This is a genomic window from Alteribacter salitolerans, assembly GCF_016901055.1.
GTDB classification, from domain to species: Bacteria; Bacillota; Bacilli; order Bacillales; family Salisediminibacteriaceae; genus Alteribacter; species Alteribacter keqinensis.
In genome coordinates this window covers 1-57,671 of sequence record NZ_JAFEUX010000007.1, presented here as the reverse complement: position 1 = coordinate 57,671, position 57,671 = coordinate 1, and the positions used below count along the sequence as shown (strand labels likewise).

The window sequence follows — 57,671 nt, the reverse complement described above, 5'->3', positions numbered from 1 at the left end:
CTAACTACGACACGTTCGGTTTTGTGGCATCCATGCCGAAGCTGAACACGGAGAACCCTGAAGTGAAGGCGTACCTTCTTGAAGTGGCGCGCTACTGGGTTGAGGATATCGGTGTAGACGGCTGGCGTCTTGATGTGGCGAACGAAATTGACCACCAGTTCTGGCGCGAATTCCGGAACGTAGTAAAAAAGGCCAATCCGGAAGCCTACATCCTCGGTGAAATCTGGCATAATTCCATGGCATGGCTTGAGGGCGACCAGTTTGACGCCGTTATGAACTACCCGGTCACAAACAGCATTCTTGAGTTTTTTGCGAAGAAAACGATTGACGCGGAGAACTTTATGGGACGTCTTGATGCGATGCAGGTCGCCTACCCGAAACAGGCGAATGAGGTTGCTTTCAACCTTCTCGACTCCCATGACACGCCCCGCCTGCTGACGATTGCTGATGGAGATAAAGATCTTATGAAGCTTGCGGCAACGTTCCAGCTTACCTACACCGGTGCGCCTTGTATTTATTACGGTGACGAGGTGGGTATGAACGGGGGGAATGATCCGGACTGCCGGAAGCCGATGGTGTGGGACGAAGACCGTCAGGATAAAGAACTGTTTGCCTTCTATAAGGATATGGTCGGGCTTCGCAAGGGGTACCGTGCGTTCCGTGACGGTTCATTCCGCTTCCTTTCGGCTGAAAAAGGCGAACAATTCGTTGCTTACGAGCGCAGCGATGACCGAAACCGTTTTATTGTTGTGCTCAACGGGGATGAAGAGGAAAAGACCGTCAAACTCTCCGGTCTCAGTAAAGGAACGTTCCGCCCGGTGTTTGACGGCAACGACGCATATCCTGTCAAACGCGGCAAGCTTTCCGTAACCGTAGGCGGGAAAAAGTCTCTTCTCCTAAAAGAACAATAAAATACCCACAGTCCAGCAAACCGAAAGCCGCAGGAGGATCTCCCATTCCTCCAGCGGCTTTTACATTTCTCTGTTTGTGAACTAACCCACACAGGGCCAGACCCCACGTGAAGTATTGAGCATAAATATAAAGCCGGCAAGAGACTCCCGGGTCCTTGGAACGAAATGCTCATAAACCATGATTCGTGAACCATCTCTTCTCATTTGCAGCTCATAAATCGAAAGAACCGCTTAAACCCTGACTTTCTGAGTTCCAGCGGTTTACGCTGAGTCTCCCAAACGTGCCCCCCCTCCCGCCATCCCGGGACATCTTCCCCTGCATACCCAATGCCCTACATATTCGACTTTAATCGTAGTACCTCTCACACTCTCCTCGACTCTTTCATAATAAGTACTAGGACTACCTATGTATTTCGACACTGTTCATAACCTCCCTGTCTACTACTTTATGCGTATAGGAACTCCCTCCCGTCCGACAATATCCCCCAAGTCTTTTGCCTTATTTCTTTACAAATTAACGTATTTAGTGGAAAAATCCTACAAATTCATTCGCCTTTTCACATTTTCCCAAACTTCTTTACTAGTTTTACGAATTTTCTGAATTCTTTAGCCTTATTTTGCTAAATTGCTAGTGATTTATTCCAAATTGTTCTATAAAATGCACATTAACAACACGAGGCTACTCAATAAGACAGTCCCGGTTAACAGAAAGGAGGATCAAGAGAGATAGAATGTCCCACAGATTTCACTGCAGGAAAAGTGGTAGAGCGTAAGGGCTGACAACACCTGCGTACGATTATCGGGGAATTGAAGACAGTGATGGCACAAAATCCGAAGGCTGCTTCCTCAAGGAAATTGGAAGCCGCCGAAGTCTGCTGTGCTCTAAAGTGAACAAAATAATGGAACATCCACCATTATCTGTTCACATGCTTCTTCAATGGTAATCGTTTTACACATTCAGCCAGGTTCAACAACATTCCGCTGTTATTCCTCCCATTTCAGCGTCTGTCGAACCCCTCTATCGAATCAGGGCTTTCGTTGTTCCTGACAAAAGAACTACGGTAAGTCTCCTGTACTATGAAACCTGCCTCGTATCCATGGAAAAGAGAACCGGCAACCACTATAAACAGCCTCCCCCCCTCTCACTCTAACAGGCTGTTAAATGGACAAGCTGAGTTTCTTCCAATGGCGCTGAGACCGGTTTCCAACTGCACCACCAGCAGAACTTCCACAAACGGCATCTTAGAATCAATCTTATCTAAAAAACGCAAACATCATCCAAGTATCAGCGGCGACCCGTACATATTTATTCAGGCAAGTGCGGACAAGCCACCCGTTCAAGCTCTTACAAACATTCACAAAATGTTCAGGGGTCTGTCCCCGCAACATTTTGTGCGGGGACAGACCCCCGACAATTTCCAAAATAAGAAGGAGTGATTGATTTGCCGAAGAAACGAACGATACGCCAGTGGATCATCTTTACCATGATATTCGCTTTAATGATTCCGATGTTACTGCCTCAGCATGCGAGTGCCCAGTCAGCGAGCGCCGGTGACGGAGCAGCCACATCTTACTTACAGGAAACAAATAAAGACGCTGCCGTTGAAATCAGCAGCGATGTAGTAAAAGAATTCCAGGATGAGAGATTCGTCTCCTTCCTCGTTAAGATGAAAGATCAGGTCGATGCAGAACAAGTAGCAGCAGACGTAGCGAGCAATAAAATCCAAATCGCCAACACGTCTGACGTAACACTCGCTCAGCGTACAGCGATTGTTTCCGAACTTCGCTCCACTCAGATGGAGTCCCAAAAGGAACTCAAAGCCTTCCTCGAAAAAGAGCAGGCTGCCGGTAACGTAGAAAGCTTCCAGTCTTTCTATATCGTTAACGGACTTGAGGTTACCGCTACAAAAGAAGTCCTCGAATCTTTGAAAGGATTTTCAGAGATTGCTGAAATCACACCAAACGAAACATTCCAGATTCTGAGTGCAGGCGGCCCTGACCTTAAAGCAGAAGGCGCCCCAGCATCCACGCCAGAAACACAAAACGAAAACGTGGAGTGGAACATCGAACAGATCGGTGCTCATGAAGTATGGGACATGGGAATCGACGGTCAGGGAATCGTCGTTGCCAACATGGACACCGGTGTTCAGTGGGATCACCCGGCACTGAAAGAACAGTACCGCGGATATGACTCAGCAACTGACTCCGTTGACCACACCTTCAACTTCTTTGACGCTGTTAACGGTCAGGAAGCTTCCTATGACGACCACGGTCACGGAACGCACGTAAATGGTACAACTCTTGGTGCTGAACCAAACGGCACAAATAAAATCGGTGTTGCACCGGGCGCCGAATGGATCGCAGTTAAGATCCTTGCTGCTTCCGGCGGCGGTACACAAGCCAACATCCTTGCCGGTGGTGAGTGGCTTCTTGCTCCAAAAGACGCAAACGGCAACCCTCACCCTGAAATGGCTCCTGACGTTGTAAACAACTCTTGGGGCGGTGCAGGCGGATTGAACGAATGGTTCCGTCCGATGGTACAAAACTGGCAGGCAGCCGGAATCTTCCCGGTATTCGCAGCCGGTAACACAGCAGGTCCGGGTACAGTAGGCGTTCCTGCAAACTACCCTGAATCCTATGCAGTAGGTGCAACAGATGCAAGCATGAACCTTGCAAGCTTCTCATCCCAGGGTCCATCCCCTTATGATGAAATGAAGCCTGATGTGAGTGCTCCTGGTGTTAACATCCGCTCTGCGGTTCCAGGATCCAACTACGCTGGCGGCTGGAATGGTACATCCATGGCAGCACCGCACGTAGCAGGACTCGTGGCACTGATCAAGCAGGTAAACTCTGATCTTTCCCATGATGACATCGCTGAAATCATGGAAGAAACAGCAACACCACGCACGAACAGCCAGTATCCTGAAGCGCCGAACAACGGATTCGGACACGGGATTATCAACGCTTACGACGCAGTAGCCGGCATCCTTGACGGCCTTGGAAGCATTGCTGGAACAGTACTTCAGGAAGGTGAAGACACTGAAGCACCTACGTACCAGCACACAGCTCCTGCTGAAACATACGAAGGCCTGAACCTTCCACTTGAGATCCACGTTCAGGACAACGTAAGCATCACTGACGTTACTCTTTCTTTTGAAAAAGACGGCGAATGGCACGAGCTTGACGCAACACGCTCAAGCGGAAACTACCGCGACGCCACATACACTGTATCCATCCCGGGCTCAGACATTGACGCACCGGCAGTAGAATACTTCTTTACAATCGACGACTTCGGCGGCAACACCGTTGAAACGGAAATCTATGAAGTTGCTGTAAACGAAGCCATCTCCACAGGCTACTTCCAGGACTTCTCAAGCAACCCGATAGGCTGGATGAGCTTCGGCGAAAATGACAGCTGGGATTGGGGAGCACCGACTTCCGGACCAGGAGAAGCCTACACTGGCGACAACGTGTACGCAACGAACCTTGGCGGTGACTACGGCAACAACATGAACGCAACACTCATTATGCCTCCGGTACAAGTTCCTGACGAAGGCGACTTCTACCTCGAGTACAAAGAGTGGTTCAACTTTGAAAATAACTACGACTACGGCTACCTTGTCGTTTCAACAGATGGCATGGACACATGGGAAACGCTTCACACAGTTAACGGTCTGTCCGGAGGCTGGGTTGACGCATCCATCGACCTGAGCGACTACGCTGGTGAACGCATCGTTGTCGGCTATAACGCCTACTCCGACTTCATCATCGTCCGCCCAGGCTGGTATATCGACCACGTATCATTAACAGATGAAGCAACAGGCACCGACGATTTCGGAGGCTCTGTCGGCATCATTGACTCCGGCATCAGCCAGATGATGGCTCCAATGAATCAAGGCATCGGCAACGTCAATGCACCGGGTCTGGCCAAAAAACAGACAGATCCTTCGGTTCACAAAGCTCCATCAGGTAAAGACGCGAAGTTTACACCACCTGGACATCGCGACGGTCACCCTGGCAAAGGGAAAGGTCGCGACGGTGACACTGACAATGAAGATCCTGTAGTGGAAGACACTAGCGGACTTCCATTGCATGCAACAGTATCTGTTCTTGAATCCGGACGTTCGGTTCAGACAAACCCGGCTGATGGAAGCTACAGCATGATGCACCCTGCCGGTGACTTCACGGTCCGCGCAGAAGCATACGGTTTCCACACAGCTCAGGAGAGCGTTGTTGTAGAAGCTGACGAAACCGCTGAAGTTCACTTCGTACTGGACGAGCTGGACAGCGGTACTGTTTCCGGTACAGTAACAAACGCAGCAACTGACGAGCCAATTGAAGGCGCAACTCTTCTATTAAAAGAAGACCCACGCGTTTCACCTGCTCACACAGATGAAAACGGTGAATTCTCAATCGACGCTTACGAAGGAACGTACACACTTCAAGTATTCGCTCCATCGTTCTACAGTGACGAAACAGAAGTGACAATCACTGGCGACGAAGTAACTGTTGCTGACTTCAGCCTTACTCCGTTCATCGGATTCCCTGGCGAAATCGGCTACGATGACGGTACTGCTGAAAACGCACGTGCATTCTTTGACGCAGGCAACGGCTGGGCTGTCCGAATGAGCCTTGAAGAAGGCCAGGACAGTGCCCTTATCACAGGCGGACTGTTCCGTTTCTGGGATACGGAATGGCCTGTACCAGGCGGAACTGAGTTCCAGGTTGCTGTCTATGACGCAACAGGAACAAACGGAGCTCCTGGAAACATGATCGCAGGACCGGTTAATGCTGAAGCGAACCGTGACGGTACGTGGACGCAGGTTGACCTGTCAAGCGAAGGTGTTGTTGTAGAAGGAGACTTCTACATGATGTACATCCAGACTCAGCCAAACCCTTACGCTCCAGGCCTTGGAACAGATGAAGACGGTCCATACGCCGAGCGCAGCTGGCAGTATGTCGGCGGATCCTTCAGCCAGTCTCCTGCAGCTGAAGGGAACTATATGATCCGTGCACTCGTAAACTACGAGGTAACGGTTCCTGAAATCACGTCTCCAGAAGACGGATTGCACACGAACGAAGATAGTGTAACAGTTGAAGGTCAGGCGTCTCCTGGCGTAGACGTTCACGTTTCCAACAACGGTGAAGAAGTGGCTCACACGACTGCAGATGACAATGGTCATTTCGCAACTGACGTGTCCCTTACTGCCGGCGAAAACGTTCTGACTGCTGCAGCAAGCACAGAGAACGGACGCACCGGTGAATCTGCTCCTGTAACTGTCATCCTTGATCAGGACTCTCCAGAGCTTGTTGTCACAAGCCCTGCTGACGGCGACCGCGTAAACACTGAAACGGTTCGTGTTCAAGGACAGGCGATTGACGAGAACCTTCGCCGCGTTAACGTCAACGGTCAGCGTGCTGACATTGACGATGAAGGAAACTTCAACCACCGCCTCCTTCTTGATGAAGGTGCAAACGACATTCGCGTCGTTGCCATCGACCACGCGGGTAACCGTACAGTCGAAAACATGACCATTTACGCAAACTTCGGTGACTATGAAATTACGAATGTAACACCGGAAGAAGACATGAATCTGAACGCCGGTGAAACGGTTCTGATCAGCTTCAACGCTGAAGAAGGACTCGACGCATCATTCGTCATCCTCATGCCATTGACGAACCTGCCATCAGCTCAAAACGCAACTGAGCTGCCAATGCAGGAACAGTCTCCTGGCTACTACGTCGGTTATTACACAGCAACCTCTAACGTAGAAGCACCAGGCGCTGAAGTCGAAGTCATCGTCCGCGACGACTATGGCAATGAAGAACGTGAAAGAGCAGCAGGTAAGCTTTACATTAACGTAGAGTAACCTCAAACTGAAGAAAAGGATGTCCGCCGGGTGGCGGGCATCCTTTTTTTGTGCGGAATTGGGAAAGTTTGGGGAGCAGATCTCCAATTTTTAATATTAAGGAGACAATTCTTAACAATGAGATCCCGATTCTTAATATAGAGGGAACATATCTTAATGAAAAAGTTCAAAAAATGTTTTTCGCTGGTGTCTGGTGTTTGAAAAAGTTGCATTTGGAAATAAATTGGATCCGGATCTGGTTATCTTAACAAAAATCCTTCATATCTTAATAAAAATCCAGCATAACTTTACACAAAACCTTCATATCTTTACATTCCCCCGCAAAAAAGCGCTCCAGCCGAAACGGCGGGAACGCCAAAAATCTACCCCTGCTCCCAAAGACGCTTCGTCGTTAAATAAGAAGCGAGCTCCTTGCTTTCCTCCCGGCGTTTTTTCCGGGCTTCGAGGCGGACGGGGGCTGTTTCGTGAAGCTTCTTCTCTTCGTCCGTTTCCGGGACAACCTTTGGAACCGGTACCTTCTTTTTGTTTTCGTCCAGGGCGACGAAGCTTAAAAAGGCGGTAGCGGCGATCCGGCGTTCACCGTCCAGTAAATGTTCTGCTACTACTTTCACAAAGACTTCCATTGAGCTCTTGCCCGTCCACGTCACGAATGACTCGAGACATACCGAATCGGACGGAACGATCGGTGTTAAAAAGTCCACGGAGTCTGTGCTCGCTGTCACCACAGGCATCCGCGCATGCCTGATCGCCGAGAGTGATGCCACGTCGTCAATGAAGCTCATCAATTTCCCACCAAATAAGGTGTCGTGATTGTTTGTATCGCTCGGGAACACGTGGGCCGTTTTGATTACCCGCGATTCCTTGCATGTTTTTGTGTCTGTCATTTGGATGACCCCTTTCGCGTCTACGTTTAATATGAAAAAGAATACCACGAACGATACGCGAAAAGCTATTTTATTCGTTTCACGACGGATAAAAGTGCGGCGCCGATCACACCGGCATCGGTTCCGAGACCGGCTTTCTTCATATTAATATAGAACCTCATACTCGGATAAAGAAGAGGGGTGACTTTCTCTTTGAGAAGGGGCAGGACGGACGCCTGCTCCATGACCCCGCCGCCGAAAACGAGGACGGCCGGATTGAAGCTGTTCATCAGGTTGGCGACACCGATGGCAAGGTAGCCGATGGCTTCGTCGATGATTGCCTGAGCAGCATCATCTCCGTGAGAGGCACGTTCGAACACGTCTTTCGCTCCGCCCGTCACACCCATGCGCTCGGCCCCGAGACGGCCGATTGCCGTACCGGAAGCCAGTGCCTCAAGAGCTCCCGGGTTCAGGATGCCGTGCTGATCCCCCCCGGGCTGAACAATCATGTTGCCGATTTCCCCAGCATTGCCCTGTGCTCCGATAAAAAGCAGGCCGTTCAGGACAATTCCGGCTCCGATGCCGGTACTTACAGTTATGTAGATCACACTGTCTTCATTGCGCCCCGCGCCGAACCGGGATTCAGCAAGTGCCGCAGCGTTCGCATCGTTATCGAGGGTTACCTTCTTCCCTGTCCGTTCGCTTATGCGTTGTGCGATAGGCACATTTCTCCATCCGGGAAGGTTCGGCGGATCAAGGATCAAGCCGTTGAACGGATCAAGAGGACCCGGTGCCCCAAGGCCAATTCCTTCAGCATGCTCATCGCCCTGTACACGCTCAATCATACCGCAGACTTTATCCAAAAAAGCTTCGAATCCAAGCTCCGGCTCAGTCGCCGCCTTTTCATGGACGAGGATCTCCCCTCTTTCGTTTACAAGAGCCACCCTCACGCTTGTGCCGCCCAGATCAATTCCAATCGTCTTCTTCACAGCCATACCACCTCATCATTCATTCTCCTCCCCATTATACAATTTCCCACAAAATCGTGCGGGGTCTGACCCTGTGTTCAAGGGTGAACACAGGGTCAGACCCCGTACGGTCCTCGCACGACCCCTTTCCCACACCTTCCAAAGCTTCCATTAATAAAATTCACAATTTCGTAATATTTTCTTTACAATCTATTGTAAACGCTTTTATTTGTGCTATAATTTAGATAAATTCAAATCGGAATTAAGGGAAGAGAAGATGAGATCACCCTTAAGGACGACTGGTACGTTACCTCGCTACCAGTGTGTCCTTGGGTACCTGTCTTCTCTTTTTTTATTCCTTATGAAAACGCTAACATTTTAGCGAAATACTAAATGGATGGAGGTTTCTTTCTATGAAAAGAAACAGTTGGTTTTTACTCGTTCTTGTTCTCTCTTTTTCTCTTATTCTTGCAGCATGCGGCGGTGGCGATGATGCGACAGGTGATGGCGAAGATGACCTCGGCACAATCACGATCTACTCTCCTGAAACACCGGACATGACACGTGAAATGGCAGAAAAGTTTGAAGAATTACACGGTGGCACAGTAAACGTAAACTATGCAGGTACGAACGTTCTTGTTAACCAGATGATTGCAGAAATGGATAACCCTCAGGCAGACCTCTGGTATGGCGGCGGCGGTATCCTCCCTTTCGAGTCAGCTATTGAGCACGGATTTATCGAGTCCTACACTCCTGAACTTGCAGCGGACTGGGACGTTATTGAAGACGACATTAAAGTACGTCACGAAGACTGGAAATGGGTTGGCGTTGAAGTATTTGCCCTCGGCCTTATTTACAACACGGACCTTGTAGACGAAGATGAGCTTCCACAAACGTGGGACGAGCTATTGGACCCTCGCTGGGAAGATGAGCTTCAAATGCCAAACCCGGCAGCGTCAGGAACGGCAACACTGTTTATCATCAGCCAGCTTCAGGACAAAGGTGAAGAAGAAGGCTGGGAGTATTTAGATCAACTTGTCGGCCAGATGAACTCCATGCCTGACTCCGGCGGTGCTCCTGCACAGGCGGCAGCTTCCGGTGAAGCATCAATGGGAATCGGCTTTGACTTCATGGCTTATCAAATGGCAGAGCGCGGTGAGTCTGTAGGCTTCCACGTACCGGACAACACACCAATCCTTGTTAACCCGGTTTCAGTAATCAAAGACGGACCGAACCCAGAAGGCGCACAGAAGTTTGTTGACTTCATGCTTTCTGAAGAAGGACAGCAGATTAAAGCTGACTGGTACCACATCCCGATGGACCCTAATGTAGAACCAAAATCCGAGCTTACTCTTGACTCTCTTCAGGATAAAGCACAGGACCTTGATATTGACTGGGTTGTAGACAACTACGACGACATTCGTCAGCAATGGCGCGACCGTTACCAATAAAAAAATTATCTGGCTATAACAGTAGGAGGCTATATTCATGGGTTCAGTAAAAGTAAATCAGCTTATCAAAAAATATAAAGACGTAACAGCACTGAAAAGCGTGAACCTGGACATCAAAGAGGGCGAATTTTTCGCCCTTCTTGGTCCATCCGGTTGCGGAAAAACAACGACGATGCGCTGTGTAGCCGGCTTTGAATCCCCAACTTCCGGTGAAATTACGATCGGTGACAGAGTGGTCAACAACGTCCCTGCCAATAAACGAAATTGCGGAATGGTGTTCCAGAGCTACGCCCTTTTCCCACACTATAACGTGTTTGAAAACGTAGCGTACAGCCTGACCGTCCGTGAAGTTTACTCCGGTTCACCGGGACGAAGAGTGAAAAGCCTTGCCCGTCTCATGAGCAAACGCTTTGGCGCCCCGTCAAAAGAAATCCAGACAAAAGTAAATGCAGCACTCGATTACGTGGAAATGGGCCATCTGGCTGACCGGGGCGTAAATGAACTTTCCGGCGGACAGCAGCAGCGTGTTGCTTTAGCCCGTGCCCTCGTTATGGAGCCTGCCGTTCTTCTGATGGACGAACCCCTTTCCAACCTGGATAAAAAACTGCGGAATACGATGCGGACGACAATCCGGAAAATTCAGCAGGATGTTGGTATTACAACGCTCTTCGTAACCCACGACCAGGAAGAAGCCATGAGTATGGCTGACCGTATCGCCGTTATGAAGGACGGGGAAATCGTCCAGCAGGCAACACCGACTGAACTTTACGGTCATCCAAAAACATCCTTCGTCGCTGACTTCGTAGGGTCTTCCAACATCTATCAGGGCGATGTCGTAGACAAGCACGCTGACGGAGTTACTGTAAAGGTCGGAGGTCAAACCATTAAGTCTTCCTACAAACCGGACAAAAAAGAAGTGCAGGCCCTTATCCGACCTGAAGGAATTGAACTTTACAAAAGTGATCAGGTACCTGCAGGAGCTCAGAACATTCTGGACGGCACGGTGGAAATGTTTACGTATCTCGGACCGAATATCCGCTACGACGTAAAGGTGGGAGAATTTGAGTTTATGGTCGAACAGCCTTACTACCAGGGTGTTCCGCTGTTGACAGAAGGGGATAAAGTAAAACTTACGATTGAACCGGAACGGGTGTTGCTGATATGAGCAACGGCACACCAACTCAGGTTCAGACCCAGCCGCCAAAACGTCCGAATAAAAAAACAAAAAACAGCCGCTTCTCAAAGTTTGACAGCCTGACCATTATGAAATTATTCATTGGAGCGTTCTTCTTTCTTTTCCTACTCTTACCGCTCCTGTCCGTTCTGATCGTCAGTTTTACCGGCCAGCCGGTCAATATTCTCGGTTCCTTAACCAACCCGGATATTTTATCGGCCAACCTGGAACGCCTTTCAAACGCTTCACTTGAGCATTGGGGAAGCCTGTTTGGCGGAGGCGTGTACTTCTCGGCACTCAGAAACAGTCTTGCACTCTCTTTAGGCGTATCTTTACTTGTTATCATCATGTGTCTGCCGATCGCCTACGGTTTTGCAAGAACAACGATGCCGTTTAAAAAGACTTTTGCCGCTCTTTGTACAATGCCGATCATTGTACCAACGTTTATCTCAGCTGCCGGCTTTATCATTATGTTTGGCCGTACAGGGTGGGTAACGACGATCTACCAGTCTCTCGGTGGAGACGGCACGCTCATCAGCGCCTACTCCATGACCGCGATCGTCATGATTCAGACATTCTTCTTTTTCCCATTTGCTTTATGGCCTATGGTTGCAGCATTTAAAATCAGCGACATCTCCCTTGAAGAAGCGTCACAGAACATGGGAGCAAAAAACTGGATGACGATGATTTTCATCACGTTCCCCCTTGCGATTCCGGGGATTATCTCCAGTGCCCTGCTGATCTTTACCGTCAGCTTCTCGGACTTCGGTACACCGATCATCCTTGCACCGGACGGACTTAACCTGATCGTTGTAGAAGCGTATCGTGAAATTTCCGGTTTCTTTAACTGGGCCGGTGCCTCTATTCTTACTGTGGTCATGGTCGTTGTGGCAGCCCTGTTCTTCTGGCTCCAGCGCCTTGTGACAAAAGGAAAAGACTACGGCACCCTTTCCGGTAAACCAAAAGGGACGAAGCTTAACGACAATAAAATCGTAACAACTTCCCTTGCGATCTACACAGGTCTTGTCGTGTTAATCCCTGTACTCACAGTGTTATCCGTTGTGATGCAGTCCTTTGCAACAACGTGGGGCGCAGACCTGCTTCCGCGTGGCTTTACCCTTGATCACTATCAGACGATCTTTACCCGCTCAGGTGACAACATTCTGAACAGTATCATCCTGGCAGGAGGCGCACTGGTGATCAGTGTAATCATTGCCACTTTCGTTTCCTACTTTGTTGTACGGGAAAACGCAACCAAGCTCGACTTTATTTCATCCGTTCCTTTGATCGTACCTGGTATCGCACTCGGTATCGCGTACATCCAAATGTTTAATACAGCACCGCTACAGCTTACAGGAACAGCGTTCTTGCTCATTGTGGCCTACGCGATCCGCCGTATGCCTTACATGATCCGCTCTACGATGGGTACGATGATGGCCATTAAGAGTGACATTGAAGAAGCCGCGGTCAACCTGGGGGCATCCAAGCTTCTGGCGATCATTACCGTTGTCGGACCGCTTATGCTGCCTGGAATCGCCGCAGGATCCATTCTCGTATTCGTAACCGTTATTAAAGAAACGAGTATCACGATCCTCATGGCACCGTCAAACTGGGCACCGATGTCTCTCGTCGTGTTCCAGAACCTCCTCCGTGGTGAAGTGTACACCGCTTCTGCAATGGCCGTTCTGATTATCGGGATCGTCCTGATCCTCCAGGCTCTTGCGAACAAAATTACGAAGAATTCTCTTTATTAATTCATTAACTACGAGCCTGCTATGAAGAACTTCTCATAGCGGGCTTTTTTAAAGAACAACTGACCTATCATTTTAAAGGAGATGAAATCCATGCAAAAAGGCTTTATTTTTGATTTAGACGGCACCGTTTATCTGGGAGACGAGATTATTGAAGGCGTTCCGGAGGCGATTAATGCCCTTCGTGAAAAAGGACATAAGATTCTCTTTCTATCAAACAAATCCATCGCTTCACGGGAAGATTACCTTCACAAACTTCAAAAGATGGGGATTGACTTGACGATTGATAACATCATCAATTCCAACGTGGCAGCCGCCCACTACATAAAAGAACACGCTGCCCCGTCCGAATCGGCGTGGGTCATCGGCGAACGTCCCCTTCTGGACGAACTTGAAAAAGCAGGCGTTCCCGTCACTAATGAACCGCTGGACGCTTCGTACGTGGTTCTCGGGTGGGACCGGGATTTCAATTACGCAAAGCTCAATATGGCTTTTCAGGCATGGCGTAACGGAGCGACCGTCGTAGCCACCAACCCTGACCGCACGTGCCCGATGGAAAACAACAGTGAAATTCCCGATTGCGGTGCGATTATCGGCGCATTTGAAGGCGCTGCAGGACAGCCGGTGGATGTGATTGCGGGAAAGCCCTCTTCCACAGTCACAGACATTGCCCTTCAAACCCTTCAGCTTAAACCGGAGGACTGCTACATTATCGGTGACCGACTTGAAACGGACATTAAAATGGGGCTTGATAATAACATGAAAACCGTCCTTGTACTTTCAGGGATCACGACCATTGATATGTGGAAAAATTCCAAATATCAACCGGATTATACGTTGACAAGCGTCAAGGAAATCCATACGATAGTAACATAGACCAACAAGAAAGCGTTTTATTACACAAAAATGAGGGATCAGCCACTATGGACAACAAAGGACCACAAATACCCATCATCACCGATTTGATCGAATCGCAGGTTGTCGCAGCGGTCAACAGTCCGGAGAAGCTGGAACAGGCCATCAACAGCAACTGCAATGTCGCTTTTCTCATGACCGGTGATATTTTAAGCGTCCCGGCAAGCGTCAAAAAACTGCACGACAACGGGATGAAAGTGTTTGTCCATCTGGACTTCGTCGATGGTATTGCCAACGACCGGAGCGGCATCAAATTTATCGCTGAAAAGGTCCGGCCCGAAGGCATTATCACAACGAAGAACCACCTCATTAAGTTTGCCAAAAAAGAAGGCCTCATTACTATTCAGCGCCTTTTCTTCATTGATAAGAGCGCCATCAAAAAAGGCATCCAGATGATTGAATCCTCCAATCCCGATGCCGTTGAGATCCTCCCGGGCGTAATTCCGCGGGTCATTACCCGCCTTACCGACGTCACCCCCCTTCCGATTATCGTTGGAGGACTCATTGAAAACGAACAGGAAATCAGTGACGCCCTTGAAGCCGGCGCACTCGCAGCCTCATGCGGGAGCCCAAGGCTGTGGCATACAGATTTATAAAAATGAAAGCACCTGCCGAGATGCCGGCGGGTGCTTTTTTGGAGTTGTGTTAAACGTATCCATATAGAGCCCTCTGCCCTACCTGCAGCATGCTTATTGGGGCTTTGTGTTAAGTTATGACGGATTTGTATGAAGTTATGCGGAATTTACATTAAGATTTGCCGGATGAATGTTAAGATAACCAGATCCACATCCATTTTTCTTCCAGATACCTTCAGAAAGTAACTTCCTTTTGGAAATCTTCCATTGCAGACGAACCACTCCAATTAATTTCTCCCCCTATGCTCACTGCTGAACAAACTTTCATTATTTTCTGAATATAATATAATAGTAGAAACAACCTAGGAGGTGATCCTGTGACATTTGGTATTTTCTTCGGCCTCATCCTTGTTCCACTGGCCATTCTTACACTCGGCGGCGTATGCTACGCTGTCACCGCCAGGCAGGACCAGCAAAACTAGCAAACACACTATAACTCCAGGAGGACAATACTATGGACATCACCGCACATCCGTTAACTGTAACCGTACTAATTCTATACTTACTTTTACTCATCTTGATCGGCGTCATGAGCTCACGTAAAAGCTCCGGCGGACTCACTGACTTCTTCCTCGCCGGCCGAAACCTGAGCAAATGGACAGTGGCACTCTCCGCCGTAAGCTCCGGCCGCAGCGCCTGGCTCGTACTCGGGGTTACCGGAACCGCCTATCTCACCGGCCTGAACGCCGTCTGGGCCGTCGCAGGATACATCACCGTTGAAGTATTCATGTTCTTCTTCGTCGCCCGCCGCTTCCGGACATTCAGCGAAAAAACCGACAGCATCACCATCCCCGACATCCTTGAAAACCGACTTGGGGATAAAACAAAAATAATCCGTCTCGTAAGTTCATTGATCATACTCTTTTTTATGGTCGCCTACGTTGGAAGCCAGCTCGTAGCCGGGGGAACAGCCTTCTCAGGAAGCCTCGGGATCTCCAGCACGCAGGGTCTCTGGCTCACAGCGGCTATTATCTTCCTTTATACGATTCTCGGCGGATTCCACGCCGTCAGTAAAACCGACGTCCTTCAAATCGGCTTTATGTTTTTCTCTTTAATTATTTTACCGATCGTAGCCATCTTCCAGCTCGGCGGATTCGGACCGGTGCTTGAGGTGATGCAGGCTGAAGGAGGCGGCTTTACAAGTCCTTTCGCATTTGCCTTCGGTGCCGTCATCGGTCTTATCGGTATCGGCTTTGGAAGCCCCGGTAACCCGCACATCATCGTCCGCTACATGAGTCTGAAAAATGTCAGGGAAATGCGCCAGGCCGCCCTTATCGCCACGTTCTGGAATGTAATCATGGGCTGGGGCGCCATCATGGTCGGTCTTATCGGCCGCGTTTACTTCCCGAGTGTGGACATGCTTCCGGGCGAGAACAACGAGCAGATTTTCACGTCACTCGGCGCTGAAGTACTCAATCCGTTCTTTGCCGGCATCCTTCTCGTTGCCGTTCTCGCTGCGATCATGAGCAGTGCCGACAGCCAGCTTCTTGTGGGGGCAAGCGCTGTGGTCCGTGACATTTACGACCGCATTTTCGCAAAAGGAAAAGAAATTTCCCAGCGAAAGCTGATCACCTACAGCCGTCTCGTAATCATGGTACTGATGGGACTCTCCATCTGGCTTGCGTCAACCGCAACCGACTTTGTGTTTTGGATGGTCCTGTTCGCCTTCGGAGGACTGGGCGCATGCTTCGGTCCGGCCCTGATTTTAACCTTCTATTGGAAAGGATTATCAAAAGCCGGCGTCCTGACAGGCATGATCACCGGTCTGTTCACAGTCATCATGGTTGCCCAGCAGCCGCAATGGACATACGCCATCATCGACGTTCAGGCCTTCCTGGAACAGTACTTCTTCGGTATCACCTATGAAGCCGTTCCCGGATTCCTCGTGGCCACTTTCTTCACCGTAGTGGTAAGCTTATTTACGAAAAAACCGGAAAACGCCGATCAGATGGTCGACGAAATGAAGAAAGCAGGATAAACAGATGACCCCCGGCAGGAGGAACGCGGCTCCTTTCGGGGGTGCTTTTTTAATGAATCTCTTTTTAATGAGGCTTTTTGTAAAGTTATGACGGATTTATATTAAGATTTGACGGATGAATGTTAAGATAACCAGATCCGCATCCAATTTCCTTCCAAACACACTCTCACAGACAACATTTCTTAAAATTATGAGAGCATCGCCTCATTCCAAGTCCTAAATAAACACAAAGAACCCTCATTCTCCCGAGGATTCCCACTCACTCTTCTTCTTTTCAACAATCACACGCCAAGACTGATACCGGCGCACCAGTACCTCATGCAAAAACCGCATCCGCTCGCCTGTACCCTCACCGTCCGCAAACCGCTGTTCAACTTCCACCGCCTGCAGCACAGCACCATGAAATTTACCCAGCACCTGCATCGCCTCAGCGTCATCACCAAAAATAGACACAACGGTCATATTTTCGGGATGATACGGAAGCATCCCCTTCATCACATCACGGAGGAGCCTGTCCCCAATATCAACGTCGCCTTTAATGTAGCACTCGCTTACATATGCGTACACATCTTCAAGCTCGCCCAAAAGCTCCACGTAACTTTCCAGAAACCGCGACTGGGCAGCTGTTACTTTTCCGGACATCAACCATCACCCTAACTCAGACTGCTAGTTTTTCCGATCAATAAACGCCCCGTCAACCGGTCCGCTCTCCCCGTAAGGATTCTCGTACCGGCGTCCGGTCGTCTTTTTCCGCTTCAACTCGTTCATGTCCATCTTAATATGACGAAGCTCCTCTTGCAACCGCTCCTCAATGAGACTGTTCATATCAACCGCTTCCTTCAGCACCGCCCGCTCCTCATCGGAGTAGTCCCCCTCAAGCCCGGCCAGCACTTCGCCCCGCTCCTCCAGCATATCTGTGAGACGCTCAATAAACGCCCCACGCTCATCAGGTTCAGGTCGTTCCTTTGCAAAGTCATGAAGGGATTTCGTGATGGTATACAATTCCTGTACCCGTGTCATTACCCTTGAACTCCCGCACCGTGACGACGCTGACGGTCAATCTTGATCACCTGTTTCCATGTCTCATGAAAATCAACGACAAACCGCTCCGCTTCCTTAAGCGCCTTCACATCATTTTTCGTGTTCGCGTCTGTCAGGCGTGACAAAATAAAATCATACATCTGCATCATATTCCGCGCTGTATCCGTTTCCACCCGAAGCGTCACCATAAGCTCACGGATAATATTCTGCGCCTTGATCAGATTTTCGTTCTTCAGTTCCATGTTTCCCTCTTCCAGCGCCTTCTCCCCGCGCCGGATAAACTTCACACACCCCTCATAGAGCATTAACGTCAGCTCTCCCGGAGTCTTTGTCTGCATATTCTGCTGTTTATAATTCGCATAAGGATCTCTTACTGCCATCCCAATCGTCCACCTTTCTCCTACATCATGCCCCCGCCTAGGAGGGAAAACATCTGATCCGCCTGGGCATTCGCCTTGGCCATTGCCCGTTCAAGAGCCGTAAACTCATTCCAGTACCGCTGTTCAACCTGCTGAAGCCGTCGCTCAAAATTCGAGATCCGGTCATCCATATTCATCATCTCGCGCCCGAGAGTGAACTGATGCATTGTGCGCCCCTCACGCCCGGCACGCTGGGTCACACGGTCAATTGCCGTATCGAGACTTCCCCGAAGACGCCTTAAAACGCCATCTTCTGCCTGAGTTTCGCCGCTTCCCATAAACAGCTGATAAAGCCCCTCAGGATCCGATTCAATCGCCGCACGGAGCCGGTCCTCACCGTTAAGACGCTGCCCGTCCGGCATCGTCCGGCTGTTCGTATCCAGAACAATCTTCCCGCCGTCCATATAATCAGACGAACTCACAAGGCCGATCGAGGCCAGGTCCTTAAACATCCCCGCCGCCTCATTCTGCACACTCGAGTACAAACTCATCCGCATCCCACTGAGAGCAGAGCTGAGAGCCGGATCACGCCTAAGTAGACCACTCATGGCCTTCTCTTCCCACATCTCCACCTCACGCTCGCTCATGGCACGGCGCTCCTCATCACTGAGAGGATGATAATCCCGGAACCGTTCCTCCCGCAGAGACCCATTGATCGTATCCACAAGCTCATTGTATTCCTCAACAAAGGACATGATCTTTTCCATAATCTTATCCGTATCGGTTTGAGCCGTAATCGTCACCCTCTCATTCCCAACCGTCTCTCCCGTCAACTGATAGTTGATTCCGTTGATCGTGAAGTTATTCGTCGTACGCTCAGTCCCATGACCGTTCAGGCTGAAACGGGAATTCTGTCCCTCCTGCCCGGCACCTGTTTCCAGCTGAGGGAGATCCTCAGTTCCGAACCCAAAACCGAACGCCTCCAACAGGGCACGGCCGTTCGCAGACGTCGAAGGATCTCCATCCTCACCCTCAGCTGCCAGGCGGATCGCACTGCCGCTCCCGCTCTCGGTCATGGTCATAATCATCTGGGGAACCGCCCCTGCCGCCGCACTCTGATCAAGATAGGCATTCACCCCAAGGTCCGACCGGTTCATTTTCGTTAACACCTGTGCGACCGTGTCGTTTTCATCAACGTGAAAAGACACGGTTTCAAACTCTCCTCCCGGCCGCTTCACATCAAGGGAAATGGTTGCCCGTCCGTCAACAAACGCCAGCCCTTCCCCGTCTCCCCACCAGTCTTTGACCCGCTGATCCAGAACATTTTCATTTACGCCGGGATCATCCGTTCCTGTCGGGGTAATCCACGACGTGGCAGTGGCCAGCTGCTGGACCTGAAGCTGCACACTCGTATTAGGGGCATTTCCTACTGCCGTAGCTGTGGCCACACCTGTGTTTGAGCTGGAGACTGCTTTTTGTAAAAATGTACTCTGAAGCCCGAGACCCGTTGCACGAAACGAATCACGAAGCTTTGTCATCTGCAGGTTCACGTCCCGATAGGCATTCTGTTTCCAGTCAAGAACCTGCCTGTCCTGCTGCATTTTATCCAAAGGAATCCGCTCGGCCTTCATCAGATCATCGACAATCTGATGTGTATCAAGACCTGAAGCCAACCCGCCAAATCGAAGCATCTCACTCATCGTCCCACACTCCCGTTCCTATTCTCTATTTCTTTTATCGGTGGGAACAAAGGAATTGTGAAGCACTTGATGAAACAAAAAAGAACCCGATTTCTCGAGCTCTGTCTTTAGTCAAATCTTTTCATCAATAATAATCCCGGCAAACTCCAGCATCGACGAAATCATGTCCAGAAACTCCTCAGGCGGAATCTCTTTAACTACTTCCTGTGTATTCCGATCTACAATTTTTACAAACATCCGGTCTAGTCCTTCGTGGAGCTGAAACTGGACACTTGTATTCTGTAAGTCTGACAGCTTGTTTACCGTATCCAACTTTTCAGACAGCTCGTCCTTTGACCAGTTTTTTTTCTTTTCAATTGTTCTCTCTGACTCAGTTGACCATCCCTGGCGGTTATTCTCGGTCCGATCTCCTTGAACCTTTGCAAAAAGGTCATTAACTGTCATCGAACCAACCGGCTTCACATCCATGTGAACCCCTCCCCATATGTAATTGTATGCTTACACTTTATATATCGGGGTTCGGATCGTTTTCTTTAGAAGATTGTGATAAATCAATGAACAACTACGTGGAGCTGTTTTTCAAGAGCAATCACTTCCGTCTTAAGCTCATCCATTCGCTCTTGAAGCTCTCTTCTTTCATAATCAAAAATGAAAGATTGGGAACAAAGCTCCGCAATCTCTTTCATTTCATAGAGCCTGGACTCCATCTGAGCATAGATCTCGTCTTGCGTTTCAACCCAATCAAGTTGGTCTCTAAGAAATGCCTTCGTTTCTTTTATTTTCATAGATTATCCCCTTTTAGGGCGCCACCTCCTCATGCTGGTCACGCGTTCTGGGAAGCGATGGGACGGACCTGGTGCTTCCAATTCGTTTGTCTACTTGTAAAAGTGAACTGATAATCTTAATGGAATAGTAGAGAGGATTGAAAATAGGTTACAGTAATGATAAATGCCAACTCACAGAGCCATGAGCCATGCACCTTGTTAGTTTTTATTATTTGGAAGCATCAGGTCCGTCCCAGCGCTTCCATTTTTAACAGTAATCCCTCAGGAGTTAGCCTACTAAGCTCTATGTCATCTAATAATTCAGATGTTAGTTCCATTATGTGTTGTGACTGACTTTTTTGTTCCATTTTAAATTCCTCCTTTAATCATTTGCCATTTCCTATTATACCTCTTTGTTTTTGTTATTGTTTAAATAAAAATGAGACCCTAGCCTAAGCTAAAGTCCCTAAACTTGAACAAAAGATCCCCCACAATAATTGTGTTATAGCCCACATAGGAAGCGCTTCTCCGGCAACTCCCCCTTTTCCCTATTCAATTATTATCACTTACATTTTGCATTAACGCCCATCTACTACACCATCAAGATGTAACGTAAGGTTGAAACATATCCTCTAATTCTTCTTTTAGCTTCTTAACCTGTGGAACTAGTGTGAACTGCATCAGTTCTTGAACCTTTGCTATATCTTTTGCCTCATAAGCAGTTACAACAAGCTCTAATGAATTTTTCAAGCTAGTTAAATTCTCTTCCACACTTTTCATCTCTAATTCTTCTTTAACAGGCATTAACGAGTTCTCCACTGCTAAAAATCCTGCTACAACATCTTCAAAAAGAAAAACTGTATCTTGAAGCTTCCCTTCTCCTAATTCCTTTTGAATATGTTGTAGTCCTTCAATGATTGTTCCTGTTAAAGTCACAGATTGTTTCATTACATCAATATATTTATCCATTTTATTTCACTTACCTTCCTTCATAATGTAAAAAGAGACTCTAGCATAACTAGAGCCTCTCTTAAGTTGAATAATAAAATTATCCAAGTAATTGTAATACAGATTGTGGTTGTTGATTAGCTTGTGCAAGCATTGATTGAGAAGCTTGAGAAAGGATGTTAGAACGAGTCATTTCCATCATCTCAGCAGCCATATCAACGTCACGGATACGAGATTCTGCAGCTGATAGGTTCTCAGAAGAGTTATCTAAGTTAGAAATTGTGTGCTCTAAACGGTTTTGAATTGCACCTAGTTTTGATCGCTCAGAAGATACTGTTTCAATCGCATTATTAATAGTAGTGATAGCCTCATTTGCTCCATCTTGGTTGGTTACGTTCAAGTCATTTACTCCTAAAGCAGTAGCACTCATATCATTAATTGCTAGTTGAGTGTTTTGGTCCTCATTAGCTCCAATATGAAATTTAACTGCATTATTAATCACTGTTAAATTTGCAGCGTTTCCATTTGATGTGGCAGTACCTGTAGTAACCTCAAATTCAAAACCACCTACATTTAAAGTTCCACCATCATAAGCAGTAATTGCACCTGTTCCAGAAGTTTTATCACCAGTCAGATCAATATCTAGCCCATTTGCAGTTAAGTCGAATTTTAAAGTTCCTGTTTGATTTTCCTCTATTTCAATAGTACTAAATCCAATATCAATTCCACCAATCTCTAGATCGGAGTCTAAAGCATGTCCTGTTACAGTTGTAGTTTTTCCACCAGGACCAATTAATTCGATATCTGCAGTACTTCCATCATTGTTTGTAACATTTAAAGTGTAGGAACCATAAGAAATGTCTGCTCCAGTGGCTACATCCATTTCAGCTGTTAAATCAGTCGCAGTAAAAGCAGTTGTTCCACTAGTACCAGTAATTGTATTTGTGCCAGCATCAGTTACAGTTAAAGCATAACTTCCACTGTCTAAATCAATGCCAGTAGCTTTTAAATTCCCAAACTCTGCATCTCCAGCAGTTTTTTGAACGGTTTTACCCATATCTCCATTAAGCAATTTTTTTGTATTAAATTCAGTATCAGTAGAGATTCGCTTGATTTCGGTTGATAACTGATCAATCTCTTTCTGAATCTCAGCACGGTCTTCATTTGTGTTTGTGTCGTTTGCAGATTGTACTGCAAGTTCACGCATACGCTGAAGGATGCTGTGCGTTTCGTCAAGTGCACCTTCTGCAGTTTGAATCATTGAAATACCGTCTTGTGCGTTACGGCTAGCTTGATCTAAACCGTTGATTTGTGCACGCATTTTTTCAGAGATTGCAAGCCCAGCTGCATCGTCTCCTGCACGGTTAATACGAAGGCCTGAAGAAAGTTTCTCCATAGAGTTCGCATTTTGTTGTTGGTTAATCCCCATCTGACGGTGTGTGTTTAGTGCTGAAATGTTGTTGTTGATAATCATAATAAAATTCCTCCTTGAGTTTTGGCTTCCGGTCACGTCCTTGTGAGTGGAAGTTTCGTTTGGTTGTTCACGAGGGAGAACGTCTGCAGCCGTCCTCTTTGTGAACTTGACACTTCTTATATCGGTCGAAGGTCCTCGGTGTTTAATTGTTTTTTAACTTTTTTAAAAATAAATTCGGAGACAAGTAAAGTGAATTGTGTAAATATTGTTTATTTTTGTAAAATTTATATTGATTTGTGTTTATTTATGTCATATTATGGATGTATGGTATATATTACCTACAACTTAATATAGGGAGATGATCCTGATGAAAGAAGTATATGTAGAAGAATACGAAGTAGGGTATCAGACGTTAGCGCTGTTACCACATGCAGACATGATCTATCAAGCAAAAGCCGTAGAATTGGATCGGACAGTTTATGTTGCCCAGCCTTGTATCAAGATTATTGAGTATGCTTGTTTAAGCGGAGGTTCATCATTTAATGGAAGAAGAGATGCCGTGTTGTTTCATACAGGGTTTCAGAAGAGGGTGCCTGTTCCTTTATCTATTTCTCATCGCATTTGTGCCTTCCCAACACAATCTCCTCACATCCATGAGTGTGCCTGGATATTTTCCCAGCACCTGAAGAAAGTATCTGAAATAGAAGGAAAGGATTCACCGCCAAAGCAAAAAAAGAAGCCCCACTCAAGGGTTCACTTTTCCACGGGGAAGCACTTGGATTTAAATGTGTCCAAGCATGTACTGGATAAACAAATGACAAGAGCGTCCCACTGCATGTCACTGTTTGCGAAACTGTAAAATTACAATTGTCACTAATAAAAAATAAAAAGGAGGGCGTAATCGGCCTCCTCAAATCCACATATCTATTAACGTTCACTATAGTGAACGTTTTTTCTTTAAAAAAAGGTTAGCGGTATGCGTCGACCCATCCGTTTCGAATGGATTTGACGAGGGCATCTGTGCGGTCATTAGCATTCATCTTTTTAAGCAGATGACTGATAATCGTGCTGATCGTTGAAGGCGCCAGGTAAAGTGACTGGGCAATCTGAAGATTATTGTTTCCTTCCAGCAGGAGCTGAAGAACATTCTGTTCGTTTTCAGATAGAATCTCCTGTACGATTTCTTTTTGAAGAATCAGCTTCTTAATCGGCTGTTCTCTTAATTTGATGCGTTCGATCTCAAGTATCAGCACTGAATGATAGGCCGGCTCCAAGAACAGTGCCTGTTCTTTCATATGCCTGAACACAAAAGTAGCGTTTTCTTTAAAATAGCGCAGTGACATAAAACCCTGGATATTGTTATTTATGTATGGAAACAGAGAAGCCGGGTTGTCCTCCACGCTTGCTACAATAATATTTGTATGAACTTCTGATTCAATAAGTGCATGAAGTCTGCGTACGGTGGAGCGGTCATGGCTATGGGCGAGCACCACAATAAAATCGTAATGATTATCTATTCTAGGCAATGCTGAAAGGTGATCAAACTGACAGTCTGCATACTCATACGATAACTCTTCCATATCACTTGCGGTTAAATGCTGGTTTTGATCCAAAAACAGAACATTTGCTGTGATAGTTGGAGTGTTCGTCATTGTAATCATCATTTAGATCTCCTTTCTGTTACTTTATACCAATAGCTTATCAGTTATTTCGAAAAACCAACAAGATTCGATTGTCGTTTTTTGTTAGTGACTGTCATAGGTATTTTCTTGTTTTTTGGGGGTGTTTTACGATTTTCCACAATTAAACTAGTAATTTGTAAATTTACTCACACTTTAAGTAGACCAAAAGAACTATCCCCCACCATTTAGCTAACGGATCGTGAGTCTTAAGTCACTTCGATTTTAAACCGTGACCCTGAACCTAAGACTTATTAACCGAGTCGGATAATTTTTTCAACATTTCGACAGTAGTGAGTGCAGCGGCCTGGTTTTCGTTCTGTATGGCGTCGTAAATTTCCTTACGGTGAATATCGATATGGCGGGGGGCTTCGATCCCGAGCTTTACCTGATCCCCGTCAACAGCAATAATTTTCACTTCAATGTCATCACTGACCTTGATTGACTCATTCAGCTTTCTTGAAAGGACCAGCATCGTTACCGGGCCTCCCTGTGTGCAGAGGACTCTGTAAGAAACCGGTGCCGGGTATGGTACTTACCGTCCTGCAAAAGAATCTGTTTTCCTCTTTTTTCACGGTTGTTAATCACAATCGGTCCGCTTAAGTTGACGGTCGTCTCCTCAAAGGGATCCTTGACCGTAAGCACACCGAATATGGATACCTCTTCTTCTTTCTTAATATCCAGCTGCTCAATCGTACTGTCCGTTAATTCAACACGGTAATCAGAGAAAAAAGGAAAAGGGTCTGCCATAACAAAGGCAAGTTCTGAGGTGGTCACCGATTGTAGAATATAAAACGGGTTGGGTTCTGCGCTGAAAGGAAGCATTACAAATGAGCGCTCCTCTTCAAAGCTTGGAATCCCTTGGGGAAAATGAATAACCTGACTGTCATCCACTTCCACATCTCCTGAATATTTTGTTTTCAGCTGCAAGAAAATCACTCCAAAATTTAAGCATATGTCTATTTTAGAAAAAGTTACCTCAAAAGCCAATAGCAAATTACAAATTATTACGAAAATCTTACAAAATTCTATATTTTTTTGTAAAACTATAGCTAAACGAGTCGATTAATTAAAGAAGGGACGACATCCATCGTGATAGATGGATTCTTTTTCATATACACATTAACCTCCCAGGGGGGAGCCGAAAGTTCCGGTTTTTGAATATGAAAGCGGATGGACGGATCCGGCCAGGCGCTGTCCACTTTGATTTCAGAAGGCTGATAGGTAAACCGGACCCGTGACATGTTTTTTGGCATGTACCCAAGATTAATTTCTTTCGCCGGAGGATCACTGTGGTTTTTCGCCACCCGGGGGAGCATATTCACACCGTTTTCAATCGCTTTCAGCTGCTCCCCCTCCTGCGCCTTTTTGGCTGCGTACTGAAGAGCACGCTGTTTTCCGCCCGCTGACCATTCCGATGCCATCCGGAGTGGGCTTTTCAGGTTCGCATCGGCAAAGGCTTCGCTCTGATCAATAAACAGCTTTGACGCTGTCCTGCTGATCGATATTGTTCCGGCAAGCTCCTGATCTATTTCCATCACAGCGTTATGCTGCCTGATCTGCATATAGGGGCGGGAGTGTGACATCCCGATCTGACCTTGCTCTGACTGAATTCGTACCTGTGGAATATCCATCGCAGCCTCCTTTTTCCCGGCGTTTAAAAAGGAGTGACCGGCAAAGACCATTTCTTGTCTTTTTCAGTCACTCCGTCTTTTCTATCGTAAAAAGTCCATTAATGACGGTTGCAGAATCCGGGCAGATGAAGCAAGGGCTGCCCGGTGGACGTTTTCCTGAGACATGAGCTGGGATATGACCCTTTCCATATCTGCATCCTCATTATCCGACAGCACCCGCTTTGCGATGACTTCCTGCTCCCGCACACGGTCTTCCATCATTTCAATCCGGTTCTGTCTGGCACCAAGCTCGGCCCTTTCATTGACCACCCGTTCAAGCTGATGGTCAACGGTATCGATAAACTTTGTCAGTTCAGGTCCTTTCACATCCGGATCCCGGAGGGCTTTTTCAAGCTGAATCAGATCTCCAAAAAAGTCCGACGAAAACACAGCAGAAGGATCAATATTGACAGGCATGTTCACGCCCTTTAACAGCTCTATTTCCACTTTACTGTTGTTTGTCGACACAGATACGTCCGCGGAGATGACGATCTCTCTTTCCGGCATCTCCCTTGTTTCCTGCGTCACATTTCCATCCGCATCCGTTGCTGTCCACTGCCGCTCAATCGTAGTATCTTCAGGGAAGCCGCTGAGTACAATCCGGTCTCCGCTTGCACTTTCAAACACGATATCCGCCCCGTCTTCAATGCGGTCGTACCGCACACCGTGGTGGGTAATATGATACTCGTGGGCGGTTTCTTCACCTGCAACCCAGTTTTGGAAGCCTCCACTGTCAAGGCCTGCATCAAGAAGGTCGTTCCGGACCGGTTCGTTCGTGGTGTTCGTCCCGTTAAAGATGTATTTCCCGTTGGACTTTGTGTTGGCCAGAGACTGAAGGTGCTTTCGGAGTTCCTCCACTTCTTTTGCAATGTTATCTCTCTGGGTTCCTTCATACGTATCATTGGAAGCCTGCACTGTCAGTTCCCTGACACGGTGGAGGGAGTGAGCCACTTTATCCAAAGTGGCATCAGAGTTATCCATCCAGTTGTTCACTTCACCCAGGTTTCGCTTGAACTGCTCAATCTCGGTTACCTGTGTACGGTAGCGCATCCCGTTCATGGCCACAACAGGATCTTCCGATGCACGCGAGATTTTTTTCCCTGTGGCAAGCTGGTTTTGCAGTGTATGGAGCTGCTGGTAGCTCTGGCTTAAATGACGGAGCGAATTGTTTGAAAGCATCGATTGTGTTACGCGCATCGTTTACACCCTTTTCTCATCATTATGTAAAGTAACTCCTAATAAAATTAAGGTTGTTAGTATCAATGAAATTAAGCTTCGTTTAACGGAATACACTCAGGAAAAAGGATAGGCATTGGACTTAGCACCGAAGATGCCCATCTTTGCTATACGTCTGTTAATGGTAGATGCTGATTTCCGCTCATCGCGCTCCCTTTCCGCGGGCGGTTCGGGAGCCTCCTCGTGCTTCGCACTGCGGGGTCTCCCCGGAACTCGCTTTTCCCGCAGGAGTGTCGCGCATTCGCTACAATCAACGTCTATATAAAAAATGGCTCTTTCCCGGTCCCACACTCGACCACGCAGCCTTCATCAATTCTTTCATTTAAAACAAATAACAACCTTTGCCAAGACAGCCTTTTAAAAGTTGGAATCGATACAGGCGAATGCTTGCTTCGTCTGTCTCTTCTCCTCTAACAGTTCACATTAAAACAACATTCTGTTACCTTCCGACTACGCCCATGCCGTTAATGATCCGCTCAAGCATTTCATCAATGGTGGTCATATTTCTTGCAGCTGCATTATACGCATGCTGAAATTTAATCAGGTTCGTCATTTCCTCATCAAGCGAAACACCGCTTATGGACTGCCTGCGGTCGTCCACCGATTCCCGGAGCTGATCGGTGTTCCGGCTCATCCGTTCTGCTTCATTCGTACTTACAGCCATGGCTCCGATTACACCCTGGTAGAAGCTTTGCACATTCGTTGTTGAATCCCCGAAGTTAAGGGGATTGTCCTTCACGTTGGCCAGGGCCAGGGCATTGCTTCCGTCACCGCTGAACGCTTCTCCGTCAGTCACGGTCGCAGCCGCAATTTTGTCCAGATCACCTAAAATATCATCCGTTACTTTTAACCCTAAGGCAGCGCCTTTTACATTCCCAGCTGAAATGTTCAATCCTCCGGCAAAATCAAAAAACGCAATTAATTCCTCTCCGTTCGCCATTTCATACAGGCTCATCCCGCTTTCGTGCACGTCGTTAAAGGCGGATGTAAAAGCGTACACCATCTGGTCAATACTCTGCATCATCTCAGGAATGAGCCCGAACTCCTCGCCGTCCGCAAGATAACCGTGAGTTTCGATGGAGCCTTTCAGCTTCCCGTAGGAATTAAATTCTTCGGGGTCAAAGGTTTCGCCGCCGACAGAAATACCGTCAATCAGCCCGCTGTCCTCGTCGTAGGAGAGTTCAAACCGGGCGGCTTCAAGAGATCGCCCGTTAACAAGGGTAACCCCCATATCCTGACCGTGTTCGTTTAAAAGTTTGATTGTATAACGTCCAGCCGCATTTTCCTTTGCCATCCCGCCGCTGCTTACCTGTTCGACGCTGATGTTCACGTACTCGCTGAGCTCATCCACAAGGTTGTCTCTTGCGTCATACAGGTCGTTGGCCAGGTATCCGTGAGGTTCGACGCTTGCAATCTGCTGGTTCACGTTGTTAATCTGATCGAGAAGAGAATTGACACGGGTATTTTCAACACCAAGCTGGTTTTTATAGTCGCGCTGAACAGCTTCAAGGGATTGTGCCGTATAGTTGAACGTTTCTGCAAGGGCGATCCCGTTCTGCCTTACAACACTTCTCGCCCCTGAATCCTCGGGGTACACGCTCATATCCTGAAGGGACTGCCAGAAACGGTCCATTGTCTGGGCAATGCCGTCTTCGGTGGGCTCATTCATGATGTCTTCGATCTTCTCAAGGGCCGTGTGCCGCGCGCTCCAGTATCCGTGCTTATTGTTTTCCTTACGATACTGCAGATCGAGAAACGACTCCCGGATGCGTTCAATTTCTCCGGCTTTTACACCGGTACCCAGCTGTCCCGGAATGCTCGGTTTATTGAAGCCGGGATGGGGAAATGCTTCTGTCGGGGTAAAGTTAACCCGCTGCCTTGAATACCCCTGCGTGTTCGCATTGGCAATGTTATGCCCCGTCGTATGTATCGCTGACTGCTGGGTATTGATCGCCCGCCGCGCCGTTTCCAGGCCGTGAAAAGTAGACATGTCTGGTTCCTCCTTGATGGTTATGAGGCCACTGAAAAAGTTAAAAACCGAACTTTTTCAGTGCCTTCGGTTACGCTTTTGAATCAAATATCGATCGTCTTTCTTCGGTGTGGGAATGCCCGGTGTCAGGTCGGCTGTAATTCTCGGACCGGTTCGGCTGAAACGCATCGAGGGACATGTTCACAAAACGTAAAGACTCTTCGATCAGCTGCTCATTCAGATCGTTTTGCTCTTTCCACATCGTAATCTGCTCAAGCAGTCTCGTCTGCCAGAGGGTGAGCTCTTTTTGCTCCTCGTCATCTAAATAAGGGATAATTTCCTCCACCGTTACGTTTTCTTTTACAAGCCCTTGTGCTTCAAGCCAGGCGGATGTGGCACGCTGACGCTTTTCCTCAAGCTTCTTAAGCTGTTGGATACACGCCGTTTCCTGTTTCATAATCTTCTCCAGGTCTTCCATCTGCCCTTTTCTCACCGCTTCGGTCTTTTCTTTTGCCAGCTCGTTAAAAAGCTGATGAAGCTGGGTTAATTCCTTTAACACTGCCGTAAGAACCACACCGCTCACCTCCCGTTAGTCCGTCCAGAAATCATACATCCTTCTCGCTGTTTCCTTCACATTCACTTCGTACGTTCCGTTTTCAACACGTTCTTTAATTTCCTGAACCTTCTCGGCCCGCACTTTCGCTGCCGCCGTACCCTCCTGCATTTTCTTCGCCTCAGACGAAATCTGCACCTCATCTTTACGGTTGTTCACCGGGGATTTCCCGTTGTTCGAACCGCCCTGTTGCTGACGGTACATATTTAACGACTGCATCGGATTAATTTTCACTGCAAACACCTCCACAACACGATTGTCTCTCCATTATATCGGCTTACGGACACCGTTTGTTTACTCTTTTTTATCGATTGGGATTGAATAATACGTGGCGGAACGGTTTTGCCGCGCTTCTTTCCGCTTTTGAAAAGCCGCTTCCAATTCTGAACGATCCAGTCCCGAGCGGAGCTCCCCCCTGCACGAAAGGCAGATTCGCCCCTCCCGGATATATGAACCGCACTTCTCACAGGCGTAAGCGAGATTCGGAAACTGAGCTAAATGAAGCCGGCCCTCCCGGATAAACTTCGTAATCTGGGTTTCTTCAACCCCTGTCGCTTCCGTCACCTCATGCATCGCCGCCGTTCTGTTCTCACGCTTCCTTATAAACAAATATACTTTCTCAAACATCATTTCCACTTCATGATGGCAACCTTCACACACCGTCCGCAGACTTTTCACAAACAACCGGTCACAGTTCGGACAATTACTCAACTCAGGCATACACGTCTCCCCCTCTTTTCCTTTTATATCGGACAGAGAAGGAGAATGTTTAAGCCCTTGCAAGCGTGACTCCCGTGACGCTTTTCGCCCCGTTCTCGTAAAGGAGCCTCGCCGCACTGCGGATCGTCGCCCCCGTCGTGTAAATGTCGTCCACAATGACAATCGTTTTTCCAACTGCACCGGGTAAAATACGGAACTGCTCTTCGGCCGCGGCAATCCGCTCCTCTCTCGAGCGCTTGCTCTGCTTCCCGGAAGACAGGCTTCTCTCCAGCAAAGAAACCGGTTTGAGCCTTCCGGCAAGAAGAGTCGCCTGGTTAAATCCCCTTTCATAATGACGCTCGTCGTTTAAAGGGATGGAAGTCACTATACTCCCCGGATGTACAGCCCGGGCAATTCGTTCTGAAAAAGCTTCAGCAAGAGCCGCGTCTCCTCTGTACTTAAACCGGGCAATCACTTCCTTTAGAAAGGGGTTGTACTCATAGAGTGACCGGTTCGTAAATTCACGGCAGGACCAGAATGGATCCTCATTCCATGCGACGCAGTCTTCACACTGTAAAGATCCCGGCTTACTGCAGGTGAGGCAGGCCTGATCGATCGGGACAAGCATACTTTCACATCTTTCGCAGAAACGACCAAGAGGAGATTCACCTAAAAATGCTGCCCAGCTCATCGGTTCGCTGTATGTTTCACCACACCAGAGGCAGTGTTCCGTTTCAGCCAGAAGATCGCGCACCTTCATTTTATGACCTCCACTCTGTTCATCATGAGAATCTGATTTTTCGCTTTTACCATCGCTCTTGTTTTTCCGTCGTGAAAGAAGATTACATCTCCGGTCGGTTCATCCGGACTCCGCCCGGCCCTGCCGGCAATCTGGACGAGAGCTGATTCTGTAAATACGTGATCATCGGCACCAAGAACTCCCACCTGGACACCTTTCACGGTCACTCCTCTTTCCAGGATCGTGGTGGTAAGGAGAAGCCTGGTTTTTCCTTCACGAAACGTGAGCACTTTTTCAGCGCGCTGATCATCTTCCGAGTAGACTCCGGCGGTTTCAGGGAATTTCTCCTGGAGATAAGGTAGAACGAGGGATAGAATCCGGATGCTCGGGACAAACAAAAATACTTGTTTTCTTTTCCCCAGAACGGTTTCAAGCCAGTGTTCGAGGTTGCAGGGAATTTTTCCTTTAATTGCTTTTTTACGCCACCCGGCCGCCCAGCGGTACTCGGGAACAGGAAGAGGGTGACCGTGATAGCGGCGGGGAACTTTGATTGCCGGAAGCTTTTGGGACGCGGCTATGTTTTGCATCGTTTGATCGGGGGTGGCTGTGACGTAGGCTGTGAGGGTGTCGGGTTTTGCTGCCCTCCGGACAGCGTATCGGAGTTTCGGGTCGGAGTCATATGGAAAGGCGTCCACTTCGTCGATGATCGTAAAGTCAAAGGCGTGATGAAACCGGAGAAGCTGGTGGGTTGTGCTGATGGTGATATGTGCGTTTTTGTAGCGGTGTTCGGAACCGCTGTAAAGAGCGGCGATACTTGTTTTCGGAAATGCCTGTCTGATGCGGGGCTCCAGCTCCCGGACAACGTCGGATCTGGGTGTGGCGATAAGAACCCGGTAGTTTTTCTTTAGGGATTCGAGGATTGCCTCGAACAGCATTTCTGTTTTCCCTGCGCCACAGACCGCCCAGATGAGGCATTCTTTCTTGTTTGAGTTTAAGGCGTTTGTAAGGAAGCGGGCGGCTCTTTCCTGGGCCGGCGAAAGGGTTCCGGTCCAGCCGAGGGTGTGGTTTTGGACAGGTGGGGCTGTTAGTGATGAGCCTATAGCGAAAACAGCGCATGAGCTGACCCGTCCCATAGTGATGCAGCTTCGACAGTATACGCACGTTTGCTTACAGCGGAAGCAGTCATATGCTGCGAACAGGTGCCGTTCTCTGTTGCCGCACCGGGTGCAGGAATTGTTGGCGGTCAGGGCGGTTTCATATCGGATATAGCCGTTTGCACAGTGCCTGTGAATGGTGGCAGCATCAGAAAAGGGGAGAATTTCATCCATCAGTAGGCGGCGGCCATTAAGAATGTTCATGATAGTTTCGTCAGGAGTGAATTCAGGATTAACAGGCGGGGTGAATATTGGATTGATATCTGTGAGGCGTTTGAGGCTGGAAGGTGCTGTTGAAAGAGGTTCGGGTACAGGGAAATGGTGATCATGTGGCAGTTGTACGTGTGGCGGAAGAAGCGCATGGTCTGTTAGGCCGGTGTGAAAACGCACGTGAAGCGGGCACCTCGTTTCTTTTTCCTTATGCTAACACGTGCCAGCGGGAGTGTCGAAGTGTGAAAAAAGAACCATCCTGCCGGGATATGAGAGGGATCCCCCGATGGTACTTGAGGCTGCAGTGACGGCAGGTGATGAATTCATACAATTAAACGTGGCTTGGACAAATCATTCTCTAATTAAGTAAAAAACGGTCCGAATTATCGTCATTCGATAATTCGGACCGTTTTTGTGTTGTGAAGATGATTGATGAGGTTGTAGGGCGGTGTACTTTCTCAAGTTCGCCGCCATTTAAGCTAAAGTCCATCGGCAAAACGACTTGATTCATGTTATAATCTTTAACCATAAGGATACCTCCGATACTGTTGTGTTGTGGTGACTTAACTGTATCAGAGGGTATCCTTTTTCTGTACGCAATTTTAAATTTTAAAACAAATCAGTTGATTGAACAAAAATCACGAGACGCCTGCGGGAAAGCAAGAGCTGAAGATCCATCGGGGTGACCTTTCCCCGATTAGCTGAAGCCTTGCCCGCGGCAAGCGAGTGTATTTTTGTTCAATCAACGCTCATGTAATTATAAGAAAAGAAATGGCTCTCAACAATTGAGGGCCATTTCTATTTCGCTGGGTTTTGTTCCAGCCTCGACCGGTTTATACCAAGTTTGCTTTTACCCAGCCTACACCGAGGCTTCCTTCACCGAGGTGAGTTCCTATGACAGGGCCAAAGTAGCTTACATAAACGCTCGCGTTCGGGTATTTTTCCCGGAGTTCCCCTGCAATTTCTTCAGCTTTTTCCGGACGGTTCGCGTGGATGACCGTAATGTCCAGCGGCTCTCCGGATGCGGCGTCCTCATCAAGTAAATCCTTAATGCGGGTGAGGGCTCTTTTCGCTGTGCGCACTTTTTCAAACGGAACGATCACTTTATTTTCAAAGTGAAGAACCGGCTTGATCTGAAGGAGACTTCCCACCACAAGCTGGGCGCCGTTTAAGCGTCCGCCGCGATGGAGGTGGCTCAAGTCGTCAGCCATAAAGTAGGCGCGCATGTTGTCCTTCATCAATTCAAGGTAAGCAAGGATTTCATGAACGGATTTGCCTTCCCCGGCCATCCTGGAGGCCGCGAGAGCAAAAAACCCCTGGGGCATGCAGCTAATTTCAGAGTCGAACACATGAATGTCAATGTTTTCGGTCATATTTGCTGCGCTCACAGCTGTCTGGTATGTACCGCTGATGCCGCTTGAAAGGGTAACCACAATGATTTCATCGTGGTCCTGAGCAAGTCGCTGATAGGTTTCTTCAAACAATCCGATCGATGGCTGGGACGTTTTCGGCAGCATGTCTTTCGATTTCATCTCTTCGTAGAACTGTTCGGTGGTGATTTCGAGTTCTTCTTTGTACTCTTCTTCACCGAACACTACGTTAAGAGGGATCATTGCAATGTTATGTTCTTGGCGTATGTCTTTTGGCAGGTAGGAGGTACTGTCTGTCAGTACAGCGATTTTGCTCATAAGTGTCCTCTCTTTCGTTATTCCTGTTTTATGTGCGTTCGATATGTTCTACTTCAAATAGTATCAATATTTATGGGGTATTGTCTATTGTATTCGATTCGCCTGTCATATTTCGACAAGCCTGCATGAGCATTGATGTATGTTTTAAGGTAATAGTGGATGAAGCCGAAGTGCCCTTCGCTTTCCGCGGAGGTGTCGCCGAGCCTTTGCAGGGTCTCGACAGGGCCCCCAACAACCGCCGGGAGTTTCGGCCACTTCGGCTTCACCACAATCATTTTTAAAAATTTCCTATATTAAGAGGCTATTAAAGTTATTGGGGAACATACACCGTTTTCATAAACTTACAGCCGGTAGTTTGACTGAGCGCTCAGTCAAGTTACGTAAAAAGCATACAATCTATTTTCGGTAAATTGGATCTGTTCCTCAGCTTTTACAGAATATAGCGCGGATTTGAACAGAATACGCGGGACTGCTGTGGAAGTAGATCAGACGAGACCACTGAAATAATCAAAATATGATAACAACGTCCCCACTACAGGGATCGAATTGCAGTAAAAGCCGGGCTTTGATTATGCGCTAAAGGTCTTTTTAAAAAATAGTGTTGATTGGAGCGAATGCGCGACACTCCTGCGGGAGGAGCGAGTTCCGGGGAGACCCTGGAAGCGCAAAGCGCTGAGGAGGCTCCCGAACCGCCCGCGGAAAGGGAGCGCAATGAGCGGAAGTCAACACGCAACTCCTCTAAGAAAATGACTTTTTAAGCGGCTCGCAGTAAAGAGAATTCCATTAACAAAACAAAGACGGCGCACAGTGCGCCGCCGTTAATTTAGAACTGGTATGTGAGACAAACGTTAATTAACTTTCACCCAGCCGTTTTTGATGGCATCCACAACTGCCTGGGTACGGTCATTCATGCTCATTTTCTGAAGGATGTTACTCACATGGTTTTTAACCGTTTTTTCACTGATATATAACGATTCACCAATGGCACGGTTACTCTTTCCGTCCGTCATAAGCTGAAGCACCTCGCACTCACGACGGGTAAGAAGGTGAAGCGGTCTGCGGTACTCGACCTCACGGAAGCCAATCTCCGCCTCTTCCTTATCGTCATTGGCAAGACGGCGGTATTCGTTGATCAGGTTGTGCGTTACTTTCGGGTGAATGTACGCCCCGCCATCAGCTACAACTTTCACAGCCTCGATCAAAGCGTCTGTATCCATTTCTTTAAGCAGGTAGCCGTCTGCTCCTGTTTTGAGAACGTGGGTGACATACGTTTCATCGTCGTGAATCGACAGGATCAGAACTTTTACATCGGGAAAGGTTTCTACAAGACTCTTCGTTGCCTCCACACCATTTACATTCGGCATGTTAATATCCATTAACACAACGTCCGGCTGATGTTCGCGAACGAGGTCCAGAGCGGCGTCGCCATCGCTTCCTTCAGCGACGATATCAAAGGATTTCTCCATCGCAAGGATACGCTTGACTCCTTCGCGGAATAGTTGGTGATCGTCAATGATAATGATTTTAATGTTATCTCTTTCGCTCATACCATTTCTCCTCCTTCAGGCCATACTCCCTGAAAATAATAATCATTCTGGTTCTGTTTTTTTGTCTCTTTTAGTAATATCGACTGTATTTTTACTTATATGAACAAGTCCATAGTCGCAAAAACATCCCTCTTGATGCCTGTTACTTGCTGGATATAGGGATTTGGACCATGATTAAAGTCCCTTTTCCGGGTTGTGAATCAAGCGTAAGCTGGCCATCAAGCATGTTCACCCGTTCTTTCATTCCTAAAAGACCGAAAGAACCTTCTTTTTTTACATCAGGATTAAATCCTTTTCCGTCGTCTTTAATAATTGCCAGTGCCCGGGTTGGTTTCAGTTCAATCTTAACCATTACCTGCTGAGGCTCAGCATGTTTATAGGCGTTTTGTACGGACTCCTGGATGAAACGGAAAATGGCCACTTCCATTTCAGACGGCAGGCGGATTTCTCTTCCGATGTTCCTGAATGAAATATTCAGCCCGCTGTGCTCCTGAAAATTCTTCAAATACTTGGAGATCGTCGGAACGAGTCCCAGGTCATCCAGCGCCATCGGACGGAGGTCGTAAATGATCCTTCGTACTTCGGCCAGGGACGACTTAACCATCTTACGGAGGTCGCGGATCTCTTTCATGGCCTCATCGATGCCATGCTCTGCATAAACCCGCTCAACCAGCTCGGAACGAAGCATCACATTTGCCATCATCTGGGCCGGTCCGTCATGAATTTCACGGGAGAGACGCTTGCGCTCCTCTTCCTGTGCTTCAATGATTTTCAAACCGAATTTCTGCATTTCCTTCGCATCAGCAACCATTTCGCTGATGTTCTGAAGGTCTCCGGTTAAATAATGAATAACCACATTAATCTGGGCAACGAGCGTTTCCGCTTTCTCAATGGTGCCTTTAAGCTTCATCAGGCGTCGTTCGATGTTGTCACGTCTCTCCCGGAGAAGCTTCTCTTCCTGCCGGAGTACGGCAAGCTGCACCTGGTAATCGTTGGCCAGTTCGTATGCTTCTTTTACTTCCGTATCGCTGTAGTTGGCAAAATGCTTACTCACCTCAGCAAGACGGTTTCGTGCAAAGCGGGAATGAAGTTCCATACGTTCTGTTTTTTCAATCAGGTTGATCACTTTATTTTGTACATCTGTGAGCTCCGCTTTAAGCTCTTCATATTCGTTTCTTGAATGTTCACCGATGTCAAAGATCTCTTCTTTGCTCCTGCCGACTGTTTCCATCATGGCGTCCAGGATGTCATCCAGCCGTTCGGTCATTGGTTTTTCTTTTCCCTGCTTTTCCATCGGCTACACCTCCCTCACACCAGCACCCTTAGGCCTAATGCTTTGGAATCCCCTTTGTACAACATTTCGACATCAGCCATGCATTTATGGGGATGAAAATTCCTATTTAAGGGAAAAGCATTTTCAGATGGAGAAAGGCAATCTTACTCCTGCAACCAGAATTATGCTTATAAGACCGGCAGCTTGACACCTTTCCATTTCCATCTTACCCTAAAACTATCGTTTCAGGACGGCTTTATCGTGCTTTTTGAGATTTTTTCACGTTCTGTAACATTCCTTTAATATGTGTCCAGATACTGACATGTTTCGCACGTCTGGAACACCTCAAGTCAGGAGAGAACGTCATGCTCAAATCATATTATACAATAAAAGGATACGGCGAACACGAAATCACCATCCAAAAGTCACGTTTTATTGCCTACGTTGACCGCGTAACTACAGAAGAAGAAGCCCAGGCATTCATTGAACGAATCAAAAAGCAGCACTGGAATGCCAATCACAACTGCTCTGCCTATATGATCGGCGAGCGGGATCAGATCCGAAAGGCGAACGATGACGGAGAGCCGAGCGGAACTGCCGGAGTCCCGATACTTGAAGTTTTAAAAAAACGTCAGCTTAAAGACACCGTGGTTGTGATTACCCGGTACTTCGGAGGCATCAAGCTCGGGGCCGGTGGATTAATCCGTGCCTACAGCTCGTCGACATCGGAAGGGTTAAACGAAACAGGCATCGTCGAGCGAAAACTGATGCAGGTATATAAAACATCCATTGACTACACCCAGCTCGGAAAAGTGGAAAATGAGCTCCGGGGCTCGGTGTTTCCGATTAAAGAGATTCATTACCTTGAAAAAGTAACCGTTGAAACCTATGTAAACAGCGGGGACGAAGCCCTTTTTGAAGAAAAAATGACAAACCTCACAAGCGGCCAGTGCACATTCGAAAAAGGCGAAGAAGTCTATCTTGAAGTGGATGTTTAACGTATAAAGAAAAGGCATGCGGTCTTTTGCGGCCGAGTTATCCAGCTCCTCTGATTTTTACAGTGCATTGTGCGAAGTTGAACGGAATACGCGACACTCCTGCGGAAGCACGAGACAGACGAGACACCGCAAGGGCAAAGGAGACCACTGAACAAGACAAAGTCCGAGGGCTCTAGTTGCAACAGAAAATGGATTTGATTTTTTGATGTGCTAAAGGTCATTCTCGTTTTTAAAAAGAGTGTTGATTGGAGCGAATGCGCGACACTCCTGCGGGAAAAGCGAGTTCCGGGGAGACCCCGCAGACGCAAAGCGTCGAGGAGGCTCCTGAACCGCCCGCGGAAAGGGAGCGCAATGAGCGGAAATCAACACTGCGAAGTTGAAATGATCAATGAAGAGTATTTTTCAAATTCTATTTCCAGGGTGGCGATAGAAAAAGAAAACAGCGGTGCGATCCCATAAGGGTCACACCGCTGTTTTTATGAAACCGGCAAATGAAGAACGAGCTCCTCTTTGCTTTTATGAAGATAGCCCCCCTGCTTCTGCAGCACCTTTTTTGCAATGTCCGTGTAAAACTGCATTTCCTCGTCATCTGAAAAAGAAGCGGTCTGATAAGCATGACGGATTTTCAGCTGAACCTCATCACTTTCCGACTTTTCGAAAGACAGACAGATCTTTCCCGCCCCCTTAAGGTAATCGATACACTTTTTTAATAGAAAAAACACAGCGATACAGACGGACTCAGGTTCCACCTGAAGCTGTATTTCTTCCACTTCCGGAAAGCGCCAGATCACATAGGGAACCGCTTCGGGCAGCTGCACATTTAATTTCTCCTGAAGAATCCGGATAAAGGACTCGACGGTGATCCCTGTCGCTTTCAGTTCCCCAAAGTTATTGATTTTCAAAAAGTCATTCACATGGGCTTTGCCCTTGAGCAGTTCTTTCTCCGCAAGCTCAATCAACCTGCGATCATTGCGGCTTTCGGTGTTTCGTTTCAGCATTTGAAGCGTCCCGTAAACCGGGGTCATTACATTAAGCATTTCATGAGCACGCCTCATGGACAAAAGACGGACGAGTTTTTCCGAGTGAGTCGGTCCTTGTCTTTCTTCGTCTGATTTAAGGTAGATCACACCAATCCATCCGCTGCTTTCATCATTCTCCTGTATTTTTGAAAGGTGAAAAAGACGCTCAGGCAATCCGGGGGGATTTAATGCGAAAATCTGTGCGCCGCTCTCGTTAACTTTGTTAAAATACATGCCCAGTTCGGTGGAGTAAATATTTACTCCCCTCGCAATACCTTGGGAGACACGAAGGGACTCATCCGCAAACTGAACGAATTTGATTGTTCCAAACTGATCCGTGATAAACACTCCGCATCTCATATTTCCCGAAGACCCTGAAGTGATCACATTTGAAATCACATGAGTGTTCATCGATCATTCCCCCTGTCTCTACCTTTTTCCATATCGTAATAATTCGACAAAAGCGAATTCTCTTCCTACTAAAGGAGGTGAAATTATTTTAGTTTTTTACGAAATATAAGAAAGACCACAATTAATTTGTCTGAAAGACCTATGAAATGTCTGATTTTGCAAAAAACGCACTAAAGGGTAATCCAAACCACTGGAAAAAACCGCCGGCAGTTGCCGACGGACTAAATCGAGCCCGTTATTCCAGACTGGCCCAGAACTCATTCACTTTATCAACCACTTCTCCGCTCCCGGCACCTTCCACCATCATAACCACAAGAAGATCGCGCTCTTCAACATCTACGCTGGCATACCAGCCGATTCTGTCTCCATCCACATCATCCTGTGAATCTTTGATTTCAGCCGTTCCCGTTTTCCCTGCAAGTGAGCGGCTGTGCCCCGGATTACTCCGGTAGGCTGTTCCATTCGGGTCTTCAACAACCGCAACCATTGAATCAAGAACCGTGGAAGCCGTCTCTTCTGAAATAACCGATTCACTAAAATACGCCGGACCTTCGTCCTGAAACAGGACCGGCTGAACAATACTTCCCTCATTAACGAACATCGTATAAAGAGAAGCGAGATGAACCGGGTTCATTTGTACCTCCCCCTGCCCGTAGCCCGTGTCAGCAAGCAATGCGCTGTTGCCAAGTCCTTCATTGGAAAGGTTCGAAACATAAATAGGATATTTAAAAGGATAATTCCCGCCGAATCCAAACCGCTCCGCCCACGCTTCCATTTTTTCCTCGCCTATCTCCAGCGCCTGCATGGCAAAGTAAATATTATCGGAATACTTCATCCCCGCTTCCAAATCAACAATGTCAACGTCATCATTCACCCGCGTAATCTGGTGATTTCCCCAGTCAGAGCCCTCAGGCTGCCACTGCTCACCTGTAATTGTAAATTGCTCTTCGGGATCCAGGGTTCCCTCTTCAAGACCGATCGCTGCCGTTAGCGGTTTAAACACAGAACCGGGCGAAAAGCGGAAATTATACCGGTTCAACGTTTGCTCTTCCTCAATTGACGTTGTTCGTAAATATAACTCACCAGGGTTGTAATCCGGCTTACTCACCATAGCAAAGACCTCACCTGACACAGGATCCATCACGACCCCGGCACCCCTCTCATCTCCCATTGCATCATGAAGCTTTTCCTGCAATTCCATATCAATCGTTAAGAACAGATCTTCCCCATTCTCCGCTTCCGTCCGCTGAAGGACATCACGCTGGTTTCCTTCCCCGTCCACAATGTTTATCTGCGATCCTACTTCACCTCTCAAGGTTTCTTCGTAGGCATTCTCAAGACCGCGCCGCCCGTAATAGCTGTTGCCATGATAACCCGGCCAATCGTTCTTTTCCAGAAAATCGGCTGTTGCGATGGCAAGGTGCCCTGTCAGGTGAGCCGCCAGCGACCCGTATCCATATTCACGCCCGTTATATTCACGGACCAGTACCCCCGGAATCTGGGCTTCCAGAACCTCGTCAATGAAGGCATGATCATTAGGAACATTCATCACCGGCGCATGCCACTCGGGATTCTCTTCGTACCCTGCCACCAGCTCAAGGATCCGTTCCTCATCAAGACCGATAATGTCAGAAAGCTCCTCCGCTTCCGCATCAAGGTCTTCAATATCCTGAAACACGAATCCGATGCTCATATATGTCCCATTCACCGCCAGACTCTCACCATTCCCGGCAAAAATCTGCCCTCTCGTATCCGGCGCTTCCGTTGTCACTTCCACACTGTCCGAGAACGCCTGCATCCCCATGAACAAATGACCGGCCTCCCAGCCGATCCGCCATTCCTCACCTTCTTCTCCTTCTTCTTTCAAAAGCGTCACATCCGTGTCGTAGTCAAAAGAACCAATCACCGTCTCCATTCCCACCTGAACCGGATAGGTGATCTCTTCAAGCTCCCCGAGATCCACTTCCTCTTCCTCAAAATCACGCCCGGTAAAGCTAACATCAAGTTCTGTCACACCGAGTTCTTCATAAAGCTCCTCATATTTATCAGAAAAAGAAAGCTCTTCCCCCGCAATTGCAGAAGCAGATGCTTCCGTTAACAGATTCTCCATCCCGGCATAATCACCGTTCTCCCATGAAGAAAGATAGTCTTCCAGTGTTTCCTCCGGATTCGGATCCTCCCCCGAACACCCTGCAAGCAGGACAAACCCTGCCCCTAAACCTATGTATAATGACTTTCGAATCATTTCGCGATCTCCCCCTCTGTTATATAGACGAAAGACATATGAACCAAGATTCATATTCTATTACCATTGCTATCATATTTCACCTTATTTTGTAAACCCGGGAGATTTATATGGCATTAATAGATAATATTTTTCAAAAATAAGCTCATTTAGACACCTAAGTGCTGAATTTATCAAAAAAAGTCGGATAGTAATACCATTCCGTATATGGTACTTTTTATGGAAATAGATAAAGGAGGGGGAAGCAGGAAGCTTGAAGAATGTCGAATGGGGTTCACCCATCAGTGTCGCTTGTCTAGGAATCTTTTTAATCGGACTGGCAATGCTGCTGGACACAATTTGGAAATATTTTCTCAGTTTCGGTTGAGAGGTAAAAGATGAGGAGTTGATTTTTTGAAGAAAAATCTCACAATCTTTGCCTTAGTGTTTATGATCATGATGCCATTTATCATGTTTGATTCTGAACAACCCACATTGGCGAATAGCCACGATGTAATGACCGGTGAAGTCACAGCATCTTCTTTATTCGTCCGATCGCAGCCATCAACCAACTCTAATGTGATAGGTTCACTATCGAGAGGTACCAAAGTATCATTATATGAACGCTCAGGCAGCTGGTACAAAGTAAAAGTAAATAATCAAACAGGCTATATTCATGGAGACTTTGTTAAAGTCACCAGTCAACCCGGTACAGCATTGTCAGGTCAAAAAGGTCAAATCACCGCTTCAAGCTTGAATGTCAGATCCAGTGCTTCTGCATCCTCTGCTGTTATCGGCAGTTTATCCAGAGGCGTATCTGTGGAACTTCAGGAACGACATGGAAGCTGGTTCAAAATTAATCATAATAACCGTTCGGGCTTTATACATAGTGATTATGTTAAAGTAACAAGCAGTGGTTCCGGGAGCGCAACCCCCGAGAACCAAGGCGAAGTAACGGCATCAAACCTGAATGTCCGCTCTCAGGCATCGTCTTCCTCTTCCATTATCGGATCACTATCGAGAGGAACGAAAGTCGATCTTTATGAAAAATCAGGCAGCTGGTATAAAGTCAACGTCAACAATCGCTGGGGCTTTATCCACGCTGACTACGTTAAAATTCAGGGCAGTGGTTCATCAGGTAACACCAAGCCTGAGCAGCAAGGGGAAATTACGGCTTCAAGCTTAAACGTCCGCTCACAGGCTTCAACATCCGGATCCATTATCGGGTCCCTTTCAAGAGGAACAAAAGTGGACCTGTACGAAAAATCAGGCAGCTGGTATAAAGTCAGCATCAACAATCGCTGGGGCTTTATTCACGCAGACTATGTAAAAGTTCAGGGCAGTGGTTCTTCTGATAGTACAAAACCTGAACAACAGGGTGAAATTACCGCTTCCAGCTTGAACGTCCGCTCTCAGGCTTCAACATCCGGCTCCATTATCGGGTCCCTTTCAAGAGGAACAAAAGTGGACCTGTACGAAAAATCCGGCAGCTGGTATAAAATCAACATTAACAACCGTTGGGGCTTTATTCACGCAGATTATGTGAAAGTAAATGGTTCCGGCGGAGACGAAAGCATCGATAAAAAAGGTCAGATAACGGCATCAAACCTGAATGTCCGCTCTCAGGCATCTTCATCCGCTTCCATCATCGGTTCTCTGCGTAATGGGACTGTAGTCGACCTTAAAGGCCTGTCAGGCAGCTGGTATCAAATCAGTTACAGCAACCAAAAAGGCTTCATCCATAGTGATTATGTGCAAATTGTAACACCGGGTACAACACCTCCACCATCCAGTGGACAGCTGAACGGAAAAACGATTTTCCTTGACCCGGGGCACGGAGGTAATGATCCAGGAGCAGTAGTCGGGGGAGATAAGGAAAGTGCCCTGGCCCTTCAAATCTCCAACAAGCTGAAAACTGAGCTGGAGAAACTAGGCGCCACCGTTATTACGAGCCGCACGAACGACCGCTACGTTGCTTTAAGTGAACGTGTCCGGATGGCGAATAATACGAGCTCCGACATCTTTTTAAGCATTCATTTAAATGCCTTCCCTGATCCATCGGCTCATGGAACCGAAGCATTCTATAACACGGTGCACGCACCGGCCGGAAGCCAGAAGCTTGCAAGCAGCATCCATAACCGCCTTGTAGGCGAGTTGGGCTTAAGAGACAGAAACGTGAAGAACGCAAACTTTGAAGTCATCCGCTATACGACAATGCCAAGCACATTGGTTGAGATCGGTTTTATGACAAACCAAAGGGACCTCCACATTATTAAAAATGAACAGGACAAGGTTGTGAACAGCCTGAAGAACGGTATTGTGGATTATTTCAATTAAACTATCAAAACCAGCATTCGCCATTGAATGCTGGTTTATTGTTTATAATAAAACGGGAAAAGAGGAGTGTATCTAAATACCCGATACAAAGGATGTGTGTAACTTAATACTCAAAATGACGTCTCCTACTATAGCAATCTAACAGCATTTTGTTTAAAGTTTCTCATTATTATCTTTACTGTTTCGACAAGATACGGTAAGATTTTATGAGGCTATTATAAATTTTCTACTAAAAAAGGACATCCTATCCCTTCATTTCTAGTAGTTAATAAGAAGAGGAGTGTCTGACGGTGGCACATTCACGAATGGAAAAGAAACGCAGAAAAAAAAGGTCACCTTTCAAACGATTTATAAAGGTTACTTCACTTGTTTTCTTGTTACTGATTCTAACTACAGGCGGATACGCATTCTGGAAAATAAATGATGTTTCCCAAAGCGCCCAGGTTGATCTTGACCGTGGTGAACATTCTGAATACCGGGACGCTGCCATTAACCCGAATAAGGACCCGTTTTCAATGCTGATTTTAGGATTGGATACGAGAGACGGTGACCTTTCCGGAATCTCGGATGCAATGGTACTGGCAACATTCAACCCAAAAGAAGGAACCATTAAAATGCTGAATATTCCACGGGATTCAAGAGTTCAGATCGCCGGACGTGAGCGCATTGATAAAATTAATCATGCTCATGCATTTGGCGGAGTGGATATGTCCATTGCCACAGTTGAAAACCTGCTGGATATTCCCGTTGATTACTTCCTATCATTGAATTTCGATGCATTTATGAAGATCATCGATGAATTAGGCGGTGTTGATGTAGAGGTTCCAATGACATTTACTGAAACGGATAATGCTACCTATGGTACGCTTACAATTGAAGAAGGTCCTCAAAGACTTAACGGTCAGGAAGCTCTGGCGTATGCAAGAATGAGAAAGTCAGACCCGAGAGGAGATCTCGGCAGAGGAGACCGCCAAAAAGAAATTATGGAATCCGTTATTAAAGAAGCAGCAAGCTTGAGTTCCATTACTAATTTTGGCTCATTGATGGATGCTCTTGACGGAAATATCTATACCAACATGAGCTTTAATCATGTACTCGGGATGCACTCCTACGCCGATGAGTTAAATAATATTGAATCCGTGTCATTCTCAGGAGACAATTATACTGAAAACGGCGTTTATTATTACCAGCTCAGAGAAGATTCCGTTAAAGAAGTTTCAACCATGCTGAAACAGCACCTTGATATAGAAGTTGACACAGATCCTGAATTTGCAGACGAAGCTGAATCTGCAGAACAGACCGAAGAAACGAATACGGAGTATTAAGGAAACCGGGTGGAATTTACCACCCGGTTCTTTTATTTCTTTCTATAATAATCAATTGTTTCTTCAAGCCCTTTGTTTAATGGAACATCAACCGTCCAGGAGCTCTCCCTGCATAGTGAGACATTGTCCAAATAACTTCTCTTTATATCCCCCGGCCTTTCTTTTTCGAACCTTGGTGAATAATCCTGGCCCATGGATTCGCAGATAACTTTCAGCAGTTCTTCAATACTTGTTTCCTCTCCTGAACTTACGTTATACACAAAGGAGTCAGATTTTTCATCGATCCACTGGCAGACAGCTCTGGCTACATCTTTTACAAAGATAAAATCCCTCGTCTGCAGACCGTCACCAAAAATGACAGGTCTCTTACCATTAATGAGGTCTTCAATAAAAATGGTAATCACACCTGATTCTGTTGCTGCACTTTGTCTTGGTCCGTAAACATTGGCAAATCTGAGGCACTTCACTTCCATATCATAAAGTCTGCCATATGTTTTCACATATTCTTCAGCAGCAAGCTTTGATACACCATATGGGGAGAGTGGGTTAACCTCATGTTGCTCCTTAATCGGAAGTACTGAAGTTTCTCCGTAGACAGCAGCTGAAGAAGCATAAATAAACGTACGGACATTCGCTTTCCTGCTGCATTCAAGCAGATTAATTGTCCCCGTAATATTAACACCTGCATCTGCAACAGGATTCTCCAGTGACGGCCCCACCTTACTTTGAGCAGCCATGTGAATGACATGATCAATGTCCGGATGCAGCTGAAAAACGTTCTGTACTGCTTCCATATGTGTAATACTGCCTTCACAAAAAGAAACCTCATCCAGACTCGAATCAAGATTTTTAAGAGTGCCTGTACTTAAATTATCCAATATGACTACATTCATCTTTTTTTTAAGCAGCATGTCTACTACATGAGAGCCAATAAATCCAGCTCCCCCTGTAACCAGCACTTTGTTCATTATCAACCCTCTTTTCAAAAAGAAAAGGCCAGCCTTATTTGGTTAGCTGGCTGACCCTTTTTTCTGTACGTTCTTCTTTCTTTTCCGTTCCCTCTGCCTTTGATTTGTCCAGTAACACAAGGAACGTTTTTAATAGAATGACAATATCCAGCCAGAAACTATAGTTACGGATATAATACAGGTCAAACCTGAGCTTGTCATCCACTTCTGTACTATATTTACCCATTATTTGTGCATAACCGGTGATCCCCGGCTTCACTTTATTGCGATAACCGTAATGATAATGCTTTTTCGACAACTGTTTTATAAAAAAACCACGTTCAGGCCTCGGTCCTACAAGAGACATGTCACCTTTAAGAACATTAAACAGCTGGGGCAGCTCATCCAAGCGGGTCGCCCGCATAAACCTTCCTACCTTGGTAATCCGGTCATCATCCTCAACAGCAAGCACGGGACCGGTTTTGCTTTCTGCCCCTTCAATCATAGACCGGAATTTATAGATTGTAAACGGCTTGTTGTCTTTGCCGAAACGCTCCTGGCTGTAGATCACACTGCCCTTAGGGTCTTCCAGCTTCACAACAATGGCTGTGATCAGCAATACTGGGCTTAGAATGATTAAGAGGGAAGCTGAAGCGACAAGATCACATACCCGCTTAACGAGCGTCTGGTCCCAAGTTAAACCAAAAGGCTTTACTGACATTACAAGGGTGTCGTCCAAAGGTGATACATTTGCCCGTTGCAGCAAAAGCTCGTAAAGTGTCGGAATAACATAAACCAGCTTATTCTGTTTCATAGCATAATAGATGATTTGTGATTTTTCCTCTTTGCTGACACTGGTGCATAAGAGTACGTAATCAGTTTCTTTCATATACAGCTTTATTTTGTCCATTGATGTAGATGGAGCAAGCTGGGTAATTCTTGTTCCCTTCATCATTGGCTTCTTAATTTTCGACAGAATTTTATCTGTGTTTTCAGCATCACCGATAAAAAGGACATTCCCTACAACATTGCCTCTCGTAAACTTCAAATAAAGCAGCTTAAATGAAGTAAGGAAAATTACCATGAATATACTTCCGATAAGGATAATCGATCGCGGCATGGCAAATTCTCTGAATAAATAGGAGGCTGCCATTGTAAGGAAAGCCATAGCAATTACAGCTACAACTACTTTAATCATGATATCCCAGAGGGTCTTCCTGCGATCCAGCGCATAAAGCTCATAGATGGATATAAAGAAAAGACCGATCAGCAGGATCCATGGTAAAAGTGAAATGAAAGAATTCCAGTTTTCCTGCGGGAAGCCATTGTAACGGATATAAAAGGCTCCAACGTAAGCCGCTAAAATAATGAGTAAATCGGCTACAATGATAAAGCCTTTATGGTTTGTTAATTGATTACTGTCAGGCATCGTAAATACCTCTCTCTCTTACTGTAAAACCCCTGGTTCACATTGAGTCAATGTTTCCATCTTGTAAAATAAATACACACAAATCCTTATAAATAAACCACTTTAGCAGTGTTATTGAATAACTTTTGCACTTTGTTCTACAACCGGACGTCCGATTGAATGATAGATCAGACCAGCTTTCTCTGCTTCTTTCAGATCAAAGCAATTACGTCCATCGATTAAAATCGGCATCTTTAACTGTCTGCTGACTTTATCGAGGTCCATTTCAACAATCTCTTTCCAATCGGTGAGAATCACACATGCATCTGCATTTTCAATCGTTTTGTATAAGTCTGTGCTGTATGTGATACTCTCTCCAAAAAACTGCTTGGCTGCATGGTTTGCAATAGGATCAAATGCTTCCACATCTGCTTCATGCTTAACAAGCTCAGGAATAATTTCAAGTGAGGGAGCGTCTCTCATGTCATCTGTGTTAGGTTTAAATGCAAGACCGAGTACAGCAATTCGCTTGCCTTTCAGACTTGGAAATATACTTTTAAGCTTTGAAACTACTTTCAGTTTTTGCTTATCATTTGTTTCAATAACAGCTTTCGCCAGCTTAAAATCATAACCGACCTGTTCAGCTATATGAACAAGTGCCTTAGAATCCTTAGGGAAGCAGGAGCCCCCGTAACCGATACCGGCCTGGAGGAACTGTGCACCAATCCGCTTATCATATCCCATACCTTCGGCCACTTTTGTAACGTCTGCACCAACGCGTTCACAAATATTCGCAATATCATTGATATAGGATATTTTGGTTGCAAGAAAGACATTGGAAGCATACTTAATCATTTCTGCTGTTTCAAGATTGGTTTTTACAATCGTCTCTGTAAACGGCTTGTGCAATTCAATAATCATATCTGCAGCATGATCGCTTGTTGCTCCTACCACAGCCCGTTCCATGTTCATGGTGTCATACAAGGCAGAGCCTTCCCTTAAAAACTCAGGATTTGATACTACGTCAAACGGCGCTCTTCCATTGCTTCTGCTTGAAACAATCCCATGAACAAGTCTTCCTGTTCCAACAGGTACGGTACTTTTATTAACAATGACTTTAAATCCGTTCAGGTTTTCCCCAATTGTCTGAGCGACGTTCTTAACAAAGGTTAAGTCAGCCTCACCGGACTCAGCCATCGGTGTACCTACTCCAATGTAAATAATCTCAGCATCACGAATGGCTTGAGGAATGTCAGTTGTAAATGTAAGACGCTCTTCCTTGACGTTTCGTTTCACAACCTCTTCAAGTCCCGGCTCATAAATTGGTATCTTACCGTTGATTAAATTAGTAATCTTTGTTTCATCAATATCACAGCATACTACCTGGTTTCCTGTTTCAGCAAAACACGTCCCTGATACAAGTCCAACATAACCAGTGCCCATTACTGCTATTTTTTTCATTAGTAATCTCCTAACCTTTCACTGCGCTTAACTTGGTTTCGTAAACTTCTTTTAAGTATTCAGCTACCTCTGTAGATAGATCTTCCCGCTGAAGGGCAAAATCAACCGTCGCTTTTATAAAACCGAATTTATCACCCACGTCGTATCGGATGCCTTCGAAGTTATATGCCAGAACGGCCTGCTTCTGATTCAGCACATTAATCGCATCTGTAAGCTGAATTTCACCGCCGGATCCGGTTGGCAGATTTTCAAGAATCTCAAAAATCTCCGGACGCAACACGTAACGTCCCATAATCGCATAATTGGAAGGCGCATCTTCAATCGCCGGCTTCTCAACCAAGGTTTCAGCATGAATGACATTCGATTCAATTTCATGTCCCTTAGGCGCTACAATCCCATATTTCGAAACATCTTTGTCCGGCACTTCCTGAACCCCCACAACCGATGAATGGTAACGGTCATAAACGTCTATCAACTGCTCAAGACATGGTGTTTCGGACTGCACGATGTCGTCACCGAGTAAAACGGCAAATGGTTCATTTCCGATAAACTTACGTGCGCACCAGATGGCATGTCCAAGGCCCATTGGCTCCTTTTGACGAATATAATGAATATTTGTCATACTTGAAATTTCCTGCATTTGTTTTAAAAGTACCTGCTTGTCTTTCTTTTCAAGAGTTTCTTCTAATTCAAATGATTTATCAAAGTGATCCTCAATCGCTCTTTTTCCACGACCCGTGACCACAATAATGTCTTCTATACCAGAAGCAATCGCTTCTTCAATAATATATTGTATTGTAGGCTTGTCCACTATCGGCAGCATTTCTTTAGGCTGTGCTTTCGTAGCAGGAAGGAATCTTGTTCCAAGCCCTGCAGCAGGAATTATTGCTTTTTTTACTTGCAATTTTTTCACCTCAATATAAACTTTGTTAAGATACTACTTACTTATATCACTAGACGTTTTTAATGTAACCATTGTTTCATAATTAATAATTTGTTATTAAATAACTAAATTAAATCTAAAGTTCTTTTCTCATATCTTATCATTATAATACTTAAAAACTACATAATCCATAGAATGACATGGAATTTTGTCGTAAATTCAGACCAGTTGTGTAAATAACAATCCAGATTGGGACAGGACATAACTTGAGACGGTCTAATTAAATAGAATCTTAAAAGTAAAACCGCATAAAATCAAAGTTATAAATCTTGATTCCATGCGGTTCACTTGTTCTTTCAGGCTTTTGCACCAGCCTCTTCTGTTAATTAAATTTTACAATATCAAAAAGCATTATCGGATTATCCATTTGATTATACAGACTTCTCATAAGAGGTAATTGTTTAACTGCCCACCCCATATCTGTTGCATATTGGGAATAACCTCTCCAACTGTTCAAATACAAATGGTTCCATCTCATCTTATAGAGAGTATTTTGGCCATTATCGAAATATCCATGTCTTACAAATTCCGCCCCGCCAATAATTGCCTCTTCAGGACTAAACCAGCTTCTTTCATATGCTCTGATAGCACCTAATCGATGCGCGTCATGATCAAAAGCACCAATTCCAAACATGTTATATGTTGTCTTAATTTCAGTTAGTTTTGAGCGGTTATTATCGTTTACAACTTCAGGATTTCCATCTTGATTTTTACCTACCTCTATTCCTCTAGCCAAACTTGAAGTACCATGACCAGATTCCAGTAAGGCATGAGAAAGCAAATAAAGCTCGTTTACTTCATGAAGTCTACCCGCATCCAAGAATGCCTGACCCATTCCATCAAGAACTCCCTTTCCATTTAGAGCAAGATTCACTTGTGATACAGACAATCCAGTCGACCTATCCAAAACAAGGTGCTGAAGGATGTCGTTTTGTTCAGGATCAAGATGTTTAAGGACATCTTCAGTTCGTGCATTTCTCCATATTCCAAAGTTACCCTCATAGTTTATGTCGTACCAGTTATTATCATTTAATTTCTCTCTAACATTTAGAGTGACCCCTTTAACTAAGTCTCTGTATGAATGGGCCCCTCCCTCTGGTGATTGTTGTATGCTAACTGGTGTTAATGTTTTGACTTGAGTAACATTTACTAATGAACTGTGGACAAAAAGAGTCAAACCATCATAATCTATTTCGTACCAAAGGATGTTCCCTCCAACAGATTGCCCTTCAACCTCACCTTTTAAGGTTAGATCTGTTCCTCTTAATGCCAATGTATGGGCGGATGAGTTTGTAGTTGCTTCACTCCTTAAGTTAACATTCCCACTAGTTGTGCCTTTAATAGGTGTAACTGATTTTGCTGATAGGTAAGCAGGAGAGTTTCTATACAAGTCCGTTTGAGGAGGTACATCCTTTCTCAATTGCTCATTTAAAGCCTGTTCCAATGTTAAGTTATATTGTGTATAAGTTGTCATCTGTGCTAAATTTTGAAGTTCATCAATTTTTTGCAAAGTGACTTGATCTGCAATCCCGCTTACTCGAAGATCAAAGAATTCCTGAAACTCTCTTACTGCCTTTTCTGTCTCTGCTCCATAGCTGTTAGGGAAATTCATACCGACTGTGAATCCTAAGCTGTTCAAATCCTCTTTGAGTTGTCTAACTTGATTATTGCTCTGCCCAAGTCTCAAAGGACCTTTTAATATATTTTCAATCTTTTCTAGCGTTTTTGTTTCAGCGATTCCACTTACTTTCAAATTATAATAAACTTGAAATTCCCTTACAGCTCGTTCTGTGGCACTGCCGTATTCTCTCGGGAAGTTCATTGAAACCTCAAAACCTAACTTATTTAAATCTTCTTTCAAGGTAACTACTTCGTCACTAACTTGACCTTTGCTGAGAGGGCTTTGAATTAATTTTTCAATCTTATCTAAAGTTACCTGATCACCTATACCATTCATTCGTAAACCGTAATATTCTTGTAATTCCTTTACAGCAGCCGCAGTCAAACTACCATAACTTTCCGGAGAGTTCATTGTTACATGAAAACCTAAAATATTTAATTTTTCTTTTAAATCCACCACACCATTATGGCTTTCTCCTTCACGATAAGAGCTATTAAGAATGTTTTCAATTGTTACCAGCGTTTCCTTATCTGCTACACCAGTTTCCTTTAGCCCATAATAACTTTGAAACTCCCTGACCACACGTTCAGTTACGGAGCCATAATAATCTGTAGGGTTTGAAGCTACGAAAAATCCAATATCTTCAAGATCAAGCTTTAAGCTTACTACATCATGCCTCTTTAAACCCAAAGCAAATGGGGCATTTAAAACCTCTTCTATTTTTGCTAGTGTAACAGGGTCTCCAATACCATTCTCAACTAGTCCATAATATTTCTGTAATTTTTTCACAGCTAACTCTGTTGCCGGACCAAAATTTCGTGGGGAGTTCATTGATACATCAAAGCCTAAAAAGTTTAAATTATCTTTCAAAAGCACTGTTTCATGATTATTTCCCCCTTTTCTAAGCGGGGCATTCTGTAGGTCTTTCAATGTAGAAAGTGTTTCCTTATCCGCTATCCCACTAACTTTTAGCCCATAATAAGATTGAAAGTCTCTTACTACTTGCTCCGTTACAGGACCATAAAGGTCAGTTGGATTAGCTGAAACTTTGAACCCTACCTCTTCCAAATTTAATTTGAAATTAATTACGTCTTTTCTTCTAAGACCAGGGCCCATGGGCTCATTTATAAGCGTTTCTACTTTTGCCATTGTCACAGGGTCCCCAATGCCATTAGGAACAAGGTTATTAGTCCTCTGAAAAGTCTTTAACGTAGTTTCTGTAGCTGGTCCAAAACTATTAGGGAAATTCATCGAAACTGTAAAGCCCAACATGTTTAAATTCTCTTTTAATAACCTTACTTCTTCATTATTTGCTCCTAATTTGTATGGGCTGGCCAATATATCTGCCATCACGGCTAATGTTTCAGCATCTCCAATTCCTGTATTAGCAATGCCGTAGTAAGATTGAAAGTTTCTCGTAGCCCTCTCGGTAGCCGGTCCATAATTTCCGGGGAAGTTCATGGATACGGAAAAACCTAAAGTATTTAAATTCTCTTTGAACTGAATAACTTGTTCATTATTTTGATGCAACCTTAGCGGGTTGGAAACAATTCCATCAAGTTTTTCAAGAGTTTGTTGGTCTGCTATTCCAGTTACATTTAAGTTAAAAGATGATTGAAAATCTTTTACTACACCCTCTGTAACCGGCCCATAATAATTAGTTGGACTGGCAGACACAATAAAACCAACTTCACCTAGCTTTAATTTCAAATCCAAAACATCACTTCGTTTTAATCCAAGAGAGAGTGGAGCAGATTTAATATCGTCTATTTTTTTTAGTGTTACTTCATCTGCAATGCCATTAACAACAAGTCCATAATACTCTTGCAACTCCTGTACCGCTTCCCTTGTTGCTGCTCCATAGCTTCCAGGGAAGTTCATCGAAACATTAAAACCTAAATAATTCAAGCTTTCTTTTAATTGACTGACAGCTGAATTATTACGCCCAGGAACTAGTGGACCTGATAAAATTTCTTCAATTTTTTTCATAGTTTCTTCTGTAGGTTCACCAGTTCTAGAAAGGCCGTAGTATTGTTGCAATTGATCTAACGATTTTCTAGTTCCTTCATCCAAGATACCAGTTAAAGAAGTCTTAAACCCTAATTGATCTAAGCTTTCCTGCAGGATATGTATTTCTTCCGCACTCATCTGGTCTTTGGCTTCTTGGTTTAATGACATCATTTCAGAAGATTTATCAGATTCTTCTTCGTTCTCTTTAGTTTCGTCTAATTTATCCTTTAATTCGGGTTCTGATTCGGGTTCTGATTCAATTTCTTCTAGATCATCTGCACCAATAACATCAACTTCCTCTTTTACCCCACCTTCGCTTTTTTCACTATCCTCCTCGCCCTTATATTCATCCTTTCCTTCTGTTAGTTCCTGTTCTCTATTAGCAATTTCATTCTCTGTTATTTCATACTCTTCACTGTGAGATTCATTATTTAATTCTAAATCACTCTGTTTCTTTGAATCTGCTAAAGTTGGTGAATTCCAGATAACGGAAGCACCTAAAGTTACAACAGTAATTAAAACAATAGATTCTTTTCTTCTAAACACTATTCTCCCCCACTATCTTCTATGTTTACTAAATTACTTGTAATATTGAATAACACCTTCTAAGATCCCTTCTGCACTTTTTTGCAGATACGAACTTTGTCTCAATTTAGCAGCATCCCCCGCATGATCTAAAAAACCAACCTCTAACAAAGCACTTGGTATAACAGTTTCCCTGATAACATGATAGTTACCTTCATCTACTCTGCGGTAATGAGTTCCCATGTGTTTAACAACGGCATCTTGAATTGAGTGAGCTAACTTTTGGCTTTCAGCTCGTTTATACTTCCCGTGCCAGAATGTTTCAGTACCATGAGCAACTCCATTAAATGCATTAGCATGAACACTAATAAATATATCTGCATTAGATGAATTCGCCATGGAAGCACGCTCACCCAAAGTGTAGAATACATCGGTTTCTCTTGTCATTATTACGGTCGCTCCAGAGTTTTCAAGTAATCGTCGGGCTCTTAAAGATATATCCAAAACAACATCCTTTTCAAGAAGACCATTTCCAATTCCGCCTACATCACCATCTCCGTGACCTGGGTCTAGCATAATTATTTTCCCATCCAGTTCATTGGTGGCCAATTTTATGTGGCCTGCTGAGACAAAGGCAGAGCCTCTGTTAAAGACTATCTCGTACCATCCATTTCCATTGTCATTTTTTATAATCACATTTGTGTTTTGCGGAAGGGAACCAATTATATTGTGACTATTACCCGGACCGGTTCTTACATTAAGATTAGAAGCAGTAACTAAGCCATTTCTGGTTACAAGGTTAGCCCTTTCTTCTAACATAGCTAAAGTATTTTCATCAGCTATCCCACTAACCGGGAGACCTAAACTTGATTGAAAGTCTCTCACTGCTTGTTCAGTAGCAGGACCATAGCTACGAGGGAAATTCATTGAAACAGGAAAGCCTATTTTATTTAGGTTCTCTTTAAGTTGAACAACTTCATCATGACTCTGGTTCAATCGTAGTGGACTAGAAAATACTTTATTAATTTTTTCTAATGTGATAACATCTCCAATACCGTTCACCCTAAGACCATAGTACCTTTGCAAATCACTTACAGCCTTTGCTGTAGAGGGACCATAGCTATTGGGGAAATTCATTGTTACTGGAAAACCAAGTTTGTTCAAATCACTTTTAAGAGAAGCTGTTTCTAAGTTATTTTGGCCTTCTCTTAGAGAACTCGAAAGTATACTATTTATCATGTCTAAGGTATCTTTATTTGATTTACCTGTTATAGGTAACCCATAATACTCTTGAAAATCCCTTACAACTTTTTCTGTAGTAGGACCATACCAGTCTGTTGGATTAGAGGAAACAGCAAACCCTAAATTCCCCAAGTCGATTTTTAAGTCCACTACGTCTTGCCTTTTAAGACCGGGTTCCAAAGGTGCACTTAGAACCTCATTCATTTTTGATAATGTGTTTGGATCCCCAATTCCATTTGGAACTAATCCATAATATCTTTGTATACTTTTAACTGCTGCTTCAGTTCCAAGACCGAAATTATTGGGAAAATTCATCGAAACAGGGAAGCCTAGAAAGTTCAAATTTTCTTTTAATGAACGTACTTCATTACTGTTTTGATTTAAACGGAATGGACTGTCTAAAATATCATTTAACGCTGAAATTGTTCTTGGATCACCTATTCCATTTGAGACTAAACCATAATATCTTTGAAATGACATTAAAGCACTCTCAGTTGATGGTCCAAAGCTGCCGGGATAGTTCATGGAAACTTCAAAGCCAATATTATTTAAGTCAATTTTTAATTGTTTCGTCTCATCGTTATTCATACCACTTTGTAGAGGGCTGTTTACTATGCTAGCTAAAAGGGAAAGTGTGGTATCATCCAGAGAATCAGTGGAAGAAATTTTGAAGTATTCCTGAAATTCATTCACCACTTTTTCTGTAGAGGGCCCATACCAATCTGTTGGATTTGAAGATACTTTAAATCCGGATTTCTTTAAATCCCTTTTAAATTGGATTACATCTTGCCTTTTTAAACCAGGTGCAAGTGGGGCTTCAATTATCTCGTTTATTTTGCGTAAGGTAACTTCATCCCCCATTCCATTTACTACCAAACCGTAATATGCCTGAAAGTCCTCTACTGCAATTTCGGTAGCTGGACCAAAGTTCATTGGGAAACTCATTGCTACTGGAAATCCTAAATAATTCAAGTTATTTTTCAACTCTTCTACTTGAAGGTTGTTCTCTCCAGATCTTAATGAATTGTTTAGGTTTTTTTCCATAGCTGATGATGTTACGCTATCATATATTCCATTCACTACTAAACCATAATATTCTTGAAAAGTTCTAACAGCTTCATCCGTTGCAGGACCATAACTGGTAGGAAAATCAGTTGAGACATAAAAACCCAATTCATTTAACCCGTACTTAATGTTTACAACCTCTGCATGACTATTTCCCATCCTAAATGGGGAAGTAAGCAATTCTTGTATGTAGTTTAGTGTTTCAATATCTGCCACACCACTCACATGCAGTTGATAATAATACTGAAACATCTCAACATTATCTTTGGTAACAGAACCAAAATAGCCATCTATGTCTTTATCATCCATAAAGCCAAGGGTCTGTAAATCTTGTTGAAGCTTTAACACTGCCTCCCCTTCATCACCTTTTTTTAATTCTTCCTCTGATAATTCGTTCATAGATAAACTAACTGTTCCAGTAACGCCTGAGTTATTGTAGTAACTTAAATACTCACTGTGAACAACATTGGAACTAATGTTCACAGTTATAATAAAAACCAAGGACAAAACCGACAAAGTCAAAAAGTTGCGCAAACTCATTATAGATAAATTACCTCCGTTGTAAAAATTTATCACACTAAGTCATATTAACAAATAAGTTTTCCAAGTTACAAGAGACTTTTACATAATCCCGACAAAAAAAGACTAATCTCTAAGATTAGTCAGGCTGTTGAGAAAGTCTTTTCTCAACAGCCTTTTCTTTTTGTGTTTAATAATCCAACTATTCAGATATTTGTAGTACACTAATAATAAAGGATCTAGTATGAATTGCACATAAAAGCAGAGATCCTGCATCCGCTTCAGACGGACGCTTTCCGCGGGCAACGCTTCAGCCTCCTCACTCCGTTGCGGGGTCTTCAGCTGTTGCTTTTCCCGCTGGAGTCGCCGTCTTCCGCTACTGCCTACTATTATA

General features: G+C 45.5%; 45 protein-coding genes (1 of these 45 running past the window's edge). 12 read left to right on the top strand and 33 right to left on the bottom strand.

All coding sequences use genetic code 11. The features are described 5' to 3' along the window. Both JSY36_RS14125 and JSY36_RS14120 read left to right on the top strand, forming a co-directional pair. On the top strand, nt 1-911 hold the 3' portion of the coding sequence (locus tag JSY36_RS14125; protein WP_205166870.1) for an alpha-glycosidase. The gene continues 871 nt to the left of window position 1, outside the view; only the last 911 of its 1,782 coding nucleotides appear in the window; its start codon lies off the left edge, out of view; the stop codon is at nt 909-911. A gap of 1,433 nt (nt 912-2,344) precedes the next feature. Next, nucleotides 2,345-6,781, top strand: a complete 4,437-nt coding sequence (locus JSY36_RS14120) for a S8 family serine peptidase (protein WP_336511496.1) — start codon at nt 2,345-2,347, stop codon at nt 6,779-6,781. A 362-nt stretch (nt 6,782-7,143) separates the two neighbouring features. On the opposite strand, the gene JSY36_RS14115 is transcribed toward JSY36_RS14120, so the two are convergent. Then, a complete protein-coding gene (locus JSY36_RS14115) occupies nt 7,144-7,665 on the bottom strand; it encodes an acyl-CoA thioesterase (RefSeq protein WP_122899051.1) in 522 nt (173 codons plus the stop codon). A gap of 65 nt (nt 7,666-7,730) precedes the next feature. Further along, complete coding sequence (locus JSY36_RS14110) at nt 7,731-8,633, bottom strand: ROK family protein (protein WP_419466045.1); 903 nt, start codon at nt 8,631-8,633, stop codon at nt 7,731-7,733. Between the two features lie 392 nt (nt 8,634-9,025). On the opposite strand from JSY36_RS14110, the gene JSY36_RS14105 reads away from it, so the two are divergent. From JSY36_RS14105 to JSY36_RS14080, 6 genes are all read left to right on the top strand, one after another. After that, nucleotides 9,026-10,063 (top strand): ABC transporter substrate-binding protein, encoded by a 1,038-nt coding sequence (locus JSY36_RS14105; RefSeq protein WP_205166868.1) that lies wholly within the window; start codon nt 9,026-9,028, stop codon nt 10,061-10,063. Between the two features lie 37 nt (nt 10,064-10,100). Beyond that, nucleotides 10,101-11,228, top strand: a complete 1,128-nt coding sequence (locus tag JSY36_RS14100; RefSeq protein WP_122899056.1) for an ABC transporter ATP-binding protein — start codon at nt 10,101-10,103, stop codon at nt 11,226-11,228. Beyond that, entirely contained in the window at nt 11,225-12,991 is a 1,767-nt protein-coding gene (locus JSY36_RS14095) for an ABC transporter permease (protein ID WP_122899058.1), read from the top strand. The genes JSY36_RS14100 and JSY36_RS14095 overlap by 4 nt, the downstream gene beginning before the upstream one ends. Before the next feature lie 90 nt (nt 12,992-13,081). Beyond that, nucleotides 13,082-13,864, top strand: coding sequence for an HAD-IIA family hydrolase (locus JSY36_RS14090; protein ID WP_205166867.1), 783 nt, complete (start codon nt 13,082-13,084; stop codon nt 13,862-13,864). A gap of 47 nt (nt 13,865-13,911) precedes the next feature. Next, entirely contained in the window at nt 13,912-14,499 is a 588-nt protein-coding gene (locus tag JSY36_RS14085; RefSeq protein ID WP_205166866.1) for a glycerol-3-phosphate responsive antiterminator, read from the top strand. Nucleotides 14,500-14,992: 493 nt separating this feature from the next. After that, nucleotides 14,993-16,516 (top strand): sodium/proline symporter, encoded by a 1,524-nt coding sequence (locus JSY36_RS14080; protein ID WP_205166865.1) that lies wholly within the window; start codon nt 14,993-14,995, stop codon nt 16,514-16,516. A 237-nt stretch (nt 16,517-16,753) separates the two neighbouring features. Here the strand turns inward: JSY36_RS14080 and JSY36_RS14075 are convergent, their stop codons facing one another. From JSY36_RS14075 to JSY36_RS14040, 8 genes are all read right to left on the bottom strand, one after another. After that, nucleotides 16,754-17,158 (bottom strand): DUF8042 domain-containing protein, encoded by a 405-nt coding sequence (locus tag JSY36_RS14075; RefSeq protein ID WP_205166864.1) that lies wholly within the window; start codon nt 17,156-17,158, stop codon nt 16,754-16,756. 24 nt (nt 17,159-17,182) lie between these two features. Beyond that, nucleotides 17,183-17,536, bottom strand: a complete 354-nt coding sequence (fliT, locus tag JSY36_RS14070) for a flagellar protein FliT (protein WP_205166863.1) — start codon at nt 17,534-17,536, stop codon at nt 17,183-17,185. Further along, on the bottom strand, nt 17,536-17,937 hold the full coding sequence (fliS, locus tag JSY36_RS14065) for a flagellar export chaperone FliS (RefSeq protein ID WP_205166862.1): 402 nt from the start codon (nt 17,935-17,937) through the stop codon (nt 17,536-17,538). The genes fliT and fliS overlap by 1 nt, the downstream gene beginning before the upstream one ends. A 20-nt stretch (nt 17,938-17,957) precedes the next feature. Then, nucleotides 17,958-19,616 carry a flagellar hook-associated protein 2 gene (locus JSY36_RS14060; RefSeq protein ID WP_205166861.1) on the bottom strand — a complete coding sequence of 553 codons (1,659 nt, stop codon included), beginning with the start codon at nt 19,614-19,616 and terminating at the stop codon, nt 17,958-17,960. A 111-nt stretch (nt 19,617-19,727) separates the two neighbouring features. Beyond that, the gene (locus tag JSY36_RS14055) at nt 19,728-20,084 is read right to left on the bottom strand and encodes a flagellar protein FlaG (protein ID WP_205166860.1); all 357 of its coding nucleotides are present in this window, start codon (nt 20,082-20,084) and stop codon (nt 19,728-19,730) included. Nucleotides 20,085-20,167: 83 nt separating this feature from the next. Then, on the bottom strand, nt 20,168-20,401 hold the full coding sequence (locus JSY36_RS14050; RefSeq protein ID WP_205166859.1) for a hypothetical protein: 234 nt from the start codon (nt 20,399-20,401) through the stop codon (nt 20,168-20,170). A 579-nt stretch (nt 20,402-20,980) separates the two neighbouring features. Continuing rightward, nucleotides 20,981-21,349 (bottom strand): DUF8042 domain-containing protein, encoded by a 369-nt coding sequence (locus JSY36_RS14045; RefSeq protein ID WP_205166858.1) that lies wholly within the window; start codon nt 21,347-21,349, stop codon nt 20,981-20,983. A gap of 79 nt (nt 21,350-21,428) precedes the next feature. Further along, the gene (locus tag JSY36_RS14040; RefSeq protein ID WP_205166857.1) at nt 21,429-22,802 is read right to left on the bottom strand and encodes a flagellin N-terminal helical domain-containing protein; all 1,374 of its coding nucleotides are present in this window, start codon (nt 22,800-22,802) and stop codon (nt 21,429-21,431) included. Between the two features lie 307 nt (nt 22,803-23,109). Between JSY36_RS14040 and JSY36_RS14035 the strand changes: the two genes are divergently transcribed. Then, entirely contained in the window at nt 23,110-23,601 is a 492-nt protein-coding gene (locus JSY36_RS14035) for a competence protein ComK (protein ID WP_205166856.1), read from the top strand. 109 nt (nt 23,602-23,710) lie between these two features. Here the strand turns inward: JSY36_RS14035 and JSY36_RS14030 are convergent, their stop codons facing one another. The 14 genes from JSY36_RS14030 to JSY36_RS13965 all read right to left on the bottom strand — a co-directional run bounded on the left by JSY36_RS14030 (nt 23,711) and on the right by JSY36_RS13965 (nt 37,243). Then, a complete protein-coding gene (locus JSY36_RS14030) occupies nt 23,711-24,406 on the bottom strand; it encodes a response regulator transcription factor (protein ID WP_205166855.1) in 696 nt (231 codons plus the stop codon). Nucleotides 24,407-24,665: 259 nt separating this feature from the next. Continuing rightward, nucleotides 24,666-24,896: a carbon storage regulator CsrA gene (gene csrA, locus JSY36_RS14025; RefSeq protein ID WP_122899087.1), complete on the bottom strand. Its 231-nt coding sequence runs from the start codon at nt 24,894-24,896 to the stop codon at nt 24,666-24,668. 2 nt (nt 24,897-24,898) lie between these two features. Next, nucleotides 24,899-25,351, bottom strand: coding sequence for a flagellar assembly protein FliW (gene fliW / locus JSY36_RS14020; protein WP_205166854.1), 453 nt, complete (start codon nt 25,349-25,351; stop codon nt 24,899-24,901). A 122-nt stretch (nt 25,352-25,473) separates the two neighbouring features. Beyond that, nucleotides 25,474-26,055 (bottom strand): DUF6470 family protein, encoded by a 582-nt coding sequence (locus JSY36_RS14015; RefSeq protein ID WP_205166853.1) that lies wholly within the window; start codon nt 26,053-26,055, stop codon nt 25,474-25,476. Nucleotides 26,056-26,136: 81 nt separating this feature from the next. Next, nucleotides 26,137-27,291 (bottom strand): flagellar hook-associated protein FlgL, encoded by a 1,155-nt coding sequence (gene flgL / locus JSY36_RS14010; RefSeq protein ID WP_205166852.1) that lies wholly within the window; start codon nt 27,289-27,291, stop codon nt 26,137-26,139. A 478-nt stretch (nt 27,292-27,769) separates the two neighbouring features. Then, complete coding sequence (gene flgK, locus JSY36_RS14005) at nt 27,770-29,320, bottom strand: flagellar hook-associated protein FlgK (RefSeq protein ID WP_205166851.1); 1,551 nt, start codon at nt 29,318-29,320, stop codon at nt 27,770-27,772. A 70-nt stretch (nt 29,321-29,390) separates the two neighbouring features. Next, entirely contained in the window at nt 29,391-29,873 is a 483-nt protein-coding gene (locus tag JSY36_RS14000; protein ID WP_205166850.1) for a flagellar export chaperone FlgN, read from the bottom strand. A gap of 15 nt (nt 29,874-29,888) precedes the next feature. Next, a complete protein-coding gene (flgM, locus tag JSY36_RS13995) occupies nt 29,889-30,146 on the bottom strand; it encodes a flagellar biosynthesis anti-sigma factor FlgM (protein ID WP_205166849.1) in 258 nt (85 codons plus the stop codon). Between the two features lie 60 nt (nt 30,147-30,206). After that, the gene (locus tag JSY36_RS13990) at nt 30,207-30,632 is read right to left on the bottom strand and encodes a TIGR03826 family flagellar region protein (RefSeq protein ID WP_205166848.1); all 426 of its coding nucleotides are present in this window, start codon (nt 30,630-30,632) and stop codon (nt 30,207-30,209) included. Nucleotides 30,633-30,681: 49 nt separating this feature from the next. Beyond that, entirely contained in the window at nt 30,682-31,371 is a 690-nt protein-coding gene (locus JSY36_RS13985) for a ComF family protein (RefSeq protein WP_205166847.1), read from the bottom strand. Then, nucleotides 31,368-32,483, bottom strand: a complete 1,116-nt coding sequence (locus JSY36_RS13980; protein ID WP_236784941.1) for an ATP-dependent helicase ComFA — start codon at nt 32,481-32,483, stop codon at nt 31,368-31,370. The genes JSY36_RS13985 and JSY36_RS13980 overlap by 4 nt, the downstream gene beginning before the upstream one ends. Nucleotides 32,484-33,547: 1,064 nt before the next feature. Beyond that, a complete protein-coding gene (locus tag JSY36_RS13975; protein WP_205166845.1) occupies nt 33,548-34,402 on the bottom strand; it encodes a DegV family protein in 855 nt (284 codons plus the stop codon). 848 nt (nt 34,403-35,250) lie between these two features. Next, on the bottom strand, nt 35,251-35,949 hold the full coding sequence (locus tag JSY36_RS13970; protein ID WP_122899107.1) for a response regulator: 699 nt from the start codon (nt 35,947-35,949) through the stop codon (nt 35,251-35,253). A 142-nt stretch (nt 35,950-36,091) separates the two neighbouring features. After that, nucleotides 36,092-37,243 (bottom strand): sensor histidine kinase, encoded by a 1,152-nt coding sequence (locus JSY36_RS13965; RefSeq protein WP_236784914.1) that lies wholly within the window; start codon nt 37,241-37,243, stop codon nt 36,092-36,094. A gap of 344 nt (nt 37,244-37,587) precedes the next feature. On the opposite strand from JSY36_RS13965, the gene JSY36_RS13960 reads away from it, so the two are divergent. Continuing rightward, nucleotides 37,588-38,220 carry a YigZ family protein gene (locus JSY36_RS13960; protein WP_205166844.1) on the top strand — a complete coding sequence of 211 codons (633 nt, stop codon included), beginning with the start codon at nt 37,588-37,590 and terminating at the stop codon, nt 38,218-38,220. Between the two features lie 476 nt (nt 38,221-38,696). Here the strand turns inward: JSY36_RS13960 and JSY36_RS13955 are convergent, their stop codons facing one another. Together JSY36_RS13955 and JSY36_RS13950 are read right to left on the bottom strand one after the other, a co-directional pair. Further along, the gene (locus tag JSY36_RS13955; protein WP_205166843.1) at nt 38,697-39,650 is read right to left on the bottom strand and encodes a hypothetical protein; all 954 of its coding nucleotides are present in this window, start codon (nt 39,648-39,650) and stop codon (nt 38,697-38,699) included. A gap of 235 nt (nt 39,651-39,885) precedes the next feature. Further along, nucleotides 39,886-41,895, bottom strand: coding sequence for a penicillin-binding transpeptidase domain-containing protein (locus JSY36_RS13950; protein WP_205166842.1), 2,010 nt, complete (start codon nt 41,893-41,895; stop codon nt 39,886-39,888). A gap of 393 nt (nt 41,896-42,288) precedes the next feature. On the opposite strand from JSY36_RS13950, the gene JSY36_RS13945 reads away from it, so the two are divergent. Together JSY36_RS13945 and JSY36_RS13940 are read left to right on the top strand one after the other, a co-directional pair. After that, entirely contained in the window at nt 42,289-44,211 is a 1,923-nt protein-coding gene (locus JSY36_RS13945) for an N-acetylmuramoyl-L-alanine amidase family protein (protein WP_205166841.1), read from the top strand. A gap of 290 nt (nt 44,212-44,501) precedes the next feature. Then, a complete protein-coding gene (locus JSY36_RS13940) occupies nt 44,502-45,536 on the top strand; it encodes an LCP family glycopolymer transferase (protein ID WP_205166840.1) in 1,035 nt (344 codons plus the stop codon). 32 nt (nt 45,537-45,568) lie between these two features. Here the strand turns inward: JSY36_RS13940 and JSY36_RS13935 are convergent, their stop codons facing one another. The 7 genes from JSY36_RS13935 to JSY36_RS13905 form a co-directional block, all read right to left on the bottom strand. After that, on the bottom strand, nt 45,569-46,504 hold the full coding sequence (locus JSY36_RS13935) for an SDR family NAD(P)-dependent oxidoreductase (RefSeq protein ID WP_205166839.1): 936 nt from the start codon (nt 46,502-46,504) through the stop codon (nt 45,569-45,571). Between the two features lie 34 nt (nt 46,505-46,538). Continuing rightward, the gene (locus JSY36_RS13930; protein ID WP_205166838.1) at nt 46,539-47,912 is read right to left on the bottom strand and encodes a sugar transferase; all 1,374 of its coding nucleotides are present in this window, start codon (nt 47,910-47,912) and stop codon (nt 46,539-46,541) included. A 111-nt stretch (nt 47,913-48,023) separates the two neighbouring features. Then, nucleotides 48,024-49,352: a UDP-glucose 6-dehydrogenase TuaD gene (gene tuaD / locus JSY36_RS13925; protein WP_205166837.1), complete on the bottom strand. Its 1,329-nt coding sequence runs from the start codon at nt 49,350-49,352 to the stop codon at nt 48,024-48,026. Between the two features lie 10 nt (nt 49,353-49,362). Beyond that, nucleotides 49,363-50,256: a UTP--glucose-1-phosphate uridylyltransferase GalU gene (gene galU / locus JSY36_RS13920; protein WP_205166836.1), complete on the bottom strand. Its 894-nt coding sequence runs from the start codon at nt 50,254-50,256 to the stop codon at nt 49,363-49,365. A 361-nt stretch (nt 50,257-50,617) separates the two neighbouring features. After that, nucleotides 50,618-54,472 carry a peptidoglycan-binding protein gene (locus JSY36_RS13915; protein ID WP_205166835.1) on the bottom strand — a complete coding sequence of 1,285 codons (3,855 nt, stop codon included), beginning with the start codon at nt 54,470-54,472 and terminating at the stop codon, nt 50,618-50,620. A gap of 33 nt (nt 54,473-54,505) precedes the next feature. Next, nucleotides 54,506-57,157, bottom strand: coding sequence for a peptidoglycan-binding protein (locus tag JSY36_RS13910; RefSeq protein ID WP_205166834.1), 2,652 nt, complete (start codon nt 57,155-57,157; stop codon nt 54,506-54,508). Between the two features lie 246 nt (nt 57,158-57,403). Next, nucleotides 57,404-57,670 (bottom strand): hypothetical protein, encoded by a 267-nt coding sequence (locus JSY36_RS13905; protein WP_419466044.1) that lies wholly within the window; start codon nt 57,668-57,670, stop codon nt 57,404-57,406. Nucleotide 57,671 lies beyond the last annotated feature (1 nt).

Coding starts and splice junctions, on each gene's coding strand:
- JSY36_RS13910 (WP_205166834.1), bottom strand. CDS start 57,157: ATGAACGAATTATCAGAGGAAGAATTAAAAAAAGGTGATGAAGGGGAG.
- JSY36_RS14060 (WP_205166861.1), bottom strand. CDS start 19,616: ATGAGTGAGATGCTTCGATTTGGCGGGTTGGCTTCAGGTCTTGATACA.
- JSY36_RS14095 (WP_122899058.1), top strand. CDS start 11,225: ATGAGCAACGGCACACCAACTCAGGTTCAGACCCAGCCGCCAAAACGT.
- JSY36_RS14075 (WP_205166864.1), bottom strand. CDS start 17,158: ATGTCCGGAAAAGTAACAGCTGCCCAGTCGCGGTTTCTGGAAAGTTAC.
- JSY36_RS13980 (WP_236784941.1), bottom strand. CDS start 32,483: ATGGGACGGGTCAGCTCATGCGCTGTTTTCGCTATAGGCTCATCACTA.
- JSY36_RS14080 (WP_205166865.1), top strand. CDS start 14,993: ATGGACATCACCGCACATCCGTTAACTGTAACCGTACTAATTCTATAC.
- JSY36_RS14030 (WP_205166855.1), bottom strand. CDS start 24,406: ATGATGATTACAATGACGAACACTCCAACTATCACAGCAAATGTTCTG.
- JSY36_RS13950 (WP_205166842.1), bottom strand. CDS start 41,895: ATGATTCGAAAGTCATTATACATAGGTTTAGGGGCAGGGTTTGTCCTG.
- fliT (WP_205166863.1), bottom strand. CDS start 17,536: ATGACACGGGTACAGGAATTGTATACCATCACGAAATCCCTTCATGAC.
- JSY36_RS13960 (WP_205166844.1), top strand. CDS start 37,588: ATGCTCAAATCATATTATACAATAAAAGGATACGGCGAACACGAAATC.
- JSY36_RS13975 (WP_205166845.1), bottom strand. CDS start 34,402: ATGAGCAAAATCGCTGTACTGACAGACAGTACCTCCTACCTGCCAAAA.
- JSY36_RS14045 (WP_205166858.1), bottom strand. CDS start 21,349: ATGGATAAATATATTGATGTAATGAAACAATCTGTGACTTTAACAGGA.
- JSY36_RS13955 (WP_205166843.1), bottom strand. CDS start 39,650: ATGAACACTCATGTGATTTCAAATGTGATCACTTCAGGGTCTTCGGGA.
- JSY36_RS14055 (WP_205166860.1), bottom strand. CDS start 20,084: ATGGATGTGAAGCCGGTTGGTTCGATGACAGTTAATGACCTTTTTGCA.
- JSY36_RS14015 (WP_205166853.1), bottom strand. CDS start 26,055: ATGGATATTCCACAGGTACGAATTCAGTCAGAGCAAGGTCAGATCGGG.
- JSY36_RS14090 (WP_205166867.1), top strand. CDS start 13,082: ATGCAAAAAGGCTTTATTTTTGATTTAGACGGCACCGTTTATCTGGGA.
- JSY36_RS14035 (WP_205166856.1), top strand. CDS start 23,110: ATGAAAGAAGTATATGTAGAAGAATACGAAGTAGGGTATCAGACGTTA.
- JSY36_RS13985 (WP_205166847.1), bottom strand. CDS start 31,371: ATGAAGGTGCGCGATCTTCTGGCTGAAACGGAACACTGCCTCTGGTGT.
- JSY36_RS13990 (WP_205166848.1), bottom strand. CDS start 30,632: ATGCCTGAGTTGAGTAATTGTCCGAACTGTGACCGGTTGTTTGTGAAA.
- JSY36_RS13935 (WP_205166839.1), bottom strand. CDS start 46,504: ATGAACAAAGTGCTGGTTACAGGGGGAGCTGGATTTATTGGCTCTCAT.
- JSY36_RS13965 (WP_236784914.1), bottom strand. CDS start 37,243: ATGGAAAAGCAGGGAAAAGAAAAACCAATGACCGAACGGCTGGATGAC.
- JSY36_RS13930 (WP_205166838.1), bottom strand. CDS start 47,912: ATGCCTGACAGTAATCAATTAACAAACCATAAAGGCTTTATCATTGTA.
- JSY36_RS14115 (WP_122899051.1), bottom strand. CDS start 7,665: ATGACAGACACAAAAACATGCAAGGAATCGCGGGTAATCAAAACGGCC.
- JSY36_RS14105 (WP_205166868.1), top strand. CDS start 9,026: ATGAAAAGAAACAGTTGGTTTTTACTCGTTCTTGTTCTCTCTTTTTCT.
- JSY36_RS14050 (WP_205166859.1), bottom strand. CDS start 20,401: ATGAAAATAAAAGAAACGAAGGCATTTCTTAGAGACCAACTTGATTGG.
- JSY36_RS13970 (WP_122899107.1), bottom strand. CDS start 35,949: ATGAGCGAAAGAGATAACATTAAAATCATTATCATTGACGATCACCAA.
- tuaD (WP_205166837.1), bottom strand. CDS start 49,352: ATGAAAAAAATAGCAGTAATGGGCACTGGTTATGTTGGACTTGTATCA.
- JSY36_RS14040 (WP_205166857.1), bottom strand. CDS start 22,802: ATGATTATCAACAACAACATTTCAGCACTAAACACACACCGTCAGATG.
- csrA (WP_122899087.1), bottom strand. CDS start 24,896: ATGCTGGTCCTTTCAAGAAAGCTGAATGAGTCAATCAAGGTCAGTGAT.
- JSY36_RS14100 (WP_122899056.1), top strand. CDS start 10,101: ATGGGTTCAGTAAAAGTAAATCAGCTTATCAAAAAATATAAAGACGTA.
- JSY36_RS14085 (WP_205166866.1), top strand. CDS start 13,912: ATGGACAACAAAGGACCACAAATACCCATCATCACCGATTTGATCGAA.
- flgK (WP_205166851.1), bottom strand. CDS start 29,320: ATGTCTACTTTTCACGGCCTGGAAACGGCGCGGCGGGCGATCAATACC.
- fliS (WP_205166862.1), bottom strand. CDS start 17,937: ATGGCAGTAAGAGATCCTTATGCGAATTATAAACAGCAGAATATGCAG.
- flgL (WP_205166852.1), bottom strand. CDS start 27,291: ATGCGCGTAACACAATCGATGCTTTCAAACAATTCGCTCCGTCATTTA.